We start from the raw sequence: 41,567 nt of genomic DNA on the forward strand, positions 1-41,567 counted from the left end.
GTATTAATATTCTGTTTCACTGCATCGGTACGGATTCTGGTCAGGACAGTATTACTCAGGCTGACAATCAGACGATCGCCATTCTGAGTAAGTGTTGCATCATTAAGATATTTTTTTAATCCGGATATGGCAGTGGACGCGTCATCTGCCGACTGGAAAGGGACAACCAGTGTCTGCCCGTTTTTAACAATATTGCCACTACGGATTTGTAATTTACGCAGCTGACGGCGGATATCACCTGCATAACTGTCAAGTGTTTTGTCAACGGCTGAGTCCATGTCAACCTGCATAGTGAAATGCACACCACCACGTAAATCCAGACCAAGGAACATCGGTTTGGCATGAATTTTTTCCATCCATTCCGGGGTGTTGGCCAGAAGGTTTAATGCCACAATATAGCCTTCACCAAATTTGGAAGCAATGGCATCACGTGCTTTAAGCTGAGTTTCAGTATCACTGAAACGTACTTTCAGACTGCCATCAGTTATGAACATGCCCTGATGCTGAATATGCGCATCAGCCAGAGCCTGTTTCACCGTATTTTCGGTTTGTTCATTAATGATAATGGCCTGACGGTTGGTAGAGATTTGTACTGCCGGTATTTCGCCAAAAAAATTGGGAATGGTATATAGCAGTCCCAATACGACTGAAACGATAATAAGCAGATATTTCCACAAAGGATAACGATTCATATTTGCTGCCTTGTTTGCAGACTATTGTTTTCAATTAATAAATGAAAAACAAAGGCCGCAACCGAATAGTTGCGGCAGGATAACTGGTTTTATTCTGGAGCTTTGCCACTAATAGCATTGCGTTCGAATTCTACTTCAACTTTCGGAGCAATTTCTAAAGTGAAGTACTGTTCATTTACTTTAGTGATTTTGCCGACGATGCCAGCTAAAGTGACAACTTTATCGCCTTTTTTCAGTTCGGTTAGCATTTGCTGATGTTTTTTATGCTTGCTCTGCTGCGGGCGGATAATCAGAAAATAAAATACAACAAGAATTAATAAAAGTGGTACAAACTGCATAAAACCACTTTGTGCAGCGGCAGTGTCGGCAGCATAAGCAAAATCAATCATGGGGCTACTCCGTTTAATTCAAGTAAATAACGCTATTAAACCAGATATTGTAATCGCCAATGATAAATTTATCCAGTTTTGCAGTGTTTTGCTTCAGAATAAATATTTGCAAACCATAATTATTATTACAGCAAATTTAATTCAGCCATTGATGTTATTTTTTCAGCAGTAACAATAAAATGATCCAATAAACGAATATCCAGCAGATTTAAAGCGGCTTTTATTTCTCTGGTAAATTGAATATCGCCGCTAGACGGCATAGTAGATTGTCCTGGATGATTATGTGCCAGAATAATTGAGACTGCGTGATGTTTTAGAGCTGCTGTAGCAACTTCGCGAGTGTAAACCCGTGCTTCATTGATGGTACCGCGCGCCAGTTCAATGGTTTGCATAAGCTCGTTACGCTGGTTCAGCAGTAAAGCAACACAAACCTCCACTTTTTCATAGCCTATATGTAAACGCAGGAAATCAGCCACTGCAGCCGGCTGAGTAAAAATAGGGCGGCAATAAATTTCTTCTGCCAGCATGCGTCTGCTTATTTCCCTGATTACTGCAAACTGGGTATAACTGGCAATACCCATTCCGTGATACTGACAAATTTGCTGACAATCTGCTTCAAGCAATGCGCGCAGACTGCCCAGTTGAGAAATAAGCTCTCGTGCCAGATCTACCGCACTCATGCCACGGGTACCGGTGCGCAGCAGGATTGCGAGTAGCTCGGCATCACTAAGCGCCGAGGCGCCCATTTTAAGAAGCTTTTCCCGGGGACGATCGTTTTGCGGCCAATGCTTGATGCTCATTATTACGATTATGTGAATTAAAGGACATAATCATAATATAGCTATGTAATAAAATAAATTGGTTTGAGAGCATATTCGGATTACTGAGTAACTTAAAAACAGTTTAATCCGCTAGGTTAATTAAAGTTTATTTTGTTTTAGTATGGTAGCGCTTATAAGCATCTTTAAAATGAACCTGTACTATCTCACTTGGTTTTTTATCATATAAACTAAAAATAATGATTGCAATTGATGCAAGTATGAATCCGGGGATGAGTGAATACAGATTTAACCAGTTAAAATTGATCCAAAGCAATACTGTGACGGCACCGGTAATCATACCGGCTAATGCGCCGTTACGTGTCATACGTGACCAGAATACGGAAAAAATAATAATCGGACCAAATGCTGCCCCAAAACCAGCCCACGCATGGCTCACCAAATCCAGAACGCTGTTATTCGGATTAATTGCCAGTAAAATGGCAATCACAGATACTATAAACACCATTATTCGTCCAATCCAGACCAATTCTTTCTGTTTTGCTTTTGGACGGAAAAATGCACGATAGAAATCTTCTGTCAAAGCGCTTGAGCAGACCAAAAGCTGACAACTTAAAGTACTCATCACAGCAGCCAGAATTGCAGCGAGAATAATACCGGCGATCCATTGATTGAAGAGTAATTTGGATAACTCGATAAAAATCCGTTCATGTTTTCCATTGCTTACCAGATAGCTTAATTCTGGATGGTTAGCAAAATATGCTATTCCGAAAAAACCGACGGTAATGGCACCGGCCAGACACAAAATCATCCATGTCATGCTGATACGGCGTGCGTTTTTCATTACTTCATGCGAATCAGCAGCCATAAATCTGGCTAAAATATGCGGCTGCCCGAAATAGCCCAACCCCCAGCCTAGCAATGAGATTATGGCGATAAAATCCATATGGGCAAAAAGGTTGGTATAGTCCGGATTCAGGTTTTCAATATGAATGAGTGCATCAGAAAAACCACCGGCATTAATGATTACCATTATGGGGGTTAAAATCAGAGCGAACATCATCAGACTTGCCTGAATGGTATCTGTCCAGCTAACCGCTAGAAAACCGCCTATAAGCGTATAAAGTATAGTTGCACCAGCTCCTGCCAGCATTGCCCAGCCATAGCTCATGCCAAAAGTACTTTCAAATAATTTAGCCCCGGCAACAATTCCTGATGCACAATAAATTGTAAAAAAAATCAGAATAATTACTGCTGAAATAATACGCAGTAACGAGCTGTTATCTTCAAACCGATGGGTAAAATAATCGGGTAAAGTTAACGCATTATGATTGATTTCTGTAAAAACACGTAGACGTCCGGCAATCAATAACCAGTTCAGGTAAGCACCAAGTATTAAGCCAATAGCTATCCAGCTTTGTGAGATACCAAATAAAAATACTGCCCCCGGTAATCCCATCAGTAGCCAGCCGCTCATGTCAGAAGCTCCGGCCGAAAGTGCAGTTACTACGCTGCCGATACGACGCCCGCCCAGAATGTAATCACCAAAATTCTGTGTTGACCGATAGGCAAAAAAACCAATTGCAATCATTCCTAAAATGTACACAGCGAATGTGACAATCATTGGCAAGGACATAGTTTTGAAAAACCCTGTGTATAAAAATTGAAATAAAAATGGACCGATTTGAACATTAAGGTATTCCGCTAAAAATTAGCCGAAAAATAAAATTCATTCCATTTTTTTCGATGTATGTTAAAGATTAAATAGTGTAATGTAATAATTGACCATGCAAGAGAATATCAAGGCAAAGCCGGATTTAACCTGCACGAATTGACAGAGTATATAATAATTGCCAGACAAAGTAATTATTATAATTTGTTTTTGGAAGCAATTACTATTTGCCAAAAACATTTGATTTTATCGTTCAGTTATAAGTGCAGACTCTTTTGAATTTGAGTCAATAAATTGCCATATTTTTTAATCTGCTAATCATTATGATTAAAACTATTATAGTGCTTCTATTGTCTATATATACGGATATTACTATTTTGATTAAATGGTTTTAGTATCAAAAATTTAACTAAATTATACGCTGATAAAGAGTAAAATTAATTACTCTGTTTTTGTGTTTTGGCTAGGTGAAGTTTAGATAAAATAGAGAACTAAATAAAAGTGGTCAATTTTATTGAATCATTATTTCTCAATAGTCAAAGGAAACTATGTTTGAATTTAATGCAGGTATTGTCGGAAAGGTTTCATGGTAAAGCAAAAAACTCAGTTTCAATGCCGCAGTTGTGGTGGAAGTTCACCTAAATGGCAGGGGCGTTGTCCTCATTGTGGCGAATGGAATACTCTGGAAGAAACAACAGTTTTATCTGCACCTTCTTCTGGCAGTCGTTTTCAATCATGGGCATCAAGTGAATCGGCGGTACAGTTACTGGCAGAAGTCAGTGCAGTTGAAATACAGAGAACGCCAACAGGTATGAGTGAGCTGGACAGAGTACTTGGAGGTGGTTTAGTAGACGGAGCTGTTATTTTGTTAGGCGGAGATCCGGGTATTGGAAAATCTACATTATTGCTGCAAACAATAGCCTTGATGGCCGAACAGGAATCCGTATTGTATGTTTCCGGAGAAGAGTCAGCTCAGCAGGTTGCTTTACGTGCCCAGCGTCTTGGTGTACGTGCGGACAAAGTTCATTTACTGGCAGAAATACGTGTAGAGGCAATAAGTGCAGTTATTGCACGCCAAAAACCCAGAGTGGTAGTAATCGATTCTATTCAGACCATGTATTCTGATGGTATTACTTCAGCCCCCGGTTCCGTGTCACAGGTTAGGGAATGTGCAGCACAATTAACCCGTCTGGCGAAGCAACAGGGTATCAGCATGCTGCTGGTTGGTCATGTAACTAAAGATGGCGCGATTGCCGGTCCCAGGGTGCTGGAGCATATGGTGGATACAGTATTGTATTTTGAAGGGGAAACTCATTCAAATTATCGTATGATTCGGGCTATTAAAAACCGTTTTGGTGCCGCTAATGAGTTGGGTGTTTTTGCAATGACAGAAAAAGGGCTGAAGGGGGTTTCCAATCCTTCAGCATTGTTTTTATCCAGTTATCGCGATGATGTTCCTGGCTCATGCGTTCTTGTTACTCAGGAAGGTTCACGCCCCTTACTGGTAGAAATTCAGGCGCTTGTTGATGATGCTCATGGTTTTGCTCCAAAACGATTAACTGTAGGGCTGGCTCAGGAGCGTCTGGCAATGTTGCTGGCTGTGCTGAACCGTCATGCCGGTATTGCCTGTTATGATCAGGATGTGTTTCTTAATGCTGTAGGTGGTGTGAAAATTACTGAACCGGCAGCAGATCTGGCTGTGATTCTGGCCATGCTTTCAAGCTATCGTAATCGACCATTACCGGAAAAGCTGATTGTATTCGGAGAAGTCGGGTTATCAGGTGAAATTCGTCCTGTTCCGCGCGGACAGGAACGTTTGCGAGAGGCAGAAAAACTTGGATTTACTCATGCCATAGTACCTGCAGCTAATTGTCCCAAACGAACGGCAGATTTTCCGAGGCTGACTATTATCGGGGTAAATTCGGTACAGGAAGGTGTAGATGCTACACGACGTGATTAATTTTATATTTGCCTTTAGCAAATTAAAAGAATAGGCTTTACTTTTGTAGGTGCTTTCGTACCGTCTAAGAAAAATCAAGGAGATAAAATATGTCACAGCCAATTAAACTAATTGCGATCATGGACCTGAAAGCCAATGCCTGGATAAATATTGCTGCTGCGGTTGAGCAATGTGTGAAATTGTCACGTAAAGAAAAAGGAAATGTGTTTTACACTGTTAATAAAGATTTAGATAAGGCTGACCGGATTATATTTATTGAATGCTGGGCTGATGATGCAGCAATTAATGAGCATGGTAATACTGAACATTTTCAAAACCTGATTAAAACAGTAGAACCATACTTGAGAGAACCAATGCAATTAATAAAATTAAGTGAAATTACTGCTTTTTAATTTTACAAAATATATTATCTCTGGTTCTCACAGACTATACCGGCTGAATTTTCAATTTTGATAAACTGATTTTGGCCGGATAAATTGCTATTTCCAGACGATGATTAATTTCAAATCTGGATTTAATTTTTGGTGACACAAGATGAAAACCGTTTATATCGAAGAACAAAAAGTTGCTTTAGGTAATATTTTTTGTATTGGAAGAAATTACACAGAGCATATTAAAGAGTTACATAATGTAAAACCTGAAGAACCCGTGGTATTTATGAAGCCAACTTCTTCTCTGGCTCTGGAGCCGGATGATATTCAATTACCATTCTATAGCTCTGATGTACATCATGAATGTGAGTTGGTTATCTATATGGCAGAAGATGCTTTCGATGTTCAGGAAAATGAGGCGTTAGATTATGTCGGTGGCTATGCTATTGGTCTGGATTTAACTGCGCGAGATGTACAGGCAGAGTTAAAGAGTAAAGGTTTGCCATGGGAAAAAGCCAAAGGGTTTTCTACAGCAGCCTGTTTATCGCACTTTATTCCACCAGCTGAAATTGATGATATCCAGCAACAGGAATTTTTCTTAAAGGTAAATGGAGAGATACGCCAGCAGGGTTATACAAAAGATATGATGTTTACGTGCCGGCAAATTATCAGTTATCTGTCCAGGGTTTATGGTTTGCAGGCAGGTGATATTATTTACACCGGCACACCTGCCGGAGTTGCTGCGATTCAATCCGGTGATGAACTGGAATTAATCTGGCCAGATAAAATCAAAGCTACATTCCGAGTAGCTTAAGCTAGCTTTAGTTGAGTAGATTTTGCATTATTCAGGCGCAATTTTTCATTGCGCCTGAATGCTTTGAGTAAATGATTTTTTAAAATCAACAGATAAGTTTCTTGATAATATTGCTATACAGTAGTGTCTAACAGTAACTGCACCCTTTATAATAACTTAATTTGAAAATTGAAATCTTTTTATGCCAAGCAAACCGTTGTCGCTCAGACTACCCTTTTGGTTAATACTGTATTTCATCTTGTGGACGGTATTACCTTTTATGCTTTCCTCAAGTTATCCCTTAGATGTTCCTGAGGGTATTTACTGGGGACGTGAATGGCAATGGGGATATTATAAGCATCCGCCATTTTCAAGCTGGGTACTCTATTCTTTTTACTATACTTTTGGTCATATTGGTCCGTATATTTTAAGTCAATGTACAATAGCATTGAGTTTATGGCTGGCTTATTTGTTCGGCCGGCAACTGATGAGCAAAAGCCGGGCTTTTATCGGTGCATTGTTTTTGCTAGCAATATTTTATTACACGTGGCCTTCTCTTGAATTCAATCATAATATTGCGCAAATGCCCGTATGGCTGGGTTTAGTCTATATCTTTTATCTGGCTATTCGAGAAAATCTCTGGAAATACTGGTTATTGTTTGGTTTGCTGGCTGGTATTGGCATGCTGGTAAAATATACCGTTGCCTTACTGCTCTTAACTATGGTGTTATATTCATTGTGTACACCGAACCGACGGTTATGGCTGACACCAAAGCCGTGGTTGGCAATACTGCTTGCTATGATTGTGTTTGCTCCGAATATATACTGGCTGATAGAGCATAACTGGTTACCACTGACTTATGCTTCAGCACGCTCAGCTGAAGATGCAAACCGTAACGGGCATCTGGCGGCTCTGGGCTATTTCGGCACTCAGCTACTTAATCATTTACCTATTTTATTTATTTTGCTGTTTACCCGTACACGATTGAGTTTACGCCCGTCTGTTCAGGTATTGCGTCAGCGTGACTGGTATTTTCTTTTATGGGTGGGATTAGTTCCTACGCTGATACTTGTATTTGCCGGACTGATTTTTGGACTAGGATTACGTGATATGTGGGGTATGCCTATGTGGGGCTTATCCGGACTCATAATCGTGTCTCTGATTCCCGAACCAGTATTTATATCTAAAGATAAATCTTTGCTGAAAGGTATAGCAGTCTGGGCGCTTATTGTTACCATATTGATGGCTGTTTATGTAGGATTCGGAGCCAGAATCCGTCATAAACCTTCTCGGATGGACTGGCCTCAGGCTGCACTGGCCAAACAGGCTGATGATCAATGGCAGGAGTTGTCTTCTTGTAAGCTTGATAGTGTGACTGGTTCAGACTGGGTAGTATTGCTGGTAGCTTCCTATTCAAAATTTGCTCCATCAGTCATGGTTTCCGGTAATTCCGCTTATTCTCCGTGGATGAGCAATAGTCGTTTACAGCAGCAAGGTACGCTGGCATTATGGCCTGCTGATGAACATCCTCAGACACCATGGTTAGAACTTTTAGCCCATCATTCTGAGCTGGTTGTAAAACAGGGTGAGTGGATAGTTCGATGGAATAAATTACCCGATCGAGAGCCTCTTAAGGTAGTCTGGCAGGCATACATACCGAAAAAATGTTTAAAACAACAATGATTTTTTATATTTATATAAAATTAAAAATGATTAATAATACATTTGGATTATCTCAGTTTGCTTTTAGGCTGAGAGGTAAATGATATGGATAAAGTTAGCACTGGTTTAAGTATTATTTTGCCGGTATATAATGATGCAGCAGCTATAAATCGCTTTTTGCCTGAACTGTTTGTTTTTACTAGTCGGCAGCAACAGAACTGTGAAATTATTTTAGTAGATGATGGTAGTAAAGATCATCTGACCACATTGTTTGAAACATTTCGACAGCAATTACCAAGTAATACAGCATTGAGGCTGATACAATTTTCGCGTAATTTTGGTAAGGAAGCTGCACTTACAGCCGGATTAGCGCAATCTCAGGGTGAACTGGTTACCATGATGGATGCTGATGGACAGCATCCGGTTTCAGTGCTGGAACAAATGCTTGAATTAATTCAGACCAATAATGTGGATGTAGTGGCTGCCGTACAGGCTTCACGTGAACATGAAGGCTTATTAACCCGGATATTGAAAAATGGCTTTTACCATTTTATGCAGGATACTCACCGGTATGAGCTGACACCTAATGCCGGTGATTTCAGACTGATGAAACGTTGTGTTGTTGAAGCTTTACTCAAGCTACCTGAGCGGCAGCGGTTTATGAAAGGGTTGTATGCATGGGTAGGATTTTCTACTATTTATATACCTTTTCAGGCCTCTGAACGACAGGCAGGCAAGAGTAAGTTTAATTATTTCAGCCTGTTTGAGCTGGCTTTAATAGGCATTACTTCGTTTTCCCAGCGTCCATTACGCTGGATTTCCAGAATGGGAATGATTATTTCATTCCTTTCGATTGTCTATGGATTGTATATCGTTGCTGATACTCTGTTTTTTGGCAAAGACCTTGCTGGCTGGCCGACACTGGCAGCCGGAATTATGTTTTCTGCCGGGATTCAGCTCGTTTGTCTTGGTGTAATTGGCGAATATATCGGTCGTATTTATGAAGAAGTAAAACAGCGGCCGCTTTATCTGATAGACAAAGTGTGGGACAGTCGCGAAAAATAATGAAATCTGTATCTGCACAAGGCATATGGTTTACTCTGGTAGGAGGAGCAGCCGCTGCTATGCATTTTTTATGTTTGGTGGTGTTAGTTCAATATGCTCACTTTTTACCTGTTTTGGCCAATCCTCTGGCTTTTCTTTGTGCTTTTGTTATCAGCTTTACCGGTCATTATTACCTTACATTCAGTCTGACGCGACATACATGGTTTCAGGCTCTCTGGCGCTGGTTATTCAGCTCTATAGCCGGTTTTATGATAAACCAGATTTTATTTATGGCAGGTATACACTGTTTTGGAAATCAGGCCTATTGGTGGTTATGGGTTATTGTTACGCTGATAGTGACAGTTTTATCTTTTATACTGGGTAAATTCTGGGCATTTAATGAAAAGGCACATAATGAAACCAGTAATGATTAACGTAGATGATCTGGGTTTATCTGCAGTTGTAAATGAAGCTGTGCTGCGTCTGTCTGAAATGGGACGCATACAGGCAAGCAGCTTTATGAGTCTGGGCAACATTGCTTCGGATGAGGTTGAAGAATTGAAAAAACAGCATATTGATATTGGATTGCATCTGGATTTTACCGGTTTTGCCGGGCTGGGTACGCTGAAACAGGTACTATCTAAATCTTATCTGCATGTATGGCCAGAAAAAATTTTGCAGGATATTATTAATCGCCAGCTGGATGCTTTTGAAGATAAAATTAGTAGTATACCTGCTTTTATCGATGGTCATCAGCATGTACATCAGTTCCCGCAGATACGCTCTGTACTACTAAATATAATCTTGCAGCGTTATGGAAATACAATAGCAGTACGCAGCACAAAAACTTCTCAGAAAGATATCAAGGCAAAATTAATTCATACCCTTGGCGGTCATGCTCTCGACAGAGCTTTAGATGCGGCAAATATTACGCACAATCATTTCTTTGCTGGTATCTATAACTTTAATGCCGATTTAAAAAATTTACAGCATAAATGGAACAACTGGCTTGGCATGTCTGCTGAACATCCATTGTTGATTATGTGCCATCCGGCAGTACCTTCAGAGCACTGGAATGATGAAATTAAAAATGCGCGTGAATACGAATGGCAATGGTTACAAAGTGAAGAATTTGCGCAATGCTGGCAGCAACATCATTGTTATGGCGTTAACTGGCATAAATTTAAACAATAGCTTTATTTTATACGCTAAAAAAGAGTAATACATAATAATGAACTTAATCACCAAGATTTACAGTATACTTGCATTTTTTAGCTGTAGTCATTAGAAAATCGGTCAGCACGTTTACGATTTATCAAGTACACTATCTGTATTGCATTACATCTGGATCATTGGAAATCAGATCGCAGCGAGTATTTAAGGATCGTTATGATCATATTTGAAAATATAAAAAAAACTTATATCAAAAATAAACAGCAGGTTCATGCCCTGAATGATATTAACCTTTCAGTTGATACGGGTGATATCTATGGGCTGATTGGGTGGAGTGGCGCAGGTAAAAGCAGTTTAATTCGTCTGGTTAACCAGCTGGAAAAACCAACATCCGGTACGGTTACTGTTGACGGTGTAGATTTAAACAAACTGGATACCAAGGCTCAGCGTGAGCATAAGAAAAAAATCGGCATGATTTTTCAGCATTTTAATTTACTGGAATCTAAAACGGTTGCTCAGAATATTGCAATTCCATTAGTTTTACAGGGATTAAAACGTGATGAGATAGACCGCAGAGTCGATGCTATGTTGTCGTATGTTGATCTGGCTGGTAAAAAGCAAAGTTATCCAAGCCAGTTATCCGGTGGTCAAAAACAGCGTGTCGGGATTGCCCGTGCTCTGATTACAGAACCAACAATATTATTATGTGATGAGGCTACTTCCGCATTAGACCCTCAGACTACTTTATCTATTCTGAAACTATTAAAACAAATTAATAGCGAACGCAATATCACTATTTTACTGGTCACTCATGAAATGGAAGTGATTAGCTCCATTTGTAATAAAGTAGCGGTGATGGAAAAGGGGCAGGTAATTGAGAAAGGAACTGTACTTGATATTTTTTCCGCCCCTCAGCAAGAGACAACGAAAAAATTTGTCAGCACAGTAATCAATGCAAAAATACCCGAAGCAGTGTTGGATAGTCTGGTTGAACAGGAAAATATATTCAGGTTGGAATTTTTAGGTAATTCAGCTAGAGAACCAGTAGTTAATGAGCTTATTTTAAAACAACTGGTGGAAATTAACATACTTTTTGCCAATATGCGCGAAATAGGCGGAGTAGTACTGGGAAGTATGTTTATCCAGATGAATGGTATTGAGACAGATGTAGAAAAAGCGTTGACATTTTTGCAGGACAGAGGCGTTCGAGTGGAAAGAGGTGGTGTATGAATCAGTGGTTTGATACCTCATTAACTGCTGACCAGTTTGGTACGGCAATATTGCAAACTTTCAATATGGTCAGTATCTCATTTGTTCTGGGATCGATACTCGGAACAGCCTTAGGTGTACTGTTATTGCTTACCCGTCAGGGAGGAGTATGGCCAAAGCCGATACTATATAATTTACTAAATATAATTATTAATATTATTCGCTCATTACCTTTTATCATTTTGCTGATTTGTGTGTTACCGATAGCCAGTCTTGCTATCCATACATCTATTGGTACCAAGGCAATGATCATACCGTTGATTATTTTTGTTTCGCCTTATATTGCCCGGTTAATTGAAAATTCCTTATTAAGCGTACCGGCAGGTATTATCGAAGCAGCTCAATCAATGGGAGCAACCAATTTTCAGATTATTCGCTATTTTATTTTACCTGAAGCTATGCCCTCTATTTTGCTGGCCTTAACTACAGCACTTATCGGTTTAATTGATGCTACAGCCATGTCTGGTACAGTTGGTGGCGGAGGTATCGGTGATTTAGCTGTTAATTACGGATACCAGCGATTTGATTATGTAATTATGATTGTTACAGTTGTCGTTCTGGTATTAATTGTACAAATTATTCAGACCATGGGTAACTGGCTTGCAGCTAAGACTAAAAAAAATTAACTTTCTATTTATTAAAAACGGCTTATTTTAAGCCGTTTTTAATGTCTGCATGTATATAAATTTCTTATCTTTGGTTATAAGCAGTCAGTCTTTTAATATTCATATGCAATGATTAGACTACCCAGCTATATTATATTTTTTCCATAAGCCAATTAATCTTTAATTCACATAAATAAAACGTACTTGCTGTTATGTGAATTAAAAATATGAAATTGACTATCATCGGAGCCAATAGCATGAAGTTTTTTAAGCAAATTATTATTTTAATTACTGCCTGTCTGGTACTGGGAGCCTGTCAGCAGGATAAAACCAGTAATAAACAGATTATTGTCGGCACTTCACCCGGCCCCTATAGCCAGCTTTTTCTTGATGCAGTAAAACCTATTCTGGAAAAACAGGGATATCAAATTAAACAAGTTGATTTTTCTGATTTAATGCAGGCTGATATCGCTTTACAGCAAGGCAGTATTGACGTAAATGTTGATCAGCATACTGCCTATATGGATGCATTTAATCAGAATAAAAAAGCCAATCTGGTTGCTTTAACTCATATTCCTACTGTGCCAACAGCAATTTACTCTAAGCGCCATACAAACTTGCAGGCTATAAAAAAAGGGAGTGCTATTGCAGTTCCAAACGATCCGGCAAATGCGGCACGCGCCTATCGTCTGCTGGCAAAAGCTGGCTGGATTACCCTTAAGCCTTCAACTAATCCGGGAATGATATCTAAAAATGATATTAAGTCAAATCCTTATGAATTGAATATCACTGAGCTGGATCCGGGCAATATTCCGCGTACTTTATCAGATTTTGATTATTCAGTTATACCCGGAAGCAGGGCATATGCTGCCAAAATTAATCCTGATCTCGCTTTGTTACAGGAAGATATTATTCCTTCATTTGAATTAGTTGTGGCTGTAAGAGCAGATAATGCTCCAAAAGAATGGGCACAGGCTGTGAAATCAGCTTATAGCTCAGCAGAGTTCAAACAGTATATGCACACACACAATACCAAAAATTACTGGTATGTGCCGAAAGAAAATAACTGAGATAGATGTACAGTTATAAAAAAACTGCCTTTAGACAAAAGGCAGTTTTAATTATGTGCCGTGAATTATAGCTTATGCTGCAAAGCGTTTTTCTACTTCATTCCAGTTGACGATTTCCCAGAAATTACTTAAGTAATTCGGACGGCTGTTGCGATAGTCAATATAATATGCATGTTCCCAGACATCGCATGTCAGCAAAGGAGTGTTGTCAGTGGTCAGAGGTGTGGCTGCATTACTTGTAGAAACCAGGTCAAGATTACCGTCCGGTGTTTTTACCAGCCAGGCCCAGCCTGAACCAAAAGTACCTGCAGCTACTTTGTCGAACACTTCTTTAAAAGCATCAAAACTTCCCCATTTTACATTGATTGCATTTGCTAAAGCACCATTTTCTGTTAATGCAGCGCCTTTTGGCGTAAAGCCAAACCAGTAAAAAGTGTGGTTCCATGTTTGAGCTGCATTATTAAATAACCCGCCCGAAGATTTTTTGATAATTTCTTCCAATGGCATATTCTCAAACTCTGTTCCCTTAATTTGGTTATTCATATTGGTAATATAGGTCTGATGATGTTTACCATAATGATATTCCATGGTTTCTTTTGAAATATGTGGTGCTAATGCATCAAGAGCATAAGGCAGTTCTGGTAATTTGTGTTCCATGGTTGTGATTCCTTCTGATAGAGTGGGTGTTGCTTATTTTACTGTGAGCTCATTTTTAGTTAAATGGGATATATTTTTAAAATATAACCATTTTAACCCATTTTAAACCATCATGTGGTTTGTTAATATTGTAATACACTGCTATCAATGCCTGCAAATAAGCAGATAAGCAGGAGCTTAATGGTAAAATAAATAAAGTAGTGATTAAAGTTAAAAGACATGGAAGAAATTGATATCAGTATTGATGAAACAAATCAATTAGCAGTACCACCGCATTCTATGGAAGCTGAACAGTCGGTTTTAGGTGGTTTGATGCTTGAAAATAGTGCTTGGGACAGAATTGCAGACTTAATAGATGAAGACGACTTTTACCGTCATGAACATCGCCTGATATTCAGAGCAATTAAGGCTCTAGTAGAATTGTCACGTCCGGCAGATGTGATAACTGTACAGGAAGAATTGCAAAAAAAGGAAGAGCTTGATCCGGCAGGGGGGTTGGAATATTTGATAACACTGGCACAAAATACGCCATCAGCAGCAAATATCCGAAGGTATGGTGAAATTGTCCGTGAACGCTCTATAATGCGTCAGTTGGCACAAGTGGGAACACAAATTGCCCGCTCAGCTTATAGCCCGCAGGGAAAAGATGCAGCTCAAATGCTGGATGAAGCCGAAAACAGTGTTTTTCAGATTGCTGAATCAACTGCACGATCAAAACAGGGCTTCCTGACTATGCCTGTATTGTTAAAAGAGGTTGTAGCTCGAATTGATTACCTGTATTCTCGTGATAATAAAAACGATGTGACTGGTGTTTCAACTGGCTTTATTGATCTGGATAAAATGACATCAGGTCTGCAACCGGGAGATCTGATTATTGTTGCAGGTCGTCCGTCAATGGGTAAAACGGCTTTTTCACTGAATATTGCTGAACATGTCGCTATTGCAGAAAAATTACCGGTAGCTGTTTTTTCAATGGAAATGGGTGGTGCACAATTGGTTTTGCGTATGTTAGGTTCTGTAGGCCGTGTTGATCAAAGTGTTCTGAAAACAGGTCAGTTACAGGATGAGCACTGGGGTAAACTCAACGATGCAGTAGTTAAACTTACCGATTCGCCAATGTTTATTGATGAAACCCCCGGCTTAACTGCTCTGGAAGTGCGTGCACGAGCACGCAGACTGGCGCGACAACAAGGTGGTAAACTAGGACTGATTGTGCTTGATTATCTGCAATTAATGTCTGGGTCTGGCCGCTCAGACAACCGTGCTTCTGAGCTGGGTGAAATTTCACGTTCTTTAAAATCACTGGCTAAAGAACTTCAGGTGCCTATTATTGCATTGTCACAATTGTCCCGTACAGTAGAGCAGCGAACAGATAAGCGACCTATGATGTCGGATTTGCGAGAATCTGGAGCCATCGAACAGGATGCAGATTTAATTATGTTTATGTATCGTGATGAGTATTATCATCCTGACAGTCAGTTTAAAGGTCTGGCAGAATGTATTATCGGTAAACATCGTAATGGTCCAACAGGAAAAGTTCACCTTACTTTTCAGGGGCAGTTTACAAAATTTGATAATGCAGCTATGCCTGAAGGTTATTTTGATGATTAGGCACTTTCCAAAATTATGTGAAATGATGTAAAATTAGCTTAAAATAAATTTATTTTATATTGTGTATGGCACTTTATAGGGCGATATTATGGTCTCATCAAAACCCGTTAATGCTGGTTTTACTTTAATTGAAGCGTTAATTGTTTTAGCAATTACAGCAATTCTGGCTGCAATTGCTTTTCCTCAAATGCAAAGAATGATTGCTACGCAGCGTGCCTATAATCGTGCAGATCAAATTTTATCTTTATTTCAGTTTGCGCGCGCAGAAGCAATCCGGACAAATCAGCCAGTATTAATCTGCCCGACTACAATCAGACAAAATGCAGCTACTTCTAATGTTTGTGTAAACTTTAGTGCAGAGTGGCAGGGATTTATGGCGTTTAATGATAAGAATATGGATGGCAGCTATACACAAAATATAGATTCAATGATACGGGTTGTTGCTGTAAATCAGAACAATGATAATAAACTAAATATAAATACAGGATTTTGCAATTCTAATCAAAATACATGTAATCCTATTACAGGAAGTGGCGTTTTAGGCTTTATGCCAAACGGTCAGTTTGGTATCGGTAACGGAGCAAATAAAAGTAACTGGAGAATTGGTCAGTCCAATGTCGTTGTTGAAATCACCGATATACAATATGCTAGTATTAGTAGACGTATTGTTGTTACACCTAGTGGTAAACCTATAGCATGTTATGGCAAAAATGGTACAAATATCCGAGAATGTAGTTTAGCGCTGCCTTAACCAAAATAATGGAATATAAATATGTCTCAATTAGAAATTAAAAAATCTAAACATAATTTATACAATTATAAATTACAACAAGGTACAACTATAGTTGAAGCAGTAGTTGCGATTTTTGTGCTTTCTTTTGGCGTACTTGTGTTAATGCTCGCTCAGATCAATGCAGTGAATACATCAATAAATGCGGCAAATCAAGGTGAGGTAACAAGAGCAGTACAAAATCTTGTAGAAGAAATGCGTTCTCAACCGAAATTAGTAATTAATGAAAAATTGGATGCTAATTCGACTAAAATACAGTTTATTGGTAAAGATTATTCTGAATATGCCACCACTGATATAAATACCTGTTCTGCTAGATTGAATGTGCATTTGATAAATACAACCTTAAATAGTTGTGTGATTAATGCCAATGGAAATGTTAGGGTTAGTTGGGGAGGGCAATCTTTAGGCAATAATGATACAACTGATGAATTTTCATATAGTTTGACAGCAGGCCAATCATGAAAAAAAATGCTCATATTCAAATTAATTTATTTAATAATCGAAATAATTTGAATTCATTACAGCTTTTTAAAAAGCAATCTGGATTTAGTTTGATTGAATTAATGGTGGCCTCAATCATTAGTATTATTGTATTACTGGCTGCAAGTTCAACCTTTTTTAGCACATATAGATTGAAAGAACAGGTAAAAAGTAGAGTTGAATATGAGCAGGATGTAAGAAATGCTGCGAACTTGCTAAGAAGTGATGCCAGGCAGTTAGGTAATTTTAGTTGTATGCAACCGCCTACAGCAGATGATTTAAGTAATATTTTTAATGCCACTTTTTCTCCTACACCTGCGAATGGGAGCCAGTATTTATCCACAAATTTTAATGGTGATATTGGAGTAACTCAGGCTAGTGGAAGTCAATCACTGATCATAACTTATATTAATGAAGATTATGCAAATGGATTGGTTGCAACTGATTGTGGTAAAGATATCCCTGATTTGGCAAATCATATAAATGCAGCGGTATATTTGGTTGGTACAACAAATGACGGTGATCAAGCTCCGGGGCTTTATCGGGTAAACTACAGTAACGGTGTATGGACATCTCCTCAGTTGATTATAAGTAATGTATCAGATATACAATATAGTTTTGAATATGACGGACATCAGGATGCAGATTGTCCTCAAACAGCATCAGACATTGTTAAACCTAACAATGTTTCCAGCCAGACTGTAAATACCGCTAACTATGAAAAACCTCCAGTATTAATAACAGCAACACTGACTATTAATCCTACTCAGGCAAACAATCAAAGTGTGAATTATGTAATCAATGCAATGGTAAGACAGGGCGAAGTTTGTATTAATAATCAGGCAACTCAGGCATCTCAACCCTGATTAAGTATTCAAATATTTAAATAGTTATGGAATATGACTGCATATATGAAATCATATAATAGAATACAGAAGAAACAATCTGGTTTTGCACTGTTTTTAGTGCTGATTATGATGATTGTCATTGCTTTTTTGGTTGTTGCGACAATACAAAGCACATCTATGGATACCCGTACTAGTGCCAATGACAGTGATCATCAGTTTGCTCTTCAAAATGCTCAAACAGGCATTATTGCAGCTGAAGAATTTATTGGCACCTGGCCGGCTCAAAATCAAAAGAAACATTTTACTTGTGAATGTAAAGACGGTCTGTGTGCTGCTAATAATATAAAGCCAGCAATAGCTAATAGTAAGCTGGCTACTGTAGAAAATTGTGGTGATTTGCAGGAAGTCTGGAAACGACAAAATGTGTTTGATGATTCGGCTAAAGATCCTTCTATTGTTTACCCTACTCAATCCGAATCTGCATCAAGTGTTAAGAGTGAAGTAAAATACAGATATGTTATAGAATATTTAGGCCCTGATAAAGCTGCTGGGACTGGGATATATTTATTTAGGATCACAGCAAAAGGGTGGGGACGCAATGCATCAACTACAAGTATGGTTGAAGAAAATGTGCAGGCAGCCCTGTATGACAATTAATTTTCCAAATAATTATTAAAGATATTCTAAATGAATAAAAAATTATTAATTCAAGGTTTTTCGTTGTTAGAAATGATGGTAGTAGTAGTTATTATAGGAATATTATCAGCTATTGCGATACCTATTTATACCAATCATATTGAAAAAGCAAATATAACAGATGCCAGTACAGCATTAATTAATATCAATCAAAAGATTGCAGAAAGAAAATTAGAGTTGTTGAATGGTAATCTAGTAGAAGGTGATATAACTACTATCATTAGTAAACATGCAAATGATAATAGTAATGTCAGTGAAAAATATACTATTACTGCAAAATGTGATGATAAAGATGATAGTTGTCTGAATTATCGGATATTTGCGGAGCCCCAAAGCGGTAAGGGACTGAAAAAATCAGTCTGGTTAGGAAGCAGTGCCGGATTATATATTTGTGATCTGACTAGTATTGAAAACATTAAAAATGCATCAGAAAATGAAAAGTGTGCTAAACAATAAAACTCTATATTGATCAGGTAATAAAAAATTTGCCAATACAGTTCTACTCAAAAGTAATTGTATTGGCGATCTGAAAAATAAATATAATGTTTAGCGTAAACAATTATTAATCCAGCTTTGACGTTGCTGATAATTTAGAACCTGTAAAAATTCATACTGTACTTTTAATTCATCTATATCTTGCTGGATCCGCGGCATATAATAATTTAAAACATAACGTTTAGCTTCAGTTTCATCAAATTTTGGCTTCATCAAAATCTGAGTTAATTGTTCTCTTTTACGTTTACTATTCGCAGTATGCTGTAAATTAGTATCTTGGTTTCTTTTATACTGCATTCTAATCAGCCTGAGCCGAGCTTTTTGCATTTGAGTTAATTCAAGTTTACGTAAATCACAATTAATTTGGCCAGCAGCAAAAGTGGAGAAAGTAAATGTCAATATGACAAAACCGGCACAATAGCGGGCTATTTTTTGCCAGCTTGAAAACATCATTTTGTTCTCCCTTTGATTTTCATCAGTTATTATGAGTATACTTCAATAGCGGTCAAGCACATATAATGGTAGTAAACTTGCGTAAATAATATAATTCATTATAGATAATTTTTAATATGAATAAATTAACGAAACCGGATTTTTATATTGCCCCTAGTATCTTATCTGCAGATCTTGCCTGTCTTGGTAATGAAATTGTTTCTGTAATTAATAGCGGGGCAGACTGGATTCATTTTGATGTTATGGATAATCATTATGTGCCAAATCTTACGTTCGGTCCTATGGTTTGTCAGGCAATAAAACCATATGCTTCTGTTCCCATCGATGTACATTTAATGGTAGAACCAGTTGATGAGATGATTAATGCTTTTGCAAAAGCCGGTGCGGATATTATTACTTTTCATCCTGAAGCAAGTAAGCATGTAGATCGAAGCTTAAATCTAATAAAGACAGCCGGATGTCAGGCAGGAGTAGTATTAAATCCGGCTACACCAATAAGTGTATTGGAAGAAGTATTAGATAAAGTAGATGTCATATTACTGATGTCGGTTAATCCTGGTTTTGGCGGGCAGAGCTTTATTCCTTCCACGCTGAAAAAAATTCGTAAGGTTAGGGCAGTAATTGATGAATATACTCGTGAAAGTAAAAGATTTATCCGGTTAGAAGTAGATGGTGGAATAAAAATTGATAATATTGCTCAGATAGCAGCAGCAGGAGCAGACACATTTGTTGCAGGTTCTGCAATTTTTGGTCATAACGACTATTCTAAGCAAATTTCTGCTATGCGTGCACAATTAGCTGAAATAAAATAAATTATTTATTTGACATTTAATTAATATATTAATATTTTTGATATATTTTGCCATAAAAATATAGTTTATATTGTTAATTTTTAAAAAGGTAGCCTGATAAATTTCAGACTACCTTTTATTATTAATCCTGGTATGTCAAATAGAGTATTCCATTAATGAGCTTCATCCCAGTTATGCCCATATCCGACATCAGCAATTAATGGAACTTTTAATTTAGCCACATTTGCCATTAATTGAGGCAAATGTGTTTGTACAGATGGCAACTCATATTCAGGTACCTGTAATACAAGCTCATCATGTACCTGCATAATCAGTTTAGTTTGCATTTTTTCCTGATTAAGCCATTTATATACAGCAATCATGGCTCGTTTAATTAAATCAGATGCCGTCCCTTGCATTGGTGCATTTATCGCAGCTCTGAATGCTCCGGCGCGTTCGTTAGCATTTGTGCTTTTTAAACCAGGCAGATACAGACGACGTCCGAATAAGGTTTCTACATAGCCATGCTGTAATGCTTGTTCTTTAGTTTTTTCCATATATTCGTGTACACCCGGATATCTGTTAAAGTAACGTGATATAAAGTGTTGTGCAGCCTGCAATTCAATTCCTAACGATTTGGCCAGACCATATTCACTCATACCATAGATTAAACCAAAATTAATGGTTTTAGCATAACGACGTTGTTCTGCGGTTATTTGTTCTTGATTTGTCGCAAAAATTTCTGCTGCGGTACGCTTATGAATGTCCTCATCATGCTGAAAGGCATCAATTAAGCTAGAATCATTAGAAAGATGAGCCATAATCCTTAGCTCAATCTGAGAATAATCCGCAGAAACAATAAACTGATCGGGTGGAGCGATAAAACTTTTACGAATACGCCGTCCTTCTTCAGTACGTACCGGAATATTCTGTAAATTTGGATTATTACTGGCCAGACGACCTGTAATAGCGACAGCTTGAGCATAGGTAGTATGTACACGACCGGTATTCGGATTAATTAGTTGCGGTAATTTATCTGTATAAGTGGATTTTAATTTAGCCAGACTACGTGTTTGTAAAATAAGCTTGGGTAGGGGATAATCTGCTGCAAGCTTTTCCAGCACGGTTTCATTGGTAGAAATACCTCCGGATGAAGTTTTTTTCAGGCCGGAAGTAGGGATTCCCATTTTTTCAAACAGAATAGACTGAAGCTGTTTGGGTGAGTTTAAATTAAAAGGCTGTCCTGCCAGTTGATATGCCTGTTCTTCGAGTCGAACCAATTCAGTACCAAGCTCATGGCTTTGCTGAGCCAGTTCCTGACGATCTATTAGTACTCCGGTGCGCTCCATGTTATAAAGTACGTTTTCTACAGGGATTTCGAGATTACGATATAACTCAAGTTGCGCTGTATCCATCTGTTTTCTTAGTAAAACTTCAAGGCGAAAACAAACATCTGCATCTTCTGCTGCGTAATTAACGGCATCTTCAAGCGCGACATCAGCAAAACTGATTTGTTTTGCGCCTTTGCCACATAGATCTTCATAATGAATAGTTTGCCAGTTCAGATGTCGAAGTGCCAATTCATCAAGACCATGGCCTAAATGGCTTTCAATTATATAAGAAGCCAGCATTGAGTCGCCGGTAATTCCCTGTAAGTTAATCTTATAGTTAGCCAGAACATGTTGATCATATTTAATATTTTGACCAATTTTTTCGGGTATATCTGCTTCCAGATAAGGTTTCAGGGTAGCAAGCACGGTTTCAATAGCTAATTGTTCACTGATTACTGCCGGGCTGTGTCCGACAGGTATATAAAATGCTGTTCCTGGTTCTAAAGCAATACTGATACCGACAAGATGCGCATTCATCGCATCCAGGCTATCTGTTTCTGTATCCAGAGCAATAACTTTAGCGTTGTCTAATTGTTGTTGTAATTTATTTAATTGTTCAATTGTGGTAATAGCTGAATAGTTCTTGGGTATATTTCTGATTTGTTCAGTTTCAGCTGTATTTTCTATAATTTTAGTATCAGCACTATCATCGGTTTCAATATCACTAAACAGATCATTAGCAGGCTGAGAAGTTTCATTCATATTCTCATGACAATGATTTTGTGCTTCTTTTAACCAGCTTTTGAAACCAAGTTGCTTGAATTGTGAAATTAATTCTGCCCAATTCGGAGTTTTTCGCTGTAAATCTTCAATTCCGTGCGGTAGCTCATGATGTAAATCTACATCAGTTTTAATAGTAATTAATTGATAGGATAGGGGCAATTTTGATAATGCAATTCTGAGATTTTCACCAACTTTACCTTTAATTTCATTAGCATGTTCAATTATATTTTGTAATGAATCATATTCCTGCAACCATTTAACCGCTGTTTTAGGACCGCATTTTTCTACACCGGGTATATTATCAACTTTATCACCAATCAGACTAAGATAGTCTATTATCTGGTGCGGTTTTACGCCAAATTTATTAAATACACCTTCAATATCAAGCTTTTCATTGTTCATGGTATTGACAAGCGTAATTTGATTGTTAACCAGCTGAGCCATGTCTTTATCACCAGTAGAAATAATAACCTGATAGCCGGCTTGTTCTGCTGAATAAGCTAATGTACCAATTACATCATCAGCTTCAACACCTTTGACAGATAAAACCGGCCAGCCCATTAATTTCACTAATTCTGGTAACGCTTCAGCTTGTGGTCTAAGATCTTCTGGCATAGGCGGGCGATTAGCTTTATATTCAGGATAAAGCTGATGGCGAAAATTTTCACCTTTAGCATCAAATATACAACATGCATAATCATGCGGTGTATCTAAACGCAAACGCCGCAGCATATTTAGTACACCATATAATGCACCTGTAGGCATACCTGTTGGGCTGGTTAATGGCGCAAGAGCATGAAATGCCCGATATAAATATGATGAACCATCTACCAGTAATAGTTTTTTTTGCATAATTATTCCAGAAATATCAGTTCTTACTTACACATTCATTATTAGAAGCAAGAAACAGATGTTAGATATAAAGCCTCAATAAATTTGTATTTTACGATAAAAAATATCATCAGTAATTTAAAACTATGATTGAATTGGCCAAGTATTATTGAAAATAGCTTTGAATAGATTTAATTTCGCAAACTATGTAATTTAGTTAAGTGTTGCTTACTATTTATACTGTAAATACAAAATATTAAATATTATTCTTAAAAAAGTGTTGCGCTGTAGTTTTTATGTGTTTAGTTGCTTTTATTTTTTGTTGGTTAGCCTGGAATCAAAAAGTGTTGAACAAATTGCAAATAAAATTGTTTTTGGTGCTAACATATTAATTCTTGAGAAACGAGATTTCAGATGCATGTTGAATTAGTTTTTCAATGCCAGAATCATTTTTACAGATAATTGTATTTTTTGTAATTATTTGCTTCTATTCTTAATTTATAGTATAATATAGCAATAATATATAAGCAATTTTTAAATACTTTATATAAATTTATAATATAATGATAATGCGAGAAATAATTGGATATTATATCTGAGCTATTAGCAGATAATAATTTTATAATGGATTAGATTTTAATTGAATTGTGATTAAAAAAGAAAAATTTCCTCTGATGATAAGCTAATTTGTATTAGCTCAGATTTGAGATGGTTCTCGTGACTAGGTGTCTTCTGACAGATAGCTATGTGCCAATGCAGACGTTTAAGGTTTCCAAATAATTTTCAGTTTTAGTTATGGCTGATGATTTAGCATTGATAGAAATAACCAAAAATAGCTTAATATCTACTTCAGCAACATTTATGCACGCAGCCTCACTAAAAAAATAATGGCAGTAGTAATAAATCTATCCTCCCTTTATTCAAAAATTCTTGTTTTAACAAAAATTAATCATTTACTGAGTTCGATTTAATAGCTGGTTGTATTTAAACAGCTTTAGTAAATACATGTTATCTCCGAAATTATCATTCTAATTAAAGCATCAGTTGATCTTTCAGATCAGGTAGTGCACTCATTTCATACAACCGCTTGCTTAGCTTAACCATTAAATAAAACAAGCGACTAGCAAGCAATTTATAACATTAAAAAGGGAATATTTATGTTAAAAACCGATATTAATTTATTAACAAAATTCTGTCGAAAGCTTTTGTTTTCGTCACTTATTTTATCATCCCCCCTGGCATTAGCAGAAGATTTTACCATTGAGCGTTTAAGCTTATTTGTTTCAGATGGGGCAAACGTTTATGAAAACAGGCCTCTTAATACTGCTATCAATACACTACCTTCGAATATCAGTGTAGATTTTCAAACAAAAACAGATGCCAATGGCGATACTGTTTGGCAATGGAATTTAAAGAACAAGTCTAAAGTTAACTATAACAACTTGCGTATAACAGGGTTAATTGATGTCGATCTTGATGCCCCTGATAATACTTTTTTTAATGAGTATGGCTCATTATTGTCACTCAGCGCTCCAAGTGGTTATATTGCTCCCGATAAATGGGAAATCAGTGAGCCTGGCTATTTAAAAGGTGATCTTATCACAAGAGCCAGTCATGGTTCTTTAAAAAATACTTCAGTTTATAACGATGCCAGTACAACAGATGACCCTGCCATGGCACTATCAATTGATATTGGCAATTTAAGAGCTGGTCAGGAAATTATTGCGGTTGCTACATTGGCAGGAAACTCAACTATCGGTTTGATCCAGCGAGACAGCATAACATCACCTAAAACATTTTTTAACTTCTATGCAAAAAAAGGATATTTTGATAGAGCTTATCCTGATATGGTGCAAGGCGGTTTACTAACCACAGGTTCAGCCATTAAAGAAGGTAATGTCTGGGTATGGGGATTCAGAGGCTCATCCCAACAAGGCAATGGAACGAAGGTTGTTTCTAGCAATAAAGATCCGGCCAAAGTAAATAGCCTAACGAACATTATTGGTCTAACAGGAGGTGCTTATCACCTAATTGCTTTAGATAATGAAGGAAATGTCTATGGCTGGGGACAAAGCGGTTATGGAGAGACGGGTTGTAAACCAACAAAATCAATTTATGTTTCTACCCCTTGTAAGGTATTGAAAAATGCAGTGCAAATTGGAGCTGGTGAGTATTTTTCAGTTGCATTAGATGCTGATGGAAAAGTTTGGACATGGGGACATAACTTATATGGGCAGCTTGGTAATAATGGAAAGAAAAATAGTCAGATACCTATTGCTGTTGACTTAAAGGGTGAAAAAGCACGTTTAATTGGTGGGGCTTATGAAGGCGCTTTTGCAGTGACTGAAGAGGGCCATGTCTGGGCATGGGGTGACAATGAAGCCAGCGGGTTAGGTTTTCAAGGTTCTAATTACGGGGTTCAAAAAATAATTCGCACTCCCACGCGTGTGCCTAATTTAGATCAATATGCTGATCGTATGACCTATATCGCCGGTGGCAATGGCTGGGGTGAAGCCTTACTGGATGATGGTACGGTGATTGGTTGGGGGTTACATGCTGCACTCGGACAAGGAACGACTAAAACCAATATTAGCTCACCAGAACCTGTTGTTGTCATGAAAAATGTCGCTCAACTCTATGCGCGTTATGTGGGTTCTATCGCATTAACCGAGGATGGAAAAATCTATACATGGGGGCAAACGGGTGGCAGTGCTTTCCCAATGATTTACGGAGCATCTCCTACCTTACGCACACCACATGCTAATGATCCTGTTGTTTCTGTGGGTGGGGGTAAAGAACATGTGTTCTATCAAACCGAAAGTGGCGCTATATATGGCGTTGGCTATAACGATCTCCATAAAATCGATCAAACCAAATGCTGTGCGTCTAGTATTGATTGGCCGGGTAAAGGCGTAGCAATTGGAAATACACAATGAGAGCGTATTCAATCCTATTAATAATTATAAGCGATACGCCTCATTTACTGATTAACAAATTAATAAGGAATTTATTATGAAACGAACTAATGAACCTGATAAATATAGGAAAAAAATCAAGCGAAAACTATTAGCCAGCTCAATTGCTTTAGCATTAGTTTCAAGCAATAGCTGGGCTATTTTTCAGAACGGCGATTTTGAGAATGGGGATTTTAGCCATTGGGAGAAAGAGCACGGACTAAACTATAGACTTAAGGGAAATCCTCCATTCACAGCTGACAGCGTTCAAATATCAAATGGTGGAAGTTTTATTTTGAATGTTGTAAGCAACAGCTTTGATCCTAGAGCACCTCATCTAGTTTTACCGAGACAAGGTAACTTTACGGCAAAGCTTAATGATGAGATAGGTGGTAGACATATAAATCAGATATCTCAGAAAGATGTTATCACTGAAGATGACCGTGATCCATCTGATGGAAAACTACACATACGTTTCACTTATGCGGCGGTATTAAACGATCCAAATCATGCCTCCTATCAACAACCTTACTTTCATGTACAGTTGAAAGATTTAACGACAGCAGAAATATTATATGATGATATAGCTTATTCTAACCAACCTGGAAGATTATTTTACACCACTAACTTTAATGGAACTTGGAGATCAACGCCCTTTATTGATGTAGATATGATCGTTCCTGATTCATTAATTGGTCATGAGTTGGAAGTTCGGGCACTAGCTGCTGACTGCTCACAAAATGCACATGGAGGTTACGTTTATGTTGATGCCTTTGGTGCCAATAAAATCAAGCCTCAACAGGGTTGTTTAAATAATGTAAAAGCGCGTGCTAAACCAGGGCAAGTGCAAGTGACTTGGGCAGATAATGGTGCGGATGCCTACCGTATTTATCGCTCTGAAAAATTAGAAGGACCTTATATTAGTTTAGGCGAAACAACCTCAAACTACTCCACATGGCTTGATAAAACGGTCGAAGAGGGGAAGGAGTATTTTTACAATGTACGCCCACTTGACTCAGAAGGTTTAGAATCCTGTGCATCTGGTTCAGTTGTCTCAGTTGTTCCATCACCTATCGAGGCTGGAGAAGTAGCCAATAGACCACCTTATTTTGTCAGTGAGCCTAAAATAGGTGGTGATATTAAAACAGATTATCATTATCAGGCAGAAGCCTTAGATGCTGATGGTGATGATTTAACCTATAGTCTTTTAGCCGGACCTGTTGGTATGATAATCGATAGTCAAACAGGTCTAATCACATGGAAGCCCGATACAATTGGTTTTTATGAGGTCAATATTCAAGTTATCGATGGTAATGGTGGTAAAGCAACACAGTCTTATAATATTGAAGTTATTGATGATAATTTACCCCCTCAAATTACCAATCAAATCCCCACCCGTATTCCTTCTGGTAAGTACTTTAGCCATCAGGTAGAAGCTGTTGATCCTGAAGGTCAGAAAATATCTTACAGTCTTGCTAGCCAGGCATCAGGCATGACTATGAATACAAATGGTTGGATCAGTTGGAGTAACCCTCAGCCAGGTCGCTATCCTATAACTGTAGTTGTGACAGATCCTTATGGGGCTAGAGACCAACAATCTGTTGTCTTAGCTGTTAGTGGTAAACCCTCCTTTACAAGTACTCCAATTATCAATGGTACAGTTAATCAGCCCTATACTTATTTTGCACAAGCAAAAGACAGTGGTGGAGATACTATTACTTATAATCTTAGTCAAGCACCACAGGGAATGACTATCAACACTCAAACGGGTGAAATTAATTGGCAACCCTCTCAGGAGTCGGTGGAAAACATTACTGTCGAAGCGATGAATGAAGATGGCAGTGTTGCCACTCAAAGCTACGCATTAAACATCACCGCACAGGCTAATAGAGCACCTGTTATCACAAGTCAACCGAGTACCTATATTGCAGAAAATGCTGCTTATAGCTATCAAGCCAGTGCGAATGATCCAGACGGTGATAAAGTGGTTTGGTCATTAGTTAAGGGGCCTGTAGGTTTAGAGCTGAACCGTGAAACAGGTAAGCTATCTTGGGCACAGGCCATTGCTGGCAGTTACCCTATTGTGATAGAAGTCAGTGATCAACGAGGTGGTGTAGCAACACAAGAATATACACTGCGTGTTGGCCTAGATGCTAACCAACTCCCTCAAATTTTAAGTGTACCCAATACAAAAAGTAGCTTAGGTGCACCTTATCAGTATCAATTAATTGCTGTCGATCCTGATGAGGACCCGCTAACTTACAAAATAACTAAAGCTCCAAATGGTGCAACGGTTAGTAATACAGGGCTATTTACATGGAATACCCCAGTACTGGGACAGCATGACATTGAATTAACAGTCACAGACGGTTTGGCGACAGTAACACAAAACTATACACTCGTTATTACGCAAGAATCTGTTACTAATCAACCACCGTTATTAACCAGTACGCCTGAAACAAGCACAGTAGTCAATGAACTGTATCATTACCAACTTGTAGCAACCGATCCTGATGGGGATGTATTACACTATCAAATCAAAGAAGCACCTGCAGGAGCAACTATTGATGCTAATGGCCTATTCTCTTGGAAGGCAAGAGCAATGGGTAGCTATACCATTAAACTGGCTATAAGCGATGGTCATTATGAAGTAGAGCAAAACTACACGCTCGTGGTTCGTGATTCAGAACTAGAAAATCAACCGCCACAAATTATCAGTTCTCCAAAAACAGCTGGCTCAATCAATAACGAGTATGAGTATCAGTTAATTGCTGTTGATCCCGATAATGATCCACTGAGCTATTTCTTAGAGGAAGGCCCGGAGGGGATGATGTTGGACTCCCATGGTGTTGTAAAGTGGGAAAAACCAACTTTGGGCAATCATAGCATTAAACTCAGTGTTAGTGACGTACAACATAAGGTTGAACAAAGTTATACCCTCACTATTGGTGATCAAACCATTACTAATCAACCACCACAAATCACTAGTATACCTAAAATACAAGGGGTAGTTAATGACACTTATCACTACCAAGTACAAGCTAATGATCCTGACGGAGATCCGTTAACCTATAAATTAGAAGAAGCACCTGCTGGTGTAATTATCGATAATAATGGACTTCTTACTTGGTCAAATCCTATATTGGGTACTCATACCATTAAAATTGCAGTAAATGATGGTAACTACACCGTCACCCAAACCTATGATTTAGCCATTAACTCATTACCTTCTGATAACAGACCGCCACGTATTACTTCAACTCCTGTTATGGATGGCCAGGAAAATATACCTTACAACTATCAAGTCACTGCCGTTGACCCGGATAATGACCCTATTGTGTACTCATTGGTTAATGCCCCTGCAGGCATGACAATAGATGTGAAAACAGGCACCTTAACATGGGATAAACCTAGACGTGGAAGTTTTGATGTAGTTATTAAAGCCAGTGACGGGCAAGCGTGGGCTCAACAAGGCTATAAAGTTACCATCAAACCTTCAGCTACTACAGGCGGCGTTTTCACAGGTCAATTACTTGCTACACCCCAACTGGTTGAGGCAAACGAGCCTGTTACTGTGGATATTGTGCTAAATGGAGGTACAAAACCTTATGAGGTTGTAGCATTGACGCTTGATGGCAGCCCTGTAACCGTTAGTGGTAACAGCGCAACGGTCACAAGCAATCAATTAGGTTTACATACACTAGACCTGATTGCCAGAGATGCTAAAGGCAGAGAAGTTAAGCAACAAACAAGTTTTATTGTCAAAAACAAGGCTGATATCACTGCACCTACTGCGGAAATAACTGCTCCGGCTAAATCAGATAAGATTAATGTGGCAGAAATCAGCACCACAACCGATATTATTGGTACAGCATCCGATGATAACTTAGTAGAATATCAAGTTTATTTATCACCTGCCGATGAAGGCAAATGGGTTTCTGTTGCTAAAGGCAACCAATCGGTCATCAATGGTAAATTAGGTACACTCAAACCACAAACGATGCCCAACGGACTTTATGATTTACTGCTAATCGTAAAAGATGAAGGCGGCAACCAAAGCAGTGCCAAAATAGGCGTGGTTATCAGTGGAGAGCAAAAAGTAGGACAATTCTCGTTAAGCTTTACCGATCTCGATATTGATATGGGTAACCTACCTTTACGCCTGACCCGTACCTACGATACTCGTAGCCAGAATGAAAGCCTGGACTTTGGCTATGGTTGGAGCGTGAATTACCAGGATGTTAAAATTCAAACCAACGGTATACCAGGACGTGATTGGGATTTTGCGGAAATAGGTTCCGGTTTCAATAAAAAATTCTGCCCTAAGCCAGTTGGTACCCGAATGGTTACTGTCCGCTTGCCAGACGGTAAAATAGAAAAGTTTGAGCCTAAAACAATACCCGAATGTAACAGCTGGATGTCACAGTCGGCAGGTAGTTTCTTCCAGTTGGACTTTGCGCCTAAAGCAGGCACTTATTCAACTTTAGAAGCAACCGATGTTGGTATGCTACGCGTTCATGGCGGTGCTCTTTTTGATTACGACAGCTTAAACAAGGTCAACCCACAGCAATTTAAATTAACCACCAAAGATGGAATGGTGTATTACCTGGATAAATCGTTCGGTATTCGTCAAATTAAAGATCGTTACGGCAATACCTTAAGCTATACCCATAATGGTATTCAGCACTCTAACGGTGCAGGATTAATTTTTACCCGTGACAACAATGATCGCATTGTAAAAGTGGATGCTCCCGATGGCCGCGTGCTTAACTACACCTACGATGGTGATGGTAACTTAGAAGGTGCCTTTGATCCTAAACAACTAAAAACACGCTTTATTTATCAACAAAGTGCAGATTTAGTTCATCAGCTCAGTGAAATTTATGGTACCGATGGTAAACGTCTGTTTAAAGCCGAATTTGATGATAATGGACAGCTCATTAATCAAAAGGATGGTTTAGGTTATAGCGTTAATCTGGAACATGACAATGATAATAAAGTGGATAAAGTCACTGACCGTAATGGCAATACCACTACTTACGTTTACGACGATCAAGGCAATATTACCGAAGTAACAGACAGCAAAGGCAATGTGACTCAGTATACCTATGATCAATTTGGCAATGAAACCAGTGTCACCGATGCCCTAGGACATAAAACAGCTTACGAGTATGACCGCTACGGCAATGTTACCAAAGAAACCAATGCTTTAGGCTTCTCTACCGAAACCACCTATAATGCGGATGGTAATCCTACCCTGGTGACTGATGAGTTAGGCAGAGTCATCAAAAGTACCTATGATCAAACAGGTGATTTAACTCAAATCACAGATGCCATGGGTAATACAACTCATGCGAGCTACACAAGTAAAGGTGATATAGCCGTACTTACTGATCAAATGGGTAATACAACACGTTTTGGTTACCAAGACAGCAACGGCAAACGGCTAAAAGTATCAGAGACCAATGCCGCAGGTAATGTAACCCGTTTTGAGTACGATAAAAACGGTAATGAAACAGCGCGTAAATACAATCTAGTGATTGACGGCAAAGCCACAGAAATGGTTACCCGTAAAACCTACGATGATAATGGTAATGTATTAACTTACACCAATGAAAATGGCTTAGTCACCACCTATCAATATGACGACTTGAACCAACTGATCAAAGTTACCGATCCTTTAGGGCAAGCAACCCAATACACCTATAACGAACGAGGAGAACAAACTCAAACCCTTTACCCTGATGGTAAAATAGACAGCACCACCTTTGACAAAAATGGTAATGAGGTCAAAACGTGTGTAACGGGTATTTGTACCGAAACAACCTATGATGAGGCTGATCGCCCCATACAAGTCAAAGATGCATTAGGCAATATTACGCAAACCCAGTATGATGCTGTTGGCAATGCCATAGCAACTGTTGATGCCTTAGGCAATACGACCCAGTATCAATATGATGCGCTAGGCCGTCAGATCAAACTCATTGATGCGTTGGGCAATACCACGGAATCAAATTATGATGCGGTGGGTAATCTAACCAAGCAAACGAATGCATTAGGTAATAGTAGTACAACCTTGTATAACGACAATAACCAACCGATCAAAAAGGTCAATGCACTTGGTCATAGTGTGGGTTATGAATATGACAAAGCAGGTCGAAATACAGTCATTATTGATGCATTACAAAACAAAACAGCCTTTAGTTATGATGTGTTAGGACAACTCTTTCAGGTCAGTGATGCTTTAAACAATAAAACTGTTTATGGCTATGATACACAAGGTCGTCAAACCTTACAAAGTGATGCGAATCGTCATACCACACGCTTTACCTATAACAAAGTAGGGCAACGTATTCAACGCACGCTCCCCGAAGGGCAAAAAGAAAGCTGGGAATACAATGCCATAGGTAATGTTACCAAGCATACAGACTTTAATGGTAAGGCTACAGGTTATACTTACAATACCAGTCAGCAGTTAGCCGCATTAAATTATCCTGATAAACGCGCTATTAGTTATAGTTATGATACCCTGGGTAATGTGGCTAAAGTCAGCGATAGTTTAACTGGTGATCTTGACTATACCTATGATCAACTGGGGCGTATTACCCAGGTTTCATCACCTCTTGGTCAATTGTCTTATGAATGGGATGGCAATGGTAATAAAGTATCTCAGCAAGTAAATACGCAAGGTAGCTTTAGTTATGGATATGATGCGTTAAACCGCTTAACCAGCATCACAGCAATAGACGGTAGCGTCACCAGCTTTGAATACGATAAAGTCGGTAATCGTACCCAAATCAACCGCAGTAATGGTACGCAAAGTGTGATGACCTATAACAAGGCCAATCAGCTCACCAGCATCACCCATCAAAAAGGCAGTAAAGTACTCGCTAAGTTTGAGTATACACTTGATGAAAATGGTCGTCGCACTCAGGTAGATGAAACCATTGATGGTGTACAACGTAGTGTTAGTTATCAATATGATGTTACGGGTAAATTATTAGCAGAAACCATCCTGCAAGCAGGTCAGCGTAATAGCATGGCTTATACCTATGATGCAATGGGTAACCGTTTAACAAAAGTCGCGAATGGTATAACTACCCACTACAGTTATAACAGTAACGATCAGTTAATCAGTGAAACAACGGCTGATGTCACTACTTCTTACGCGTGGGATAATAATGGTAATCTGATTAAGAAAACCAGTCCTGAGGGAGAAATATCTTATTCATGGAGCAGCAGTAATAAGCTAATTGCCATTGATGATCAGGTTAACCGGCGACAAGTGTCTTATCAATACGATGGACAAGATAATCGTATCGGTAAAGTAACTAAACAAAATGGGCAAACCATTGAAACACAATACTTAGTCGATAGCGAACGTCCTTACAGTGAAGTGGTGTTAGAACGTACACGTGTAGATCAGGGTGCCTGGAGTGAAACCCTTTATGTGCATACGCCTGAGGGCTTAGGTGATTTACTTACCCAAGACCAAACAGGGCAAGTGAACCATCTTTACCAGGATGCACAGGGTTCTACTCGTCTGGTAACCGATCAACAAGGTTCTACCCAATCAATTATTGATTATGATGCCTTTGGTAATGCGCTATTAAGCAGTAAACCTGACAGTACAATCAAGCACCGTTATGTGGGTGAGTACCTTGATCAGGACAGTGGCTTTTATCACTTAAGAGCCAGAGATTATGATCCGAAGATTGGGCGGTTTGTAAGCAGGGATAGTTTTGAGGGTGTTAGGAATAATCCGATTACATTGAATCCTTATCTTTATGCTCATGCTGAGTCTGTCAATATTATTGACCCTAGCGGGTATATGGGACTGATAGACCTAAATGTTTCAATGATGAACTCCCTTCAAACACTTGGCACTAGAATGGCCTACTTTATGAATTTATATGATAAAGTACAAGCTGTATCTGGATTTATTGAGCTTATTTCAGGTGCAAATAGTATTATGGGTGTTATTCAAGGACTATCTGCTTTAGACTTTGACATAAATGGACACCCTAGTAATGCATCTGTTGACTATAAAGAGGCCATTCAAAATTTTACATACAATTTACCAGGAGCTATTGGTAGTGGATTAGCAGATTGGGCTTCCGGCTATAGTAGAACAAAAAGGAAAGGAGGAAAACTAAAAAGCTTTTTAATTTATATGCCTATGTTTAAAAATCTAACAGGAAAAAATCAGAAAACTATTCCAACAGGGGCCAAAATCAGGTTTGGTAATGAAAAAGTACCTATTAAATTAGTTTTTGGTGCAAAAAAAGAGGCGAGTGGCCAGTTATTCGGTTTGGGCATGGACATGAAAATAACACGCCAATTAATTAGAATGGATCATCATACTCCCGCGCCAGATCATGGTGGACTAGATGGAAAGAAAAAAGGTGAGTTAAATTATTGGATAGATGGTAATTTCCATTATCATATTTTAAAATGGAATCAATAAAAGACAATTTTATTAAGGATAAAAGATGAAACCTCCTATATGGGAAACAGTGTATTATGATTCGGCAGATTATTGGATGCTAATATCATTTATGACATTAGAACCAGAGCAACAACTGCAATATTTTGAATATCCACCTTTAAATCAAAATGACAAAGATTATAATAGGCCTACGAAAAATGTCCTTAGAGCACTTGTTATTTCATTAGGAGGGCGAAGTTTTATTGATGATTTTGATGATGATGATGAAAATGTTTTAAAAAAAGACGAGCAGTTTCATAAATTATTAGATGAACGTGATAATACTGTTTTTTCTTATGAAAGTTTTATGGAGTCTGATTATTGGATAGAACTTCGCAAAGCAGCGAAAGAACTCTTAGATGCAACAGAGGTAGGGTTTTATCCAGACATTCCTAAGCCTATAGAATTTGATTATTTAGAAGAGTTAGTTGATCCGCCTGAATTTTGGGATTAAAAACTATTTATTAACAGGGATTACAGTATGTAATCCCTGTTTTATGTTTTCTGCATAGGCAAACCATACACATGAAACATAATACTTAGTAGATAGTGAGTGTCCTTACAGTGAAGTGGTGTTAGAACGTACACGTGTAGATCAGGGTGCCTGGAGTGAAACCCTTTATGTGCATACGCCTGAGGGCTTAGGTGATTTACTTACCCAAGACCAAACAGGGCAAGTGAACCATCTTTACCAGGATGCACAGGGTTCTACTCGTCTGGTAACCGATCAACAAGGTTCTACCCAATCAATTATTGATTATGATGCCTTTGGTAATGCGCTATTAAGCAGTAAACCTGACAGTACAATCAAGCACCGTTATGTGGGTGAGTACCTTGATCAGGACAGTGGCTTTTATCACTTAAGAGCCAGAGATTATGATCCGAAGATTGGGCGCTTTGTGAGTAGGGATAGGTTTGAGGGTATTAGGAATAATCCTCTAACGCTAAATCCTTATCTTTATGCTAATGCCGATCCTGTTAATGGTGTTGATCCTAGTGGGCATTTCGGACTAGGAGGGATGATGGCGGCAATGGATATCAGATCAACATTGTCTAATATTCAAATTGATTTTGGTATGAATCTTTTTGATGGAATCATGGATCCTAATAGTGTTGCTAAAAATATGGCAGTAAGTACTGGAATTCTTGTTCTTGGTGGAACAGGTGTTAAGCTCTTAAAAATGCTTTCAGGTAAGTTTAGAGCTATGATATCTAAAGTAAAATATGTAAATATTGCACCTAGAAAACTTACAACAGTTGAAGTTGGTTTGGATAATATTAAAGGGATAATATTTGATGCTACTTATCAAGTTAAAGATCATGTCGCAACAATACGTGTTAATATGATTGACGTACAATCAGCTGGAGGTAAGATATCAAACCCCGCGCGTATTATGAATAACTTTGCCGAACTTGCTAAAAAAGATGGTGCTGTTATGCTTCGTGTAGAAGGGACTATCGCCAACCCCGCATTATATGAAATTCTGCAAAGAAGATATAATATGGTCTCTAACGGTGCTCATGACTCATTTGTAATAGATTTAATCAGTAAAATTTAAAAGGAGATTGCGATGAGTGATATAATTACTACAGAATTATATGCAAAAAAAATATTAAAAAAAAGATTGATGTTTTTTAATTATTATAATGCTGAAGATAAATATGATGATAGATTAGGAAAATATTTTGGTTATTATGAGAATAATCAAAATGGAGATGATTGTTTATATTTTTATGATCTAGGCATTTGTTGGAAACAAAACAATAAAGATATTATTATATTTTATAAAAATATCAAATCCCACCGACTTGAAGATGGGAAGGCGAGTCTTGCTTTACTAATAGACTTAGACGATGGCTCTACTATAAGACTACCTGTTAAAGGAAAACGGGATAAATTCGTAGACTCTTTACAAATGCATACTTTTTTTGGAAGTATCTTAGGAAGAGTTTATAAAATCAATGAGTAGTAATATTTAAAGTAGTATTAAGTGAATTCAATATAGCTACACATATAATCCCTAAGAGGGCAGACTCTCTCTTAGGGATTTTTTATATAGTAATTTATTATGGCGTATTACACAATATTTAACAGTACTCGCTAAGTTTGTGTATACCCTTGCGTCGCACCCAAGTTGATGAGTTTCTTGATGGTGTACAACGTAGTGTTAGTTATCAGTATGATGCTACGGGTAAATTATTAACAGAAACCATCCTGCAAGCAGGTCAACGTAGCAGTATTGCTTATACCTATGATGCAATGGGTAACCGCTTAACAAATTCGCGAATGGTATTACGACCAACTACAATTATAACGCTAATGATCAGTTAATTAGTGAAACAACAGCAGGTATCACTACAACCTATGCATGGGATAGTAATGGTAATCTGATTAAGAAAACCAGCCCTGAGGGAGAAATATCTTACTCTTGGAGCAGTAGTAATAAGTTGTTAAGCATTGATGATCAGGTAAATCAACGTCAAGTTTCTTATCAATATGATGGTGAAGATAAACGTATTAGTAAGACTGTTAAGCACAATGGGCAAATTATCGAAACGCAATACTTAGTCGATGGTGAACGTCCTTACAGTGAAGTAGTGTTAGAGCGCTCTCGTATTGATCAAGGCAATTGGAATGAAACGCTTTATGTGCATACCCCTGAGGGCTTAGGTGATTTGCTCACCCAAGATCAAACAGGACAGGTAAATCATCTTTATCAAGATGCCCAAGGTTCTACGCGTTTGGTAACGGATAAGCAAGGTTCTACCCAATCAACCTTTGATTATGATGCCTTTGGTAATGCGCTATTGAGCAGTAAACCTAACAGCACAATCAAGCACCGTTATGTGGGTGAATACCTTGATCAAGACATCGGCTTTTATCACTTAAGAGCAAGGGATTTTGATCCGAAGATTGGACGGTTTGTGAGTAGGGATAGGTTTGAGGGTATTAGGAGTAATCCAATTACGTTGAATCCTTATTTATATACGCATGCCGATCCTGTTAATGGTGTTGATCCTAGTGGATACTTTTCTCTTGGAGAACTCAATATTTCAATGGATATGATGAACTCCCTTCAAACACTTGGCGCTAGAATAACTTACTTTATGAATTTATATGATAAAGTACAAGCTGTAGCTGGGTTTATTGAGCTTATTGCAGGTGCAAATAGTATAATGGGAGTTATTCAAGGATTATCTCCTTCAGACTTTGGGATAAATGGACACCCTAGTAGTGCATCTTTTGACTACCAAGAGGCCATTCAAAATTTTACATACAATTTACCAAGAGCTATTGGTGTAGGAATATCAGATTGGGCTTCCGGCTATAGTACAACAAAAAGGAAAGGTGTAAAACTAAAAGGCTTTTTGATTTATATGCCTATGTTTAATACTCATATAGGAAATACTCAGAAAACTATTCCAACAGGGGCCAAAATCAGGTTTGGTAATGAAAAAGTGCCTATTAAATTAGTTTTTGGTTCAAACGCAAGAAAGGCTAGTGGCCAGTTATTTGGTTTAGGCATGGACATGAAAAAAACGCGCCAATTAATTAGAATGGATCATCATACTCCCGCACCAGATCATAGTGGATAAAAGGAAAAGAAACATTATGAGCCAGAATATTGGATAGATGGTAATTTCCATTATCATATTTTAAAATGGAATCAATAAAAGACAATTCTATTAAGGATAAAAGATGAAACCTCCTATATGGGAAACAGTGTATTATGATTTGGCAGATTATTGGATGCTAGTATCATTTATGACATTAGAACCAGAGCAACAACTGCAATATTTTGAATATCCGCCTTTATATCAAAATGACAAAGATTATAATAGGCCTACGAAAAATGTCCTTAAAGCACTTTTTCTTACATTACAAGACCTAAATTTTACTTATGATTTTGATGATGAAAATATTTTAAAAAAAGACGAGAAATTTCAGAAATTAATAAGTGATCGTGATAATACTGCTTATTCTTATGAGAGTTTTATGGAGTCTGATTATTGGATAGAACTTCGCAAAGCCGCGAAGGAACTCTTAGATGCAACAGAGATAGGGTTTTATCCTGACATTCCTAAGCCTATAGAATTTGATTATTTAGTAGAGTTATTTGATCCGCCTGAATTTTGTGATTAAAAGCTATTTGTTAACAGGGATTACAATATGTAATCCCTGTTTTATGTTTTCTGCACACAATAGGCAAACCATTAAGCAGTAACCTAATAGTACAAATCAAGTTAATGAAAAAGTATCTATTAAATTAGTTTTTGTTGCAGAAAAAGAGGTGAGTGGCCAGTTATTTGGTTTGAGCATGGACATGAAAAAAACACGTCAATTAATTAGAATGGATCATCATACTCCCGCGCCAGATCATGGTGGACTAGATGGAAGAAAAAAATTGAGATAAATTATTGGATAGATGGTAATTTCCATTATCATATTTTAAAATATAATCAATAAAAGATAATTCTATTAAGGATAAAAGATGGAATCTCCTCCTATATGGGAAACAGTGTATTATAATATTGCAACATATTGGATGCTAATATCATTTATGACATTAGAACCAGAGCAACAACTGGAATATTTTGAATATCCACCTTTAAATCAAAATGACAAAGATTATAATAGGCCTACGAAAAATGTCCTTAGAGCACTTGTTATTTCATTAGGAGGGCGAAGTTTTATTGATGATTTTTGGGATGATGAAAATGTTTTAAAAAAAGACGAGCAGTTTCATAAATTATTAGATGATCGTGATAATACTATTTATTCTTATGAAAGTTTTATGGAGTCTGATTATTGGATAGAACTTCGCAAAGCAGCGAAAGAACTCTTAGATGCAACAGAGGTAGGGTTTTATCCAGACATTCCTAAGCCTATAGAATTTGATTATTTAGAAGAGTTAGTTGATCCGCCTGAATTTTGGGATTAAAAGCTATTTGTTAACAGGGATTACAATATGTAATCCCTGTTTTATGTTTTCTGCATAGGCAAACCATACACATGAAACATAATACTTAGTAGATAGTGAGTGTCCTTACAGTGAAGTGGTGTTAGAGCCATCATACTCCCGCACCAGATCATAGTGGATAAAAGGAAAAGAAACATTATGAGCCAGAATATTGGATAGATGGTAATTTCCATTATCATATTTTAAAATGGAATCAATAAAAGACAATTCTATTAAGGATAAAAGATGAAACCTCCTATATGGGAAACAGTGTATTATGATTCGGCAGATTATTGGATGCTAATATCATTTATGACATTAGAACCAGAGCAACAACTGCAATATTTTGAATATCCACTTTTAAATCAAAATGACAAAGATTATGAGAGGCCTACGAAAAATGTCCTTATAGCACTTATTATTTCATTAGAATACCGAAGTTTTATTGATGATTTTTGGGATGATGAAAATGTTTTAAAAAAAGACGAGCGGTTTCATGAATTATTAGAAAATATGGATGATACTGTTTATTCTTATAAAAGTTTTATGGAGTCTGATTATTGGATAGAACTTCGCAAAGCAGCGAAAGAACTCTTAGATGCAACAGAGGTAGGGTTTTATCCAGACATTCCTAAGCCTATAGAATTTGATTATTTAGAAGAGTTAGTTGATCCGCCTGAATTTTGGGATTAAAAGCTATTTGTTAACAGGGATTACAGTATGTAATCCCTGTTTTATGTTTTCTGCATAGGCAAACCATACACATGAAACATAATACTTAGTAGATAGTGAGTGTCCTTACAGTGAAGTGGTGTTAGAGCCATCTTTCTCCCGCACCAGATCATAGTGGATAAAAGGAAAAGAAACATTATGAGCCAGGTTATTGGATAGATGGTAATTTCCATTATCATATTTTAAAATGGAATCAATAAAAGACAATTCTATTAAGGATAAAAGATGAAACCTCCTATATGGGAAACAGTGTATTATGATTCGGCAGATTATTGGATGCTAATATCATTTATGACATTAGAACCAGAGCAACAACTGCAATATTTTGAATATCCGCCTTTATATCAAAATGACAAAGATTATAATAGGCCTACGAAAAATGTCCTTAGAGCACTTTTTCTTACATTACAAGGGTTCAGTTTTATTGATGATTTTTGGGATGATGAAAATGTTTTAAAAAAAGACGAGCAGTTTCAGAAATTAATAAGTGATCGTGATAATGCTGCTTATTCTTATGAGAGTTTTATGGAGTCTGATTATTGGATAGAACTTCGCAAAGCAGCGAAAGAACTCTTAGATGCAACAGAGGTAGGGTTTTATCCAGACATTCCTAAGCCTATAGAATTTGATTATTTAGTAGAGATATTTGATCCGCCTGAATTTTGTGATTAAAAACTATTTATTAACAGGGATTACAATATGTAATCCCTGTTTTATGTTTTCTGCCCACAATAGTGGATAAAAGGAAAAGAAACATTATGAGTCAGAATATTGGATAGATGGCAATTTCCATTATCATATTTTAAAATGGAATCAATAAAAGACAATTCTATTAAGGATAAAATATGGAATCTCCTCCTATATGGGAAACAGTGTATTATAATATGGCAACATATTGGATGCTAATATCATTTATGACATTAGAACCAGAGCAACAACTGCAATATTTTGAATATCCGCCTTTATATCAAAATGACAAAGATTATAATAGGCCTACGAAAAATGTCCTTAGAGCACTTTTTCTTACGTTACAAGGGCGAAGTTTTATTGATGATTTTTGGGATGATGAAAATGTTTTAAAAAAAGACGAGCAGTTTCAGAAATTAATAAGTGATCGTGATAATGCTGCTTATTCTTATGAGAGTTTTATGGAGTCTGATTATTGGATAGAACTTCGCAAAGC

Annotated in this window: 36 protein-coding genes (1 of these 36 only partly in view); 29 read left to right on the forward strand and 7 right to left on the reverse strand. The window is 37.7% G+C overall.

From position 1 onward, the window contains the following. The 4 genes from secD to putP all read right to left on the reverse strand — a co-directional run. Positions 1–692, reverse strand: the 5' portion of a protein-coding gene (gene secD, locus GY065_RS05195; RefSeq protein WP_174833323.1) for a protein translocase subunit SecD. Its footprint begins 1,162 nt before the window's first position; the window shows 692 of its 1,854 coding nt (coding positions 1–692); its start codon is at positions 690–692; its stop codon lies beyond the left edge, outside the window. Positions 693–781: 89 nt separating this feature from the next. Further along, positions 782–1,081: a preprotein translocase subunit YajC gene (gene yajC, locus GY065_RS05200; RefSeq protein ID WP_100116356.1), complete on the reverse strand. Its 300-nt coding sequence runs from the start codon at positions 1,079–1,081 to the stop codon at positions 782–784. Between the two features lie 125 nt (positions 1,082–1,206). Next, positions 1,207–1,881, reverse strand: coding sequence for a DNA repair protein RadC (radC, locus tag GY065_RS05205; RefSeq protein ID WP_174833324.1), 675 nt, complete (start codon positions 1,879–1,881; stop codon positions 1,207–1,209). A 127-nt stretch (positions 1,882–2,008) separates the two neighbouring features. Further along, positions 2,009–3,496: a sodium/proline symporter PutP gene (putP, locus tag GY065_RS05210; RefSeq protein ID WP_174833325.1), complete on the reverse strand. Its 1,488-nt coding sequence runs from the start codon at positions 3,494–3,496 to the stop codon at positions 2,009–2,011. Between the two features lie 622 nt (positions 3,497–4,118). On the opposite strand from putP, the gene radA reads away from it, so the two are divergent. The 10 genes from radA to GY065_RS05260 all read left to right on the forward strand — a co-directional run bounded on the left by radA (position 4,119) and on the right by GY065_RS05260 (position 13,480). Then, positions 4,119–5,492, forward strand: coding sequence for a DNA repair protein RadA (gene radA, locus GY065_RS05215; protein WP_110414198.1), 1,374 nt, complete (start codon positions 4,119–4,121; stop codon positions 5,490–5,492). Between the two features lie 89 nt (positions 5,493–5,581). Next, the gene (locus GY065_RS05220) at positions 5,582–5,884 is read left to right on the forward strand and encodes a putative quinol monooxygenase (RefSeq protein WP_174833326.1); all 303 of its coding nucleotides are present in this window, start codon (positions 5,582–5,584) and stop codon (positions 5,882–5,884) included. A gap of 142 nt (positions 5,885–6,026) precedes the next feature. Next, entirely contained in the window at positions 6,027–6,677 is a 651-nt protein-coding gene (locus tag GY065_RS05225) for a fumarylacetoacetate hydrolase family protein (protein WP_174833327.1), read from the forward strand. Positions 6,678–6,936: 259 nt separating this feature from the next. Further along, positions 6,937–8,340, forward strand: coding sequence for a glycosyltransferase family 39 protein (locus tag GY065_RS05230; RefSeq protein ID WP_174833328.1), 1,404 nt, complete (start codon positions 6,937–6,939; stop codon positions 8,338–8,340). Between the two features lie 84 nt (positions 8,341–8,424). Further along, positions 8,425–9,384, forward strand: coding sequence for a glycosyltransferase family 2 protein (locus GY065_RS05235; RefSeq protein ID WP_174833329.1), 960 nt, complete (start codon positions 8,425–8,427; stop codon positions 9,382–9,384). Further along, complete coding sequence (locus GY065_RS05240) at positions 9,384–9,797, forward strand: GtrA family protein (protein ID WP_174833330.1); 414 nt, start codon at positions 9,384–9,386, stop codon at positions 9,795–9,797. Before GY065_RS05235 ends, GY065_RS05240 begins: the two co-directional genes overlap by 1 nt. Then, complete coding sequence (locus GY065_RS05245) at positions 9,778–10,557, forward strand: ChbG/HpnK family deacetylase (RefSeq protein ID WP_174833331.1); 780 nt, start codon at positions 9,778–9,780, stop codon at positions 10,555–10,557. Before GY065_RS05240 ends, GY065_RS05245 begins: the two co-directional genes overlap by 20 nt. 195 nt (positions 10,558–10,752) lie before the next feature. Then, positions 10,753–11,766 (forward strand): methionine ABC transporter ATP-binding protein, encoded by a 1,014-nt coding sequence (locus tag GY065_RS05250; RefSeq protein WP_174833332.1) that lies wholly within the window; start codon positions 10,753–10,755, stop codon positions 11,764–11,766. Next, the gene (locus tag GY065_RS05255) at positions 11,763–12,431 is read left to right on the forward strand and encodes a methionine ABC transporter permease (protein WP_174833333.1); all 669 of its coding nucleotides are present in this window, start codon (positions 11,763–11,765) and stop codon (positions 12,429–12,431) included. Before GY065_RS05250 ends, GY065_RS05255 begins: the two co-directional genes overlap by 4 nt. A 236-nt stretch (positions 12,432–12,667) precedes the next feature. Next, positions 12,668–13,480, forward strand: coding sequence for a MetQ/NlpA family ABC transporter substrate-binding protein (locus GY065_RS05260; protein ID WP_037474055.1), 813 nt, complete (start codon positions 12,668–12,670; stop codon positions 13,478–13,480). Positions 13,481–13,552: 72 nt separating this feature from the next. Here the strand turns inward: GY065_RS05260 and GY065_RS05265 are convergent, their stop codons facing one another. Then, the gene (locus GY065_RS05265) at positions 13,553–14,137 is read right to left on the reverse strand and encodes a superoxide dismutase (protein ID WP_174833334.1); all 585 of its coding nucleotides are present in this window, start codon (positions 14,135–14,137) and stop codon (positions 13,553–13,555) included. Between the two features lie 219 nt (positions 14,138–14,356). Here GY065_RS05265 and dnaB point away from each other — a divergent pair, with 219 nt between their 5' ends. The 6 genes from dnaB (at position 14,357) to GY065_RS05295 (ending at position 19,021) form a co-directional block, all read left to right on the forward strand. Then, positions 14,357–15,748, forward strand: coding sequence for a replicative DNA helicase (gene dnaB / locus GY065_RS05270; protein WP_174833335.1), 1,392 nt, complete (start codon positions 14,357–14,359; stop codon positions 15,746–15,748). An 88-nt stretch (positions 15,749–15,836) separates the two neighbouring features. Further along, positions 15,837–16,499 (forward strand): GspH/FimT family pseudopilin, encoded by a 663-nt coding sequence (locus tag GY065_RS05275; protein WP_174833336.1) that lies wholly within the window; start codon positions 15,837–15,839, stop codon positions 16,497–16,499. A 21-nt stretch (positions 16,500–16,520) separates the two neighbouring features. Next, positions 16,521–17,003 (forward strand): hypothetical protein, encoded by a 483-nt coding sequence (locus tag GY065_RS05280; protein ID WP_174833337.1) that lies wholly within the window; start codon positions 16,521–16,523, stop codon positions 17,001–17,003. Continuing rightward, on the forward strand, positions 17,000–17,887 hold the full coding sequence (locus GY065_RS05285; RefSeq protein ID WP_174833338.1) for a PilW family protein: 888 nt from the start codon (positions 17,000–17,002) through the stop codon (positions 17,885–17,887). The genes GY065_RS05280 and GY065_RS05285 overlap by 4 nt, the downstream gene beginning before the upstream one ends. 45 nt (positions 17,888–17,932) lie before the next feature. After that, entirely contained in the window at positions 17,933–18,526 is a 594-nt protein-coding gene (locus GY065_RS05290; protein ID WP_174833339.1) for a PilX N-terminal domain-containing pilus assembly protein, read from the forward strand. Positions 18,527–18,556: 30 nt separating this feature from the next. Then, positions 18,557–19,021: a type IV pilin protein gene (locus tag GY065_RS05295; RefSeq protein WP_174833340.1), complete on the forward strand. Its 465-nt coding sequence runs from the start codon at positions 18,557–18,559 to the stop codon at positions 19,019–19,021. Between the two features lie 90 nt (positions 19,022–19,111). Here GY065_RS05295 and GY065_RS05300 read toward each other — a convergent pair whose 3' ends face one another. Then, on the reverse strand, positions 19,112–19,513 hold the full coding sequence (locus tag GY065_RS05300) for a Spy/CpxP family protein refolding chaperone (protein WP_174833341.1): 402 nt from the start codon (positions 19,511–19,513) through the stop codon (positions 19,112–19,114). A gap of 116 nt (positions 19,514–19,629) precedes the next feature. On the opposite strand from GY065_RS05300, the gene rpe reads away from it, so the two are divergent. Next, positions 19,630–20,325 carry a ribulose-phosphate 3-epimerase gene (gene rpe, locus GY065_RS05305; protein ID WP_174833342.1) on the forward strand — a complete coding sequence of 232 codons (696 nt, stop codon included), beginning with the start codon at positions 19,630–19,632 and terminating at the stop codon, positions 20,323–20,325. A 152-nt stretch (positions 20,326–20,477) separates the two neighbouring features. On the opposite strand, the gene polA is transcribed toward rpe, so the two are convergent. After that, complete coding sequence (gene polA, locus GY065_RS05310; protein WP_174833343.1) at positions 20,478–23,270, reverse strand: DNA polymerase I; 2,793 nt, start codon at positions 23,268–23,270, stop codon at positions 20,478–20,480. A 1,136-nt stretch (positions 23,271–24,406) separates the two neighbouring features. Between polA and GY065_RS05315 the strand changes: the two genes are divergently transcribed. From GY065_RS05315 to GY065_RS05375, 12 genes are all read left to right on the forward strand, one after another. Continuing rightward, complete coding sequence (locus GY065_RS05315; RefSeq protein WP_174833344.1) at positions 24,407–26,185, forward strand: hypothetical protein; 1,779 nt, start codon at positions 24,407–24,409, stop codon at positions 26,183–26,185. A 76-nt stretch (positions 26,186–26,261) separates the two neighbouring features. Then, positions 26,262–34,670, forward strand: coding sequence for a putative Ig domain-containing protein (locus tag GY065_RS05320; RefSeq protein WP_174833345.1), 8,409 nt, complete (start codon positions 26,262–26,264; stop codon positions 34,668–34,670). Positions 34,671–34,695: 25 nt separating this feature from the next. Then, entirely contained in the window at positions 34,696–35,145 is a 450-nt protein-coding gene (locus GY065_RS05325; RefSeq protein WP_174833346.1) for a hypothetical protein, read from the forward strand. A 118-nt stretch (positions 35,146–35,263) separates the two neighbouring features. After that, a complete protein-coding gene (locus GY065_RS05330; protein WP_174833347.1) occupies positions 35,264–36,250 on the forward strand; it encodes an RHS repeat-associated core domain-containing protein in 987 nt (328 codons plus the stop codon). A 12-nt stretch (positions 36,251–36,262) separates the two neighbouring features. Beyond that, positions 36,263–36,661: a hypothetical protein gene (locus tag GY065_RS05335; RefSeq protein WP_100116782.1), complete on the forward strand. Its 399-nt coding sequence runs from the start codon at positions 36,263–36,265 to the stop codon at positions 36,659–36,661. Positions 36,662–36,810: 149 nt separating this feature from the next. Next, positions 36,811–37,023, forward strand: a complete 213-nt coding sequence (locus GY065_RS05340) for a hypothetical protein (RefSeq protein WP_174833348.1) — start codon at positions 36,811–36,813, stop codon at positions 37,021–37,023. A 116-nt stretch (positions 37,024–37,139) separates the two neighbouring features. Beyond that, positions 37,140–38,288, forward strand: coding sequence for an RHS repeat domain-containing protein (locus GY065_RS05350; RefSeq protein WP_174833349.1), 1,149 nt, complete (start codon positions 37,140–37,142; stop codon positions 38,286–38,288). Between the two features lie 103 nt (positions 38,289–38,391). Beyond that, positions 38,392–38,835: a hypothetical protein gene (locus GY065_RS05355; protein WP_100115797.1), complete on the forward strand. Its 444-nt coding sequence runs from the start codon at positions 38,392–38,394 to the stop codon at positions 38,833–38,835. A gap of 349 nt (positions 38,836–39,184) precedes the next feature. Beyond that, the gene (locus GY065_RS05360) at positions 39,185–39,634 is read left to right on the forward strand and encodes a hypothetical protein (protein ID WP_174833350.1); all 450 of its coding nucleotides are present in this window, start codon (positions 39,185–39,187) and stop codon (positions 39,632–39,634) included. Positions 39,635–39,898: 264 nt separating this feature from the next. Then, the gene (locus GY065_RS05365; RefSeq protein WP_174833351.1) at positions 39,899–40,345 is read left to right on the forward strand and encodes a hypothetical protein; all 447 of its coding nucleotides are present in this window, start codon (positions 39,899–39,901) and stop codon (positions 40,343–40,345) included. 264 nt (positions 40,346–40,609) lie between these two features. Beyond that, positions 40,610–41,056, forward strand: a complete 447-nt coding sequence (locus GY065_RS05370; protein WP_174833352.1) for a hypothetical protein — start codon at positions 40,610–40,612, stop codon at positions 41,054–41,056. A gap of 173 nt (positions 41,057–41,229) precedes the next feature. Beyond that, positions 41,230–41,567, forward strand: a 338-nt coding sequence (locus tag GY065_RS05375; protein ID WP_174833353.1) for a hypothetical protein, incomplete at its 3' end; no start/stop codon positions are given.

It is taken from the genome of Snodgrassella sp. ESL0323 (assembly GCF_013346865.1).
In the GTDB taxonomy this organism is placed as follows: Bacteria; Pseudomonadota; Gammaproteobacteria; order Burkholderiales; family Neisseriaceae; genus Snodgrassella; species Snodgrassella alvi.

What these genes read in the sequence shown, in the direction of transcription:
- yajC (WP_100116356.1), bottom strand. Translation starts at nt 1,081, where the DNA reads ATGATTGATTTTGCTTATGCTGCCGACACTGCCGCTGCACAAAGTGGT.
- radC (WP_174833324.1), bottom strand. Translation starts at nt 1,881, where the DNA reads ATGAGCATCAAGCATTGGCCGCAAAACGATCGTCCCCGGGAAAAGCTT.
- putP (WP_174833325.1), bottom strand. Translation starts at nt 3,496, where the DNA reads ATGTCCTTGCCAATGATTGTCACATTCGCTGTGTACATTTTAGGAATG.
- radA (WP_110414198.1), top strand. Translation starts at nt 4,119, where the DNA reads ATGGTAAAGCAAAAAACTCAGTTTCAATGCCGCAGTTGTGGTGGAAGT.
- GY065_RS05220 (WP_174833326.1), top strand. Translation starts at nt 5,582, where the DNA reads ATGTCACAGCCAATTAAACTAATTGCGATCATGGACCTGAAAGCCAAT.
- GY065_RS05225 (WP_174833327.1), top strand. Translation starts at nt 6,027, where the DNA reads ATGAAAACCGTTTATATCGAAGAACAAAAAGTTGCTTTAGGTAATATT.
- GY065_RS05230 (WP_174833328.1), top strand. Translation starts at nt 6,937, where the DNA reads ATGCTTTCCTCAAGTTATCCCTTAGATGTTCCTGAGGGTATTTACTGG.
- GY065_RS05235 (WP_174833329.1), top strand. Translation starts at nt 8,425, where the DNA reads ATGGATAAAGTTAGCACTGGTTTAAGTATTATTTTGCCGGTATATAAT.
- GY065_RS05240 (WP_174833330.1), top strand. Translation starts at nt 9,384, where the DNA reads ATGAAATCTGTATCTGCACAAGGCATATGGTTTACTCTGGTAGGAGGA.
- GY065_RS05245 (WP_174833331.1), top strand. Translation starts at nt 9,778, where the DNA reads ATGAAACCAGTAATGATTAACGTAGATGATCTGGGTTTATCTGCAGTT.
- GY065_RS05250 (WP_174833332.1), top strand. Translation starts at nt 10,753, where the DNA reads ATGATCATATTTGAAAATATAAAAAAAACTTATATCAAAAATAAACAG.
- GY065_RS05255 (WP_174833333.1), top strand. Translation starts at nt 11,763, where the DNA reads ATGAATCAGTGGTTTGATACCTCATTAACTGCTGACCAGTTTGGTACG.
- GY065_RS05260 (WP_037474055.1), top strand. Translation starts at nt 12,668, where the DNA reads ATGAAGTTTTTTAAGCAAATTATTATTTTAATTACTGCCTGTCTGGTA.
- GY065_RS05265 (WP_174833334.1), bottom strand. Translation starts at nt 14,137, where the DNA reads ATGGAACACAAATTACCAGAACTGCCTTATGCTCTTGATGCATTAGCA.
- dnaB (WP_174833335.1), top strand. Translation starts at nt 14,357, where the DNA reads ATGGAAGAAATTGATATCAGTATTGATGAAACAAATCAATTAGCAGTA.
- GY065_RS05275 (WP_174833336.1), top strand. Translation starts at nt 15,837, where the DNA reads ATGGTCTCATCAAAACCCGTTAATGCTGGTTTTACTTTAATTGAAGCG.
- GY065_RS05280 (WP_174833337.1), top strand. Translation starts at nt 16,521, where the DNA reads ATGTCTCAATTAGAAATTAAAAAATCTAAACATAATTTATACAATTAT.
- GY065_RS05285 (WP_174833338.1), top strand. Translation starts at nt 17,000, where the DNA reads ATGAAAAAAAATGCTCATATTCAAATTAATTTATTTAATAATCGAAAT.
- GY065_RS05290 (WP_174833339.1), top strand. Translation starts at nt 17,933, where the DNA reads ATGAAATCATATAATAGAATACAGAAGAAACAATCTGGTTTTGCACTG.
- GY065_RS05295 (WP_174833340.1), top strand. Translation starts at nt 18,557, where the DNA reads ATGAATAAAAAATTATTAATTCAAGGTTTTTCGTTGTTAGAAATGATG.
- GY065_RS05300 (WP_174833341.1), bottom strand. Translation starts at nt 19,513, where the DNA reads ATGATGTTTTCAAGCTGGCAAAAAATAGCCCGCTATTGTGCCGGTTTT.
- rpe (WP_174833342.1), top strand. Translation starts at nt 19,630, where the DNA reads ATGAATAAATTAACGAAACCGGATTTTTATATTGCCCCTAGTATCTTA.
- polA (WP_174833343.1), bottom strand. Translation starts at nt 23,270, where the DNA reads ATGCAAAAAAAACTATTACTGGTAGATGGTTCATCATATTTATATCGG.
- GY065_RS05315 (WP_174833344.1), top strand. Translation starts at nt 24,407, where the DNA reads ATGTTAAAAACCGATATTAATTTATTAACAAAATTCTGTCGAAAGCTT.
- GY065_RS05320 (WP_174833345.1), top strand. Translation starts at nt 26,262, where the DNA reads ATGAAACGAACTAATGAACCTGATAAATATAGGAAAAAAATCAAGCGA.
- GY065_RS05325 (WP_174833346.1), top strand. Translation starts at nt 34,696, where the DNA reads ATGAAACCTCCTATATGGGAAACAGTGTATTATGATTCGGCAGATTAT.
- GY065_RS05335 (WP_100116782.1), top strand. Translation starts at nt 36,263, where the DNA reads ATGAGTGATATAATTACTACAGAATTATATGCAAAAAAAATATTAAAA.
- GY065_RS05355 (WP_100115797.1), top strand. Translation starts at nt 38,392, where the DNA reads ATGAAACCTCCTATATGGGAAACAGTGTATTATGATTTGGCAGATTAT.
- GY065_RS05360 (WP_174833350.1), top strand. Translation starts at nt 39,185, where the DNA reads ATGGAATCTCCTCCTATATGGGAAACAGTGTATTATAATATTGCAACA.
- GY065_RS05365 (WP_174833351.1), top strand. Translation starts at nt 39,899, where the DNA reads ATGAAACCTCCTATATGGGAAACAGTGTATTATGATTCGGCAGATTAT.
- GY065_RS05370 (WP_174833352.1), top strand. Translation starts at nt 40,610, where the DNA reads ATGAAACCTCCTATATGGGAAACAGTGTATTATGATTCGGCAGATTAT.